Origin of the sequence: Nocardia sp. NPDC059764 (genome assembly GCF_042732555.1) — a bacterium.
Taxonomy (GTDB): domain Bacteria; phylum Actinomycetota; class Actinomycetes; order Mycobacteriales; family Mycobacteriaceae; genus Nocardia.
Window position 1 is genome coordinate 1 of sequence record NZ_JBHWHH010000013.1, and the last position, 55,712, is coordinate 55,712.

Annotated in this window: 55 protein-coding genes and 1 pseudogene (1 of these 56 running past the window's edge); 38 read left to right on the forward strand and 18 right to left on the reverse strand. The window is 68.0% G+C overall.

The annotated features are described in order from the left end of the window. Window positions 1-67 precede the first annotated feature (67 nt). From ACFV4K_RS04585 to ACFV4K_RS04595, 3 genes are all read left to right on the forward strand, one after another. Window positions 68-418, forward strand: a complete 351-nt coding sequence (locus ACFV4K_RS04585; protein ID WP_379272062.1) for a MerR family transcriptional regulator — start codon at window positions 68-70, stop codon at window positions 416-418. Window positions 419-545: 127 nt separating this feature from the next. Beyond that, entirely contained in the window at window positions 546-1,025 is a 480-nt protein-coding gene (locus ACFV4K_RS04590; RefSeq protein WP_379272064.1) for a PAS domain-containing protein, read from the forward strand. Then, window positions 1,025-1,243: an ANTAR domain-containing protein gene (locus tag ACFV4K_RS04595; protein WP_379272066.1), complete on the forward strand. Its 219-nt coding sequence runs from the start codon at window positions 1,025-1,027 to the stop codon at window positions 1,241-1,243. The genes ACFV4K_RS04590 and ACFV4K_RS04595 overlap by 1 nt, the downstream gene beginning before the upstream one ends. 96 nt (window positions 1,244-1,339) lie before the next feature. Here ACFV4K_RS04595 and ACFV4K_RS04600 read toward each other — a convergent pair whose 3' ends face one another. Then, window positions 1,340-1,561, reverse strand: a complete 222-nt coding sequence (locus ACFV4K_RS04600; RefSeq protein WP_379272067.1) for a hypothetical protein — start codon at window positions 1,559-1,561, stop codon at window positions 1,340-1,342. 456 nt (window positions 1,562-2,017) lie between these two features. Here ACFV4K_RS04600 and ACFV4K_RS04605 point away from each other — a divergent pair, with 456 nt between their 5' ends. The 11 genes from ACFV4K_RS04605 (at window position 2,018) to ACFV4K_RS04655 (ending at window position 11,477) form a co-directional block, all read left to right on the forward strand. After that, window positions 2,018-2,470 carry a recombinase family protein gene (locus tag ACFV4K_RS04605; RefSeq protein ID WP_379272069.1) on the forward strand — a complete coding sequence of 151 codons (453 nt, stop codon included), beginning with the start codon at window positions 2,018-2,020 and terminating at the stop codon, window positions 2,468-2,470. Window positions 2,471-2,802: 332 nt separating this feature from the next. Next, window positions 2,803-3,645 (forward strand): helix-turn-helix transcriptional regulator, encoded by an 843-nt coding sequence (locus ACFV4K_RS04610; RefSeq protein WP_379272071.1) that lies wholly within the window; start codon window positions 2,803-2,805, stop codon window positions 3,643-3,645. Further along, window positions 3,642-5,078, forward strand: a complete 1,437-nt coding sequence (sufB, locus tag ACFV4K_RS04615; protein WP_357082965.1) for a Fe-S cluster assembly protein SufB — start codon at window positions 3,642-3,644, stop codon at window positions 5,076-5,078. Before ACFV4K_RS04610 ends, sufB begins: the two co-directional genes overlap by 4 nt. Next, window positions 5,078-6,256: a Fe-S cluster assembly protein SufD gene (gene sufD, locus ACFV4K_RS04620; RefSeq protein ID WP_379272072.1), complete on the forward strand. Its 1,179-nt coding sequence runs from the start codon at window positions 5,078-5,080 to the stop codon at window positions 6,254-6,256. The genes sufB and sufD overlap by 1 nt, the downstream gene beginning before the upstream one ends. A gap of 35 nt (window positions 6,257-6,291) precedes the next feature. Then, window positions 6,292-7,065, forward strand: coding sequence for a Fe-S cluster assembly ATPase SufC (gene sufC / locus ACFV4K_RS04625; RefSeq protein ID WP_379272074.1), 774 nt, complete (start codon window positions 6,292-6,294; stop codon window positions 7,063-7,065). 2 nt (window positions 7,066-7,067) lie between these two features. After that, the gene (locus ACFV4K_RS04630) at window positions 7,068-8,321 is read left to right on the forward strand and encodes a cysteine desulfurase (protein WP_379272076.1); all 1,254 of its coding nucleotides are present in this window, start codon (window positions 7,068-7,070) and stop codon (window positions 8,319-8,321) included. 3 nt (window positions 8,322-8,324) lie between these two features. Next, a complete protein-coding gene (sufU, locus tag ACFV4K_RS04635; RefSeq protein ID WP_379272077.1) occupies window positions 8,325-8,798 on the forward strand; it encodes a Fe-S cluster assembly sulfur transfer protein SufU in 474 nt (157 codons plus the stop codon). Between the two features lie 3 nt (window positions 8,799-8,801). Then, the gene (locus ACFV4K_RS04640) at window positions 8,802-9,158 is read left to right on the forward strand and encodes a metal-sulfur cluster assembly factor (protein ID WP_357082950.1); all 357 of its coding nucleotides are present in this window, start codon (window positions 8,802-8,804) and stop codon (window positions 9,156-9,158) included. A gap of 407 nt (window positions 9,159-9,565) precedes the next feature. Then, window positions 9,566-10,228, forward strand: a complete 663-nt coding sequence (lexA, locus tag ACFV4K_RS04645; RefSeq protein WP_379272079.1) for a transcriptional repressor LexA — start codon at window positions 9,566-9,568, stop codon at window positions 10,226-10,228. A 52-nt stretch (window positions 10,229-10,280) separates the two neighbouring features. Further along, entirely contained in the window at window positions 10,281-10,739 is a 459-nt protein-coding gene (locus ACFV4K_RS04650) for a DUF4189 domain-containing protein (RefSeq protein WP_379272081.1), read from the forward strand. 111 nt (window positions 10,740-10,850) lie between these two features. Next, window positions 10,851-11,477, forward strand: coding sequence for a hypothetical protein (locus tag ACFV4K_RS04655; RefSeq protein WP_379272083.1), 627 nt, complete (start codon window positions 10,851-10,853; stop codon window positions 11,475-11,477). 2 nt (window positions 11,478-11,479) lie between these two features. On the opposite strand, the gene ACFV4K_RS04660 is transcribed toward ACFV4K_RS04655, so the two are convergent. The 4 genes from ACFV4K_RS04660 to ACFV4K_RS04675 all read right to left on the reverse strand — a co-directional run bounded on the left by ACFV4K_RS04660 (window position 11,480) and on the right by ACFV4K_RS04675 (window position 14,590). Beyond that, window positions 11,480-12,475: an SMP-30/gluconolactonase/LRE family protein gene (locus ACFV4K_RS04660; protein ID WP_379272085.1), complete on the reverse strand. Its 996-nt coding sequence runs from the start codon at window positions 12,473-12,475 to the stop codon at window positions 11,480-11,482. Window positions 12,476-12,569: 94 nt separating this feature from the next. After that, window positions 12,570-13,061 carry a hypothetical protein gene (locus ACFV4K_RS04665; RefSeq protein ID WP_379272087.1) on the reverse strand — a complete coding sequence of 164 codons (492 nt, stop codon included), beginning with the start codon at window positions 13,059-13,061 and terminating at the stop codon, window positions 12,570-12,572. A 30-nt stretch (window positions 13,062-13,091) separates the two neighbouring features. Further along, complete coding sequence (locus ACFV4K_RS04670) at window positions 13,092-13,670, reverse strand: GNAT family N-acetyltransferase (RefSeq protein ID WP_379272089.1); 579 nt, start codon at window positions 13,668-13,670, stop codon at window positions 13,092-13,094. A 32-nt stretch (window positions 13,671-13,702) separates the two neighbouring features. Next, window positions 13,703-14,590 (reverse strand): Ku protein, encoded by an 888-nt coding sequence (locus ACFV4K_RS04675; protein WP_379272091.1) that lies wholly within the window; start codon window positions 14,588-14,590, stop codon window positions 13,703-13,705. A 227-nt stretch (window positions 14,591-14,817) separates the two neighbouring features. Here ACFV4K_RS04675 and ACFV4K_RS04680 point away from each other — a divergent pair, with 227 nt between their 5' ends. Beyond that, window positions 14,818-15,942 (forward strand): sulfite oxidase, encoded by a 1,125-nt coding sequence (locus ACFV4K_RS04680; RefSeq protein ID WP_379272093.1) that lies wholly within the window; start codon window positions 14,818-14,820, stop codon window positions 15,940-15,942. A gap of 15 nt (window positions 15,943-15,957) precedes the next feature. Here the strand turns inward: ACFV4K_RS04680 and ACFV4K_RS04685 are convergent, their stop codons facing one another. After that, complete coding sequence (locus tag ACFV4K_RS04685) at window positions 15,958-16,947, reverse strand: diiron oxygenase (RefSeq protein WP_379272095.1); 990 nt, start codon at window positions 16,945-16,947, stop codon at window positions 15,958-15,960. 126 nt (window positions 16,948-17,073) lie between these two features. Continuing rightward, window positions 17,074-18,633, reverse strand: coding sequence for an MFS transporter (locus ACFV4K_RS04690; protein WP_379272097.1), 1,560 nt, complete (start codon window positions 18,631-18,633; stop codon window positions 17,074-17,076). Window positions 18,634-18,723: 90 nt separating this feature from the next. Here ACFV4K_RS04690 and ACFV4K_RS04695 point away from each other — a divergent pair, with 90 nt between their 5' ends. Then, the gene (locus ACFV4K_RS04695; RefSeq protein ID WP_379272099.1) at window positions 18,724-19,155 is read left to right on the forward strand and encodes a MarR family winged helix-turn-helix transcriptional regulator; all 432 of its coding nucleotides are present in this window, start codon (window positions 18,724-18,726) and stop codon (window positions 19,153-19,155) included. 60 nt (window positions 19,156-19,215) lie between these two features. On the opposite strand, the gene ACFV4K_RS04700 is transcribed toward ACFV4K_RS04695, so the two are convergent. Further along, window positions 19,216-20,724: a PucR family transcriptional regulator gene (locus tag ACFV4K_RS04700; protein ID WP_379272101.1), complete on the reverse strand. Its 1,509-nt coding sequence runs from the start codon at window positions 20,722-20,724 to the stop codon at window positions 19,216-19,218. Window positions 20,725-20,888: 164 nt separating this feature from the next. On the opposite strand from ACFV4K_RS04700, the gene uraD reads away from it, so the two are divergent. The 10 genes from uraD (at window position 20,889) to ACFV4K_RS04750 (ending at window position 30,578) form a co-directional block, all read left to right on the forward strand. Next, window positions 20,889-21,404 carry a 2-oxo-4-hydroxy-4-carboxy-5-ureidoimidazoline decarboxylase gene (gene uraD / locus ACFV4K_RS04705; protein ID WP_379272103.1) on the forward strand — a complete coding sequence of 172 codons (516 nt, stop codon included), beginning with the start codon at window positions 20,889-20,891 and terminating at the stop codon, window positions 21,402-21,404. 93 nt (window positions 21,405-21,497) lie between these two features. Next, window positions 21,498-22,370 carry an FAD binding domain-containing protein gene (locus ACFV4K_RS04710; protein ID WP_357287521.1) on the forward strand — a complete coding sequence of 291 codons (873 nt, stop codon included), beginning with the start codon at window positions 21,498-21,500 and terminating at the stop codon, window positions 22,368-22,370. Continuing rightward, window positions 22,370-22,843, forward strand: a complete 474-nt coding sequence (locus ACFV4K_RS04715; protein ID WP_379272105.1) for a (2Fe-2S)-binding protein — start codon at window positions 22,370-22,372, stop codon at window positions 22,841-22,843. The genes ACFV4K_RS04710 and ACFV4K_RS04715 overlap by 1 nt, the downstream gene beginning before the upstream one ends. Then, window positions 22,840-24,192 carry an 8-oxoguanine deaminase gene (locus tag ACFV4K_RS04720; protein WP_379272106.1) on the forward strand — a complete coding sequence of 451 codons (1,353 nt, stop codon included), beginning with the start codon at window positions 22,840-22,842 and terminating at the stop codon, window positions 24,190-24,192. Before ACFV4K_RS04715 ends, ACFV4K_RS04720 begins: the two co-directional genes overlap by 4 nt. After that, window positions 24,189-26,522 (forward strand): xanthine dehydrogenase family protein molybdopterin-binding subunit, encoded by a 2,334-nt coding sequence (locus tag ACFV4K_RS04725; RefSeq protein WP_379272108.1) that lies wholly within the window; start codon window positions 24,189-24,191, stop codon window positions 26,520-26,522. The genes ACFV4K_RS04720 and ACFV4K_RS04725 overlap by 4 nt, the downstream gene beginning before the upstream one ends. Before the next feature lie 134 nt (window positions 26,523-26,656). Then, window positions 26,657-28,093 carry an NCS2 family permease gene (locus tag ACFV4K_RS04730; RefSeq protein ID WP_379272109.1) on the forward strand — a complete coding sequence of 479 codons (1,437 nt, stop codon included), beginning with the start codon at window positions 26,657-26,659 and terminating at the stop codon, window positions 28,091-28,093. 2 nt (window positions 28,094-28,095) lie between these two features. After that, window positions 28,096-29,211, forward strand: a complete 1,116-nt coding sequence (locus ACFV4K_RS04735; protein ID WP_379272111.1) for an XdhC family protein — start codon at window positions 28,096-28,098, stop codon at window positions 29,209-29,211. A gap of 34 nt (window positions 29,212-29,245) precedes the next feature. Then, window positions 29,246-29,629, forward strand: a complete 384-nt coding sequence (locus tag ACFV4K_RS04740) for a gamma-glutamylcyclotransferase (RefSeq protein WP_379272113.1) — start codon at window positions 29,246-29,248, stop codon at window positions 29,627-29,629. Further along, a complete protein-coding gene (locus tag ACFV4K_RS04745) occupies window positions 29,617-30,423 on the forward strand; it encodes a hydroxypyruvate isomerase family protein (protein WP_379272154.1) in 807 nt (268 codons plus the stop codon). Before ACFV4K_RS04740 ends, ACFV4K_RS04745 begins: the two co-directional genes overlap by 13 nt. Then, window positions 30,420-30,578: a hypothetical protein gene (locus tag ACFV4K_RS04750; protein WP_379272114.1), complete on the forward strand. Its 159-nt coding sequence runs from the start codon at window positions 30,420-30,422 to the stop codon at window positions 30,576-30,578. The genes ACFV4K_RS04745 and ACFV4K_RS04750 overlap by 4 nt, the downstream gene beginning before the upstream one ends. Before the next feature lie 287 nt (window positions 30,579-30,865). On the opposite strand, the gene ACFV4K_RS04755 is transcribed toward ACFV4K_RS04750, so the two are convergent. Then, window positions 30,866-31,285: a nuclear transport factor 2 family protein gene (locus tag ACFV4K_RS04755; protein ID WP_379272116.1), complete on the reverse strand. Its 420-nt coding sequence runs from the start codon at window positions 31,283-31,285 to the stop codon at window positions 30,866-30,868. A gap of 23 nt (window positions 31,286-31,308) precedes the next feature. After that, the gene (locus tag ACFV4K_RS04760; RefSeq protein ID WP_379272118.1) at window positions 31,309-32,079 is read right to left on the reverse strand and encodes an SDR family NAD(P)-dependent oxidoreductase; all 771 of its coding nucleotides are present in this window, start codon (window positions 32,077-32,079) and stop codon (window positions 31,309-31,311) included. A gap of 98 nt (window positions 32,080-32,177) precedes the next feature. On the opposite strand from ACFV4K_RS04760, the gene ACFV4K_RS04765 reads away from it, so the two are divergent. Continuing rightward, window positions 32,178-32,930 carry a DUF1295 domain-containing protein gene (locus ACFV4K_RS04765; protein WP_379272120.1) on the forward strand — a complete coding sequence of 251 codons (753 nt, stop codon included), beginning with the start codon at window positions 32,178-32,180 and terminating at the stop codon, window positions 32,928-32,930. A gap of 3 nt (window positions 32,931-32,933) precedes the next feature. Here ACFV4K_RS04765 and ACFV4K_RS04770 read toward each other — a convergent pair whose 3' ends face one another. Beyond that, window positions 32,934-34,040, reverse strand: a complete 1,107-nt coding sequence (locus tag ACFV4K_RS04770) for a lycopene cyclase family protein (protein ID WP_379272122.1) — start codon at window positions 34,038-34,040, stop codon at window positions 32,934-32,936. Window positions 34,041-34,133: 93 nt separating this feature from the next. Between ACFV4K_RS04770 and ACFV4K_RS04775 the strand changes: the two genes are divergently transcribed. Beyond that, complete coding sequence (locus tag ACFV4K_RS04775; protein WP_379272123.1) at window positions 34,134-35,144, forward strand: hypothetical protein; 1,011 nt, start codon at window positions 34,134-34,136, stop codon at window positions 35,142-35,144. A gap of 76 nt (window positions 35,145-35,220) precedes the next feature. Here ACFV4K_RS04775 and ACFV4K_RS04780 read toward each other — a convergent pair whose 3' ends face one another. Beyond that, window positions 35,221-35,985, reverse strand: a complete 765-nt coding sequence (locus ACFV4K_RS04780) for an SDR family oxidoreductase (protein ID WP_379272124.1) — start codon at window positions 35,983-35,985, stop codon at window positions 35,221-35,223. A gap of 125 nt (window positions 35,986-36,110) precedes the next feature. Further along, entirely contained in the window at window positions 36,111-36,359 is a 249-nt protein-coding gene (locus tag ACFV4K_RS04785) for a hypothetical protein (RefSeq protein ID WP_379272125.1), read from the reverse strand. Between the two features lie 290 nt (window positions 36,360-36,649). On the opposite strand from ACFV4K_RS04785, the gene ACFV4K_RS04790 reads away from it, so the two are divergent. The 6 genes from ACFV4K_RS04790 to ACFV4K_RS04815 are packed head-to-tail and all read left to right on the forward strand — an operon-like array spanning window position 36,650 to window position 43,682. Beyond that, window positions 36,650-37,126: an NADH-quinone oxidoreductase subunit B family protein gene (locus tag ACFV4K_RS04790; RefSeq protein WP_379272126.1), complete on the forward strand. Its 477-nt coding sequence runs from the start codon at window positions 36,650-36,652 to the stop codon at window positions 37,124-37,126. Beyond that, the gene (locus ACFV4K_RS04795; RefSeq protein WP_379272127.1) at window positions 37,123-39,102 is read left to right on the forward strand and encodes a proton-conducting transporter membrane subunit; all 1,980 of its coding nucleotides are present in this window, start codon (window positions 37,123-37,125) and stop codon (window positions 39,100-39,102) included. The genes ACFV4K_RS04790 and ACFV4K_RS04795 overlap by 4 nt, the downstream gene beginning before the upstream one ends. Window positions 39,103-39,107: 5 nt before the next feature. Further along, window positions 39,108-40,058, forward strand: coding sequence for a respiratory chain complex I subunit 1 family protein (locus ACFV4K_RS04800; RefSeq protein ID WP_379272128.1), 951 nt, complete (start codon window positions 39,108-39,110; stop codon window positions 40,056-40,058). Window positions 40,059-40,078: 20 nt separating this feature from the next. Further along, a complete protein-coding gene (locus tag ACFV4K_RS04805) occupies window positions 40,079-40,741 on the forward strand; it encodes a hypothetical protein (protein ID WP_379272129.1) in 663 nt (220 codons plus the stop codon). Beyond that, entirely contained in the window at window positions 40,741-42,204 is a 1,464-nt protein-coding gene (locus tag ACFV4K_RS04810) for a proton-conducting transporter membrane subunit (RefSeq protein ID WP_379272130.1), read from the forward strand. The genes ACFV4K_RS04805 and ACFV4K_RS04810 overlap by 1 nt, the downstream gene beginning before the upstream one ends. Further along, complete coding sequence (locus ACFV4K_RS04815) at window positions 42,201-43,682, forward strand: NADH-quinone oxidoreductase subunit C (RefSeq protein ID WP_379272131.1); 1,482 nt, start codon at window positions 42,201-42,203, stop codon at window positions 43,680-43,682. Before ACFV4K_RS04810 ends, ACFV4K_RS04815 begins: the two co-directional genes overlap by 4 nt. 97 nt (window positions 43,683-43,779) lie before the next feature. On the opposite strand, the gene ACFV4K_RS04820 is transcribed toward ACFV4K_RS04815, so the two are convergent. Beyond that, on the reverse strand, window positions 43,780-44,568 hold the full coding sequence (locus ACFV4K_RS04820) for a sigma 54 modulation/S30EA ribosomal C-terminal domain-containing protein (RefSeq protein WP_379272132.1): 789 nt from the start codon (window positions 44,566-44,568) through the stop codon (window positions 43,780-43,782). Window positions 44,569-45,587: 1,019 nt separating this feature from the next. On the opposite strand from ACFV4K_RS04820, the gene ACFV4K_RS04825 reads away from it, so the two are divergent. Further along, window positions 45,588-46,508, forward strand: a complete 921-nt coding sequence (locus tag ACFV4K_RS04825) for an STAS domain-containing protein (RefSeq protein WP_379272133.1) — start codon at window positions 45,588-45,590, stop codon at window positions 46,506-46,508. A 267-nt stretch (window positions 46,509-46,775) separates the two neighbouring features. Here the strand turns inward: ACFV4K_RS04825 and ACFV4K_RS04830 are convergent, their stop codons facing one another. The 3 genes from ACFV4K_RS04830 to ACFV4K_RS04840 all read right to left on the reverse strand — a co-directional run bounded on the left by ACFV4K_RS04830 (window position 46,776) and on the right by ACFV4K_RS04840 (window position 50,718). Then, on the reverse strand, window positions 46,776-48,428 hold the full coding sequence (locus ACFV4K_RS04830) for a SulP family inorganic anion transporter (RefSeq protein WP_379272135.1): 1,653 nt from the start codon (window positions 48,426-48,428) through the stop codon (window positions 46,776-46,778). Window positions 48,429-48,430: 2 nt separating this feature from the next. Then, window positions 48,431-50,290 (reverse strand): phosphoenolpyruvate carboxykinase (GTP), encoded by a 1,860-nt coding sequence (locus ACFV4K_RS04835; RefSeq protein ID WP_379272136.1) that lies wholly within the window; start codon window positions 50,288-50,290, stop codon window positions 48,431-48,433. Between the two features lie 98 nt (window positions 50,291-50,388). After that, window positions 50,389-50,718: an ArsR/SmtB family transcription factor gene (locus tag ACFV4K_RS04840; protein WP_379272138.1), complete on the reverse strand. Its 330-nt coding sequence runs from the start codon at window positions 50,716-50,718 to the stop codon at window positions 50,389-50,391. Window positions 50,719-50,873: 155 nt separating this feature from the next. Between ACFV4K_RS04840 and ACFV4K_RS04845 the strand changes: the two are divergent. Further along, window positions 50,874-50,999 (forward strand): annotated as a pseudogene (locus ACFV4K_RS04845) (acyl-ACP desaturase); the annotation flags it as partial. Between the two features lie 694 nt (window positions 51,000-51,693). Here the strand turns inward: ACFV4K_RS04845 and ctaD are convergent. Further along, entirely contained in the window at window positions 51,694-53,433 is a 1,740-nt protein-coding gene (gene ctaD / locus ACFV4K_RS04850) for a cytochrome c oxidase subunit I (protein WP_379272140.1), read from the reverse strand. A gap of 296 nt (window positions 53,434-53,729) precedes the next feature. Between ctaD and ACFV4K_RS04855 the strand changes: the two genes are divergently transcribed. Beyond that, window positions 53,730-54,287 (forward strand): flavodoxin domain-containing protein, encoded by a 558-nt coding sequence (locus ACFV4K_RS04855; protein WP_379272141.1) that lies wholly within the window; start codon window positions 53,730-53,732, stop codon window positions 54,285-54,287. Between the two features lie 318 nt (window positions 54,288-54,605). Continuing rightward, a protein-coding gene (locus tag ACFV4K_RS04860; protein WP_379272143.1) for a PucR family transcriptional regulator crosses the window boundary here: on the forward strand, window positions 54,606-55,712 show its 5' portion. The gene runs 144 nt beyond the window's last position; only the first 1,107 of its 1,251 coding nucleotides appear in the window; it begins with the start codon at window positions 54,606-54,608; its stop codon lies beyond the right edge, outside the window.

Here is a 55,712-nt window from a genome sequence, read left to right on the forward strand (position 1 = left end):
GGCGCACCCTGCGCCGGGGCCTCCCGTCGTTGGAAAATCTTTGAGAGGTGTTGTGCAGCAACCAGATATGACTCCCACATCCGCTACCGGCGGGGTGGACCGACTCGATGACGAGGATTTCCCCGCCTACAGCATGGGCCGCGCCGCGGAGCTGCTCGGTGTCACCCAGGCGTTTCTGCGCACGCTCGATGCCGCGCGCCTGCTGACCCCGCAACGCTCCGAGGGCGGGCATCGCCGCTACTCGCGCTATCAACTGCGGATCGCCGCACGAGTGCGCGAGCTGATCGACGCCGGCAACTCCCTCGAAGGCGCGTGCCGGATCGTGATCCTGGAAGACCAGCTCGCCGAGGCCCAAGCCCTCAACACCGCGCTGCAACACGCCCTCGACGAACACGAAGCCCACCACACGCAGCCGTAGCGGCGGGCGCCAACAGCCCCACCGGCAGTTGCGACAAACGCCAGACCAGCCTGAAACGCCAGACCAGCCTGAACCCCTGGGCCGGCGCGGGCCCTCGAACGCCTCGGTTTTGGCGCACACTGATGTCGTGACCGATACGTCCGAGCCGCGTGTCGTGGTGCCGCCCGTGCCGGAGCAGACCGTGACGGGATGTCCGCATCCGATCGGTACCTTCCGGTTCCGGTTCGCCGACCAGCGGTGGGAGTGGTCCGACGAGACCGCGGCCCTGCACGGATACGCCCCCGGCACGGTGGAACCGACGACCGAGCTGGTGCTGAGCCACAAGCATCCCGACGACCGTGACGTAGTCGCCGCGATGCTTGCCGCGGCCGCGCGGGAGGGGACCGCGTTCTGCAGCCGTCACCGCGTTATCGACACCCGCGGGGTCGAGCATCAGGTGCTGGTGGTCGGGGACTGCTTCTACGACGACTCCGGCGTCGTCGCGGGCACCACCGGCTACTACATCGACATCGACGACCTGCCGAGCCGCCCCAGCAAGTGTTCGATGAGACGGCGACGGAAGTCGCTGCCGCCCGCACGCAGATCGAGCAGGTCAAGGGCGCGTTGATGCTGGCCTACGGCGTCACCGCCGAGCAGGCGTTCCGGGTGCTGGTGTGGCGGTCCCAGGAAACCAACACCAAACTGCGTGCCCTGGCCGCCGGAATCGCCGCCGCCCTCCCCACCCTCGGCGGAGGGTCGGTCCAGCAACGCACCCGGTTCGACCACCTGCTACTCACCGTCCACGAACACCTCTCCCCGCCACCAGCGGACACGAGTTCGCCGTGATACCGCAGGCCTAGGCGGCGGCCGACTTCGCCGCGACACGTTGAACGCGCGCACAACGTTCGGCCCGCGCCGATACCGACCGCTCGGCGACAAGCGTTAGTTCATGCGGGCCCGGGCCTCACGCAGATACATCAGGTCCCAGTCCTGATCTTCGTGGTCGTTGCCCAGCACCACCCGCTTGCGCCACTCGAACACCGCGACCATCACCTGCCGGTCGATCTCCCAGGGCTCCTGACCGTGATGCTCGTTCTTGAAGAACGGCTCCCACCGCGGACGCAGCACCGTCTCCCCGACGATGTCCACCATCTCCAACTTCACAGCCACCATCCCGCCGCCGGCCAGTTCTCCGACCGATCGAACCTCACCGTAGCGGTGCGCCGCACACCGGACCCATTGCAGTGCAGCCGCAACAGGCCGGTCGGTGTCCTCGGCCCCCCGGTGATCCAGGCGCCGGTGGCGTTCGGAGAACAATCAGCGGGTGATCTTCGACCAGCGTTCGGGGATCAGGATGAGGCGCCGCGTCCTTACGGCGATTACCGAGTCCGACATCGGTCATCCCGAGACCGCTATGCGTTCGGAAAACGGTGGCGGGTTCAAGGGATCGCGGCATCACCGCGTGGATGATCATGTCGGCGTGGAGGTTTGGGTGCGGGACTACGGAATGTCGGCTGTTCGTCAGGACGAGTTGTGGCGGCGGCGGCGCGCTCGTTGGCTACCCCAGGGTCTCGACCACCGACCAGCTGCTCCGCGCTCACCGCGGCCGGATGCCAGAAGGTGTTCGCGGACAAGAAGTCCGGCAAGAACGCCGAGCGCGAGGAACTGCAGCGCTGCCTGGAATACCTGCGCCCCGGCGACACCCTCGTCGTGCCGGCGCTGGATCGGCTCAGCCGCTCGATGCAGGACCTGCTCGCGATCGACGCCGACCGGGATGCGGCCGGTCCTCTCCGTCGATCTCGCGGACCTCGAACACAGACAGCCCACCAGCCACCAGCAGCACCCGATCGCCGACGTTCACGGATGCCCGCAGCCTATACCGGCCGCACGGTCTGTTTATGGAACGATCGAATGCGTGTTCGAGTACTGGGAGCGAGTTCGCCGCCGCGAAACGCCGCGTCGTCGACTCGCCGACCCGGGCGACGACAGATGCGCCAGCCGCCGATCCGGTCCGCTCAACGCCCGCGCCGCGGGTTCGGCGTTCTCGGTGTCGTGGAACGGCCAGATGAGTAATACGGAATCGACCCCGTCCGCGGACGCTGCCAGCGAGTCCGGCTCGGACAGATCGCCGTGCACCACCTCCACCTCCGGGGGAAGCCCGGCGGCTGCCGGATCCCGGACAAGGCCCGAGTCCGCGCACCCGTCATCGCCAGATCCGCGACGACTTTTCGGCCGATATTTCCCGTCCCACCCACTACGAGCACACTGTTCACACCGTCCAGAACCCCTCATGACCGGCCCTGATTTCCGAATTGCCGGGATGCACTAGGGTGTGCCAGCTCACATGCGATGCCATATTCCCAGGTCGCGCATTTTCGGTCAGGGGACCCTTACTGGATCGAGGAATGGAATTCCGTCACACTTGTGTTGTGAAAACCGTGGGTTTGCGGAACGCGGAACAGGCCGGGCACCAGAACGACGGTGCCCGGTCCGTTGTCGTGTCCGGGCCGGCGGGTGAGGGGCACACGCGCGAAGCTGTCGTCAAGCTGCTGTTGGAGGAAGGCCCGATCACCGCGACCGCCATCGGCGAGCGGCTGGGTCTGAGTCCGGCGGGGGTGCGGCGGCATCTGGACGCGCTCATCGAGTCCGGCGAGGCGCAGGCGACCAGGTCGGCGCCGTGGCAGCAGAAGGGCCGCGGTCGTCCCGCCAAGCAGTACCAGCTGACGGCCACCGGCCGGGGCCGCCTCGCGCACGCCTACGATGACCTCGCCGGAGCGGCCATGCGGCAGCTGCGGGAGATCGGCGGCGATCAGGCCATCGCCGATTTCGCGCGCAAGCGGGTGGCGTCCATCGTGGCCGGGGTCGGCGATCTCGCCGTCCACGCCCCGGCCGAGACCGAGGCCAAGGCGGAGGAGATCGCGGAAGCGTTCACCGATGCCGGGTTCGCGGCCTCGACCCGAAAGGTCGGCGCCGGCGTGCAGATCTGCCAGCATCACTGCCCGGTCTCGCACGTCGCCGAGGAATTCCCGGAGTTGTGCGCGGCCGAGCTGGAGGCCTTCCGCGCGATTCTGGGCACGCATGTGCAGCGCCTGGCGACCATCGCCAACGGTGACTGCGCCTGCACCACGCACGTTCCCCTCATTGCTTCGCCCGCTATGCCCGATACCGCCCCCGAACGTTCCGCCCAGACCCCCGTTGCGCAGCCCGCAACGACTTCTACACATGACTCCGGAAGGAGTGCCGAATGACGACGACCACCGACCAGGTGCAGCCGCTGTCCCAGGAAGAGACCATCGCGTCCCTGGGTACCTACGAGTACGGCTGGGCCGACAAGGATGTCGCCGGTGCCGCTGCCAAGCGCGGACTGTCCGAGGAGGTCGTGCGCGACATCTCGGCCAAGAAGAGCGAGCCCGAATGGATGCTCGACTTCCGCCTCAAGGCACTGCGCATCTTCGACAAGAAGCCCATGCCGAGCTGGGGCTCGAAGCTCGACGGCATCGACTTCGACAACATCAAGTACTTCGTGCGCTCGAGCGAGAAGCAGGCCGCGTCCTGGGAAGAGCTGCCCGAGGACATCAAGAACACCTACGACAAGCTGGGCATCCCGGAGGCCGAGAAGCAGCGTCTCGTCGCCGGTGTCGCCGCCCAGTACGAGTCCGAGGTCGTCTACCACTCCATCCGTGAGGACCTGGAGAAGCAGGGCGTCATCTTCCTCGACACCGACACCGGTCTCAAGGAGCACCCCGAGCTGTTCCAGAAGTACTTCGGCTCGGTCATCCCCTCGGGTGACAACAAGTTCTCCGCGCTGAACTCCGCGGTGTGGTCGGGTGGCTCGTTCATCTACGTGCCGCCGGGCGTGCACGTGGACATCCCGCTGCAGGCGTACTTCCGCATCAACACCGAGAACATGGGTCAGTTCGAGCGGACGCTGATCATCGTCGACGAGGACGCCTACGTCCACTACGTCGAGGGGTGCACCGCGCCCATCTACTCCTCGGACTCGCTGCACTCGGCGGTTGTGGAGATCATCGTGAAGAAGGGCGGCCGCTGCCGCTACACCACGATCCAGAACTGGTCGAACAACGTCTACAACCTGGTGACCAAGCGTGCCAAGGCCGAGGCCGGCGCGACCATGGAGTGGGTCGACGGCAATATCGGCTCCAAGGTCACCATGAAGTACCCGGCCGTGTGGATGACCGGTGAGCACGCCAAGGGCGAGGTGCTCTCCATCGCGTTCGCCGGTGAGGGCCAGCACCAGGACACCGGTGCGAAGATGCTGCACCTGGCGCCGAACACCTCCTCGAACATCATCTCCAAGTCGGTGGCGCGCGGCGGTGGCCGTGCTTCGTACCGCGGCCTGGTGCAGGTGAACAAGGGTGCGTACGGCTCGAAGTCGACCGTGAAGTGCGATGCGCTGCTGGTGGACAACATCTCCCGCTCCGACACCTACCCCTACGTCGACATCCGCGAGGACGACGTGACCATGGGCCACGAGGCGACCGTCTCGAAGGTGTCCGAGGACCAGCTGTTCTACCTGATGTCCCGCGGTCTGACCGAGGACGAGGCGATGGCCATGGTGGTGCGCGGCTTCGTGGAGCCCATCGCCAAGGAGCTCCCGATGGAGTACGCCCTGGAACTGAACCGCCTGATCGAACTGCAGATGGAAGGAGCCGTCGGCTGATGGCCGTGGAGAACGTTGCCGAGGCCGCTGAGGCTCGTACCCCGGCGTTGAACAAGGGCGAGGTGTTCGCCTCGTTCGACGTCAACGCCTTCGAAATCCCTTCCGGCCGTGACGAGGCGTGGCGCTTCACCCCGATGCGCCGCCTCAACGGCCTGCACGACGGCACCGCCGTCAAGGACGGTCAGCCGACCGTCGAGGTGACCGCGCCCGCCGGTGTCACCGCCGAGACCGTGGACCGCACCGACGCCCGCCTGGGCCAGGGCGGCACCCCTACCGATCGCGTTGCGGCGCAGGCCTACTCGGGCTTCGATGCCGGCACCGTCGTGACGGTCGGCGCGGAAACCGAAGTGGCCGAGCCGGTCACCGTGGCCATCACCGGTCCGGGCGAGGGCAAGGTCGCCTACGGGCACCTCCAGATCCGCCTCGGCAATTTCGCTCGCGCCACCGTGGTCGTCGACCAGCGCGGCAGCGGAACCTACGCCGAGAACGTGGAATTCATCCTCGGCGACAGTGCCGCGCTGAATGTCATCGTGGTCCAGGACTGGGCCGATGACGCCGTGCACGTCACCGCGCATCACGCCCTGCTCGGCCGCGACGCCGTCCTGCGCCACACCAATGTCACCCTCGGTGGCGACCTGGTGCGGCTCACCGGCAATGTCCGCTACGCGGGTCCCGGCGGCGACGCCGAACTGCTGGGCGTGTACTTCGCCGATGACGGCCAGTTCTTCGAGCAGCGTCTGCTGGTCGATCACTCGCAGCCCAACTGCAAGTCCAACGTGCAGTACAAGGGTGCGCTGCAGGGTGATCCGACCTCGGACAAGCCGGACGCGCACACCGTGTGGGTCGGCGACGTGCTGATCCGGGCGGCCGCCGAGGGCACCGACACCTACGAGCTGAACCGCAACCTGGTGCTCACCGATGGTGCGCGTGCCGACTCGGTGCCGAACCTGGAGATCGAGACCGGCGAGATCGTCGGGGCCGGACACGCCTCGGCCACCGGCCGTTTCGACGACGAGCAGCTGTTCTACCTGCGTTCGCGCGGTATCCCGGAGGAGGTCGCCCGCCGTCTGGTGGTGCGCGGCTTCTTCTTCGAGGTGCTGCAGAAGATCTCCGTCCCCGAGGTCCGGGAGCGGCTCGAGGCGGCCATCGAGGCCGAACTCGCCGCTGTCGGCGCCTGACCCATACTTCCCATCCCGCAAAGGAATCCGATTCGATGACCACCCTGGAAATCAAGGACCTGCACGTCGAGGTCGCCAGCCCGGACGAGAACGCCGAGCCCATCAAGATCCTCAAGGGCGTGAACCTGACCATCAAGTCGGGCGAGACCCACGCCATCATGGGCCCCAACGGCTCCGGCAAGTCGACCCTGTCCTACGCCATCGCCGGCCACCCCAAGTACACCGTCACCCAGGGCACCATCACCCTCGATGGTGAGGACGTGCTGGAGATGTCGGTCGACGAGCGCGCCCGCGCCGGCCTGTTCCTGGCCATGCAGTACCCGGTCGAGGTGCCCGGCGTCTCGGTCTCGAACTTCCTGCGCACCGCCGCCACCGCGATCCGCGGCGAGGCCCCCAAGCTGCGCACCTGGGTGAAGGAAGTCAAGGAGGGCATGGCCGAGCTGGAGATCGATCCGGCCTTCGGCGAGCGCTCGGTCAACGAGGGCTTCTCCGGTGGTGAGAAGAAGCGCCAGGAGATCCTGCAGCTGAGCCTGCTCAAGCCGAAGATCGCCGTGCTCGACGAGACCGACTCGGGCCTGGACGTCGACGCGCTGCGGATTGTTTCCGAGGGTGTGAACCGTTACAAGGAGCGGGAGACCGGCGGCATCCTGCTGATCACCCACTACACCCGCATCCTGCGCTACATCAAGCCCGACTTCGTGCACGTGTTCGTGGGCGGCAAGATCGTCGCCGAGGGCGGCGCCGAGCTGGCCGAGGAACTCGACGCGAACGGCTACGTGCGCTTTACTTCAGCTGCTGTAGGAGCCTGAATATGACCAGCACCGTGGGGACTCTCGACATCGCCAGGATCCGGGCCGACTTCCCGATCCTGAGCCGGACCGTGCGCGACGGGAAACCGTTGGCGTACTTGGATTCCGGTGCGACGTCGCAACGTCCGCTGCAGGTGCTCGACGCCGAGCGGGAATTCCTGCTCGAGCACAACGCGGCCGTGCATCGCAGCGCGCACCAGCTCGCCGAGGAGGCCAATGAGGCCTACGAGGCGGCGCGCGCGGCGATCGCGGCGTTCGTCGGCGCCGGCCCGGACGAGATCGTGTACACCAAGAACGCGACCGAGTCGCTGAATGTGGTGGCCTACGCCTTCTCCGACGACCGCTTCCCGTACCACGTGGGTCCCGGTGACGAGATCGTCATCACCGAGCTCGAGCATCACGCGAATCTCGTTCCGTGGCAGGAGCTCGCGCGCCGCACGGGTGCGACGCTCAAGTGGTACGGCGTCACCGACGACGGCCGCATCGACCTGGATTCGCTCGAATTGTCGCCCGCCACCAAGGTGGTCGCGTTCACGCACCAGTCGAATGTGACCGGCGCGGTCGCCGATGTCGCCGAATTGGTGCGCCGGGCCAAGGAAGTCGGCGCGATCGTCGTGCTGGACGCCTGCCAGTCGGTGCCGCACATGGGCGTGGACTTCAAGGAGCTGGGCGTCGACTTCGCCGCCTTCTCCGGCCACAAGATGCTGGGCCCCTCGGGTGTCGGCATCCTGTACGGGCGGCGTGAGCTGCTCGAGGACACCCCGCCGTTCATCACCGGCGGCTCCATGATCGAGACCGTGTTCATGGATCACTCGACCTTCGCCCCGCCGCCGCAGCGGTTCGAGGCGGGCTCGCAGATGATCTCGCAGGTCGTCGGATTGGGCGCTGCCGTCAAGTATCTCAGCAATGTGGGGATGGATGCGGTTGCGGCGCATGAGCACACGCTCATCGGCGCGGCGCTCGAGGGCCTAGGCGCGATCGACGGCGTCCGCATCATCGGACCGACCGAGAACGTGAACCGCGGTGGCGCGGTGGCGTTCGTGGTGGACGGTATCCACGCCCACGATGTCGGCCAGATCCTCGACGACCAGGGTGTCGCCATCCGTGTCGGTCACCACTGCGCGTGGCCGCTGCACCGCCGTTTCGGCGTCGCCGCCACCGCCCGGGCCTCCTTCGCGCTGTACAACACGGTCGACGAGGTCGATCAGCTGGTGGCCGCGGTGCGGAAGGCCCAGAGCTTCTTCGGAGTTGCATAGACCATGCGCATGGAGCAGATGTACCAGGAAGTGATCCTGGACCACTACAAGCACCCGCACCACCGGGGGCTACGTGAGCCCTTCGGCGCCGAGGTGCACCACGTCAACCCGACCTGCGGTGACGAGGTGACCCTGCGCGTGCACATCGACGACAACGGCGATGTGAAGGACGTGTCCTACGACGGCCAGGGCTGCTCGATCAGCCAGGCCTCCACCTCGGTGCTCACCGATCAGGTCATCGGCCTGCCGGTGCAGCAGGCGCTGAAGGTGGTCGAGGAGTTCGACGCCATGATCACCGGCCGCGGCACCGTCGAGGGTGACGAGGACGTGATCGGCGACGGTGTCGCGTTCGTCGGCGTCGCCAAGTACCCCGCCCGCGTGAAGTGCGCGCTGCTGGGCTGGATGGCGTTCAAGGACGCCGTGGTGCGGATCGCCTCGGCCGAGGAAGCCAAGAAGACGATGGGCAACGGGGAGTAAGAGATGAGCGAAACCGAGCAGCAGACCAAGGAACTCACTCCCGAGGAGCTCCAGCACCTCGACGACATGGAGGAGGCGATGCGTGACGTCGTCGACCCCGAACTCGGCATCAATGTCGTCGATCTGGGCCTCGTCTACGGCATGGCCTTCGAGGATGGCATCGCCAAACTCGACATGACCCTGACCTCCCCGGCCTGCCCCCTCACCGACGTGATCGAGGACCAGTCCCGCAACGCCCTGGTCCGCTCCGGCCTCGCCGAGGACCTGCAGATCAACTGGGTCTGGATGCCCCCGTGGGGCCCCGACAAGATCACCGACGACGGCCGCGAACAGCTGCGCGCCCTCGGCTTCACGGTGTAAACAGAACGCACTCCGACGATGCGGACCGATTCTGGTGGATCGGTCCGCATCGTCGTTTCAGCGGCCCAGCGCCTCGTTCAGGAGGGCTCTGGCTGTGGCGCAGAGGATTCGGCGGCCTCCGGGCGGGGGAGGGCGGCGATGTCGACGAGCCAGATGCAGGACTCGATGCCGGTGGCGGACCGGATGGCGATGGACAGGCGGTGGATGTCGATGTCCGGGTGCGTGAGCGCAGGAGCATTCGGGCGAGAACATCGGCGAGGGCGAGACCCACGCGCTGTTCATCGAACTCGAGGAGCCCGCGCCGGCGGCCGAGGACCCGGTGCCGGGTCCTTCCGGGATGTAGCGCGCTCGCGTGTTACGGCCGGTCGTGCCGGGGTTCGGGCGGTGACGCGCCGTACGATTCTTCGGTGACCTATGACGACTTCGACGGATTCGAGCATCTCGACACCTCCACGTTGCCCGAACGCCAGCAACGCATTCTGTGCAGCATTCGGGATTGGGTGCAGCGGCACGGGTATTCGCCGAGCACTCGGGAGATCGGGGACTCGGTCGGCCTGAAGTCGGCCTCATCGGTGTCGCGGCATCTGCGTGAGCTGGAGGAGCGCGGGTTCCTCAAGCGCAGTGAGTCGGTGACGCGTCCCATGGACGTGCGGTTGTTCCTGCGGGCGTCCGCGCCGGCGCGGCAGCGGGACGAGAACTCGGTACCGGTGCCGGTCGTCGGCGATATCGCGGCCGGTGCCCCGATCCTGGCGGAGGAGCACACCGACGATGTGCTCTCGCTGCCGCGGGAGCTGGTGGGCCGCGGCACCGTGTTCGGTCTGCGGGTGCGCGGCGACTCCATGGTCGACGCCGCCATCTGCGACGGAGACATCGTCGTGGTGCGCAAACAGCACGAGGCGCACACCGGCGAGATCGTGGCCGCCATGATCGACGGCGAGGCCACGGTCAAGGTCTACAAGCGCGCGAACGGGCATGTCTACCTGGAGCCGCGCAATCCCGCGTACCCGGTGATCGATGGTGACAATGCCCAGGTACTGGGTAAGGTCGTCTCGGTCATGCGCCGGGTCTGAGCGTCTGGCATGATGACCGCCGTTATCACCATCCATCCCCGGGGAGTATCGAATGTCGTTGCTGCGCAAGGCCGGTGTCGGCCTCGCCGTTACGTCGATGGCCGCGATGGGCACCGTGGCCGCCGGATCCGCCTCCGCGGCGGAAAACGGCGAGCCGGTCTTCATCGCGACCTCCGGTGACCTGTACGGCGCGTTGGCGCTGTCCAAGAGCACCGGGAACGTCGCGTATGCCGTGAACTACGGCAGCTGGGACGCCGCGGACTCCTCCGCGGTCAGCCAGTGTGGCGGCGGTGACTGTGCCGTCGTCGTGCACTTCGCCAATGCCTGTGGCGCGGTCGCCCAGGGCGCCGACACCCGCTTCGGCTGGGCGTGGGCGCCGTCCAAGGTGGAGGCCGAGTCGGCCGCCATCAATGTGCTCGGCAAGAGTGCGCCGGGTTTCCCGGACACGGGTTCGTCCTCGCCGCGTCAGGCCAAGATCATTCTCTCGGCCTGCACCGACAACGCGAGCTGACGTTCCGCGAAACACTCATGCGCCACACCGGATTCGTCCGGTGTGGCGCTGTTTTGTTTGCGGGAGTCCATTTTCCAGCAACACGCCGGGCTCGGCGGCGATGATTTCCCCGTGGACGACATCACCTACGAGGACACCCGGTTCGCGTTGCACGCGGCGGCCGAACTGCTGATCGCCGGTCCGCAGTATCGCCGGTTCGGCAGCATCCGCATGCGCATCGTGCTGGGCGGATTCGCCGGCATGAAGTGGCCGGTGTCGGTGACGGGCACCGATCTGGTGTGGCCGCAGGGCCGGACCCGCCTGCACGGCACCTACAGTGACCTCGCCTCGAGCGCCGGATTCGAGGCCGACGGCCCGCCCGACGGGCTGTATTCCGATGGCACCCGGATGGATCCGGACGAGCCGTTCAAGGTCGACTCCGAGGCCGCCACCGCCGTGCACGACTGGTTCGCGGTGGGGGACACCGCATTACGCCGCTTCGCCGCCGAACAGCAGCCGGTGTTGTGGCCCGAGCACTTCGACCTGTCGGTGGCGGTCGACGAGGTGAATTACGGTGTCTCCCCGGGCGACTGGGACAACCCGACGCCGTACGCCTACGTCGGCCCGTGGACCCGCCGCCGCGGCGAGTTCTGGAACGCGCCCTTCGGAGCCGTGCGGCCCCGCACCGAAGTGGCGACTGTGCAGAGCCTCATGGGGTTCTTCCACGAGGGCAGAGCCCATGCGGCCCAGGACAACTGACGTCAGCGGTAGTGGGCCTTCAGGACGTCCCCACCCTCGGTGCCGAGCATCAGCGTGCGCGCCGGGGCCGGGGCGACGGCCACGGAGGTGAGCGGCTGGCCGGACAGCACGGTGCAACTGGTGTGCGCGATCGGATCCGCGAGCACCAATTGCCCGCTGCCGGTGGCGATGTAGAGCAGCCCGTCGACGATCGCGAGGTCGTCGGGCAGCAGTGGGCCGGACAGGGGAGCGGGGGCCAGATCCACGGCCACCATCGCCCGCGCCGGATCATCGATCGGCAGGGCGACGACCCGCGCGGTCGGGCTCTCCAACAGCGTGACGTAGAGGATGCCGTCCGTGGCGACGATGCCGTCGGCGCCGAGGCCGAGGGCCGCCAGTGCGGTGTGGCTGCGGGCGGTCCAGTCGGCGTCGATGCTGCCGTCCGGCCGGATCCGCACCACGGAGTTCGCGGAGGTGTCGGCCACGTACAGGGTGCCGTCGGCGTCGAAGGCCGCGCCATTGGCCTGACCGAGCCCGGACACGAACACCTCGGGCGTCGGGTCGGCGGCGGCCGGATCGAACCGCACCACCCCGCTGCCACCCGAGAGGCCGGAGAGCGGTGAATTGCCGAAGGTGGCGTACATCAGCCCGTCCGGGCCGCGTCGGACCGCGCCCGGACCCCGCACCGGCACGCTGGCGACCCGACGGGCGTCCCCGTCGTACTTCTCCACCACATCGTGCTGCGCGCGGGCGACCCAGATGCTCTCGGTCGCCTCGTCGAAGGTGAGGTTCTCCGACCAGTCGAGCAGCGGCGCGCGGGTGGACATCGCCACGCGCGCCTCGATGGGTGCGCAGGAAAGCGAGCCCGCGACGGGTGATGCGGGTGCCTCGGCCGCCGCCGGACCGATCGGCCCGCTCGCCGCGGCCGTCATCGCCAGCAGCGCGGCGACGCCCGCGACCAGGCGGCGTCCCCGGGCATCGAATTGCGGCGCAACGGCATTCGGTAGCGGATCCGGCATCGACGCGTTCCCTTCGCTGGCTGATGATCGCGGCCAGCGTATATCGGCCATTGTGGTCCAGCAATGGGGCTCGGCGGCGTGTGACCGGGCGGTGCTACACGCCCGGGTGCGTGGGTAGCGCCTCGGTGGACCGGTCGGCCAGCGCCGCTTCGACATTGGCGAGGCCCGCGCGCACGCCCAGCCCGTAGCCGTCCTCGTCCAGGGCGTCCAAGCGGTCGTGGGCGGCGGTCAGATGCTGTCGAGCGGTGTCGAAAGCGCCGAGACGTCGGTAGTTGTCGGCCAGATTGAGGTGGAGCGAGGGATAGAAGCCGCGTACGCTCAGGCCCGCGTGATGGGCCTGAGCGCGTTCGTCGGTGAGCGAGTCGGCGGCATCCAGGGCACGGATGTCCCAGGTGAGGGCGTCGGCCGCGTGGTCCTGGAGGTCGGCGAGGAAGTGCGCCAGGGAGACCCGGTGCAAGGGGTCGCCGCCCGCCCCGATCCGATCCCACAACGAGGTCAGCTGTTCGCGAGCCGTCGCCGGATCGCCTTGGCGTCCAAGGATTACGGCATCGTTGATGGCGGCCATGGTCGGATCGGGGGCGGTCATGACGGCGACCGTAGCGGGAGGGTCCGACAACTAGCGGGCGGGCCGCCCGTGGCGTCCGTCGCCGGTGATACGGCCGCGCCGGATGAGGTCGCGTTTGGTGCCGGGGCCGAGGGTGACCTGTTCGTCCTCGCCGGCGACGCGGTCGTCGGGGTTGGGGCGCACGAACAGCGTCACGGTGGTGCCTTCGGTGAATCCGTTGCGGCGCATCATGGCCGCGGAGGCGGTGTTGTGGATCTCGACGTCGGTGACGATACGGGCCGCGCCGTGCCGGAACAGCACATCGCAGCAGGCGGTCATGAGTTTGCTGGCGACGCCGCGCCCCTCCACCTCGGGGGAGACGGCGATCCACTCCAAGTACGCCCAGTCCTCACGGAGCTCGAATTCCATGGAGGCCAGCACGAATCCGACCACCTGATCCGAATCCACCGCCACCCAGCAGGATTTGCCGGGGCTGTCGAGGTGTTCGGCGACCGAGGTCAGCGACCACGACGTGTAGGGCTTGGCCTGGGTGTCGAACACCTGGTAGCCGAGGTCGATGACCTGCCGCAGGTGTCCGAGCCCCATGGGCACGATGGCGATGTCCGAGTGGATGGATATATCGGGATCCATGCCGACAGTTTGCCAGGTGGCTGCTGAAGGGGTCAGGCACCCTTGCGGGTCTGCTTGGCCGGAGCCTTCTTCGCGGCCTTCTTCGCGGGCTTCTTCTTGGCGGGCGCGGCCTTGGCGGCCGGGGCCGATCCGGTCTTGCGCCCGGACGCCTCGAGGCTGCGCTGCAGGGCCGCGACCAGGTCGACGACCTCGGCGTCCATCGCCGGGGCGGCCGCTTCCGGCGCCCGCGTGACCTTGCTGGAGCCGCTGGCGATGGCCTCGTCGAGCAGCTTTTTCAGCTCGATCTGGTATTCGTCCACGTAGAGGCTGGGATCGAAGTCGTCGGACAGCGTGTCGACGAGGGTCTCGGCCATCTTCAGTTCCTGCGTCTTGGGTTCGGCGACGCCCTCGAGCTTGTCGAAGGCCACCGACCGCACCTCGTCGGGCCACAGCAGGGTCTGCAACACCATCACCCCGTCGCGCACCCGCAGCGCGGCCAGCCGGGTCTTCTGCCGGAGGGTGAAATGCACCAGCGCCACCCGGTCCACCCGATCGAGGGTCTTGGCCAGCAGCACATACGCTTTGGGCGTGGTGGAATCGGGTTCCAGATAGTAGCTCTTGTCGAAGAGAATCGGATCGATCTGTTCCGAGGGCACGAATTGCAGGACCGGAATCTCATGCTTCTCCGCGGCGGGCAGTTTCGCGAAGTCCTCATCGGTGAGTATCACGCGATCACCGTCGGGCGATTCGTAGGCCCGATCGATATCGGAATACTGCACCGGCTGCCCGTCCACGGTGCACAGCCGCTCGTACCGAATACGACCGCCGTCGGCGGCGTGCACCTGGTGGAACTTGATGTCGTGGTCCTCCGTGGCGGTGTACACCTTCACGGGGACATTGACCAATCCGAACGCGATGGAGCCCTTCCAAATGGACCGCATAGCCCGATCGTACTTGGGCGGGCGCCCCGGGGCGGGGAAGGTCATTGACAATCTGACGCTGTCAATGGGCGCCGAATCTTGATTTAACCTCCGTGCCGGTCTGCCGTAACCTCTGCTGGCAGGGGTGGATGTTCGAATTTCCAACCGGCCCACCGCCTTCGAGGAGACCGCTCGTGCGATTGCAGACTCTCGCCCCCGTCGAGGCGTTTCGGCGGGATAATGAGCCGATGGGTCGTCGACTCGCTGATTCGAGCACGCGCGCTCGGCTGGCCGCCCCCGACGAGGGCATTGGTGCGGATGAGCTCGCGCTCGCGACCCGGAATCACGGATTGCCGCTCGAGGCGCTGCGCTATGACGTGACGCCGCCGGGCCTGCACTACGTGCTGACGCACTACGACATCCCCTACGTCGCCTCGAACGCGCCCTGGCAGCTGAAGATCGGCGGCCGGGTGCGGCGGCGGCTGCGGCTGGACGTGCCCACCCTGCGGGCGTTCGCCCAGGTGACGACCCGGGTCACGCTGGAGTGCGCGGGCAACGGCCGGGCGCTGCTCTCCCCGCGCCCGGTCAGTCAGCCTTGGTTGGTCGAGGCGGTGGGCACCGCCGACTGGACGGGCGTGCCCTTGAAGCTGCTGCTGGCGGAGGCCGGGGTGGAGTCCGACGCGGTCGATGTGGTGTTCACCGGCGCGGATCACGGGGTGGAACGGGGTGTCGAGCAGGACTATCAGCGGGCGCTGCCGGTCGATGTGGCCATGGGCTGCGAGTCGGAGGTGCTGGTCGCCTACGAGATGAACGGGGCGCCGCTGCCGCCGCAGCACGGCTATCCGATTCGGCTGATCGTGCCCGGCTGGTACGGGATGGCGCACGTGAAGTGGCTGCGCGAGATCACGGTGATCGACCAGCGGTTCACGGGTTTCCAACAGGCCGTGAACTATCGGATGCGGCAGGACTCGGGTGAGGCCGGTGAGCCGGTGACCCGGATCGTGCCGCGGGCCCTGCTGGTTCCGCCCGGCTTCCCGGACTTCATGTCGCGGTCGCGGGTGGTGCGACCGGGCCGGGTGCCGTTAGAGGGACGGGCCTGGTCCGGGAAGGCGCCGCTCGCGCGGGTCGAGGTGAGCACCGATGCGGGGCACAGCTGGCACGATGCCGAGCTGGACCCCGACCAGGGCCGCCGCTGGGCGTGGCGGCGCTGGTGTTTCCATTGGACCGCGACCCCCGGCGACTATCTGCTCAGTGCCCGGGCGACCGATGCCGACGGCAACACCCAGCCGCTGGATCAACCCTGGAATCGCGGCGGTTTCGCCGTGAATCTGGTCCAGCGGGTCCCGGTGCTCTGCCTGGAGGCCGACGAGTGACCGGGACCCGTCGGATCAGGCCACCCGGCGATCGGGTTCGCTGCGGTAGCGGGAGTGGTCGCCGTCGATGCCGAGCGTCTTCCACAGTCGCTGGGTGACCGGGTTCATCAGGCCCAGTTCGTCGGCGAGGGAACGCATGTCGCCGAAGTAGCCGGACAGGATCTTCGACGCGGTCGGCGACTGCCAGAACGCTTCCTTGATGACCTCGCGCGGAATGTCGAAGGTGCGCGCGAATTCCGGCGGCGGGGCCATGATCTCCCCGGCGAGCCAGCGCATGGCGAGCGGGAAGGCGATACCGCAGAAGCTCTGGTACATCGGGCTGCGCCGCGGGATGTGCCTTTTCAGGAACTCGTTGGCGAAGGAGATGTGCCGGGCTTCCTCGGCGATATGGATCTCCATGCACCGCACCACCGCGGGCGGCAGATTGGCGCCGTTGCGGATGACGGCCTTCTGATAGTGGTCGATCGGTTCCTCACCGCCGAGAATGCCGATGAACAGAATCGGCCAGGCATATCCGCCGGCGACGCCGATGAGCGGTGAGAGTTTCCGGAAGAAGGGCCGCATTCCCGGAACATCGACGCCGATCCGGTTCACCAGCTCCTGGAACATCTGGATGTGGTTGCACTCCTCGGTCATTTCGTGGAGGCAGTAGCGAAACTCCGGCGACCCGTTGGGCAGCTTCATGATGTACTGCATCATTCCGCGGATCAGAATGCTCTCGAAGGCCGCGCCGACCTTGATGGCATTGGCGATCCGCCACTTGCCGATCTCGATCTGCCGCTCGATCGGCTGGTCCCGGTACCACTGTGTCGCGCTCAAGGGGTCGATATCGGGTTGCAGCACCCACCGCGGATCGTGTGGGTCGATCGCGAATTCGGGGGAGTCCCAGGGGATATCGAGATATGGATCGAACCGGCGGTACACCGATCCCTCCGAAAGGGTGTGGAGCACGTCCGCGTACGCGTGTGCCTCGGTACCTGCATCCGACCTCGTCGTCAGAGCCATCGTTGCCTCCTCGTCTGTGTGCCGCCCCGCCCGGGCTCTCCGCGGCCGTGGCCTGTCCTGTGCGGTGCGACACACTCCAAGGTAAGTGCTAATCCAAGTTACACACAAGACCTCTCGGGTCACGTGTCATGAGATTTCCGCGGGTTCGGCAGATCGCGTCCCGGTTTCGGCCGGTCGCGCGGACCTGGGACGCTGCGTGACTGCCAGGACCGCGGCCCCGGTCAACGCGAACAGGAGTGACCAGGGCGCGCCGACGTGCATGGCATGAATGAAGGCGTGATCGGCGGCATCGGCCAGATCGGGACGGTTGAGCGTGGACGCGACGTGACGGGCCTGCTCGGCCGATACGCCGGCGGGCCCCCGCGCGTCCTCGGGCAGCGCGCTCAGCGCATCCCCGATGCCGGTCCGGTAGGCGATGGCCATGATCGTGCCGCCGAGTGCGATACCCAGGACGCTGCCGGTTTGCCGGACGGTGTTGGTCACCGCGGATCCGGCGCCGGCGCGGTCGAGGGGGAGTGTGCTCATCAGTGCGCTGGTGACCGGGCCGATGACCAGGCCGATCGAGACGCCCTGGATCGCGGCCCCGATCACGTTCCAGACGATGGGCGTGTGCAGGCCGAAGAGCGCGAGGCTGCCCATGCACAGCGCGCCGACGGTGAGTGCGGTCGCCGAGACCGCGCGCAGCGACCAGCGCCGGACCAGGCGGATGCCCAGCGGCCCGCCGATGATCACGCCGACGGCGGCGGGGGAGTTGATCAGGCCCGCGTCCAGCGGGGAGAAGCCGCGCGCGCCTTGCAGATAGAACGCGCCGTAGAACCCGGCGGCGGTCATGGCCAGGAACAGCAGGCCCAGTGTGGCGTTGCCGCCGCCGAATGCGCGATCGGCGAGCAGGCGCGGGTCGAAACTGGGCTGCGCGGAGCGCAATTCGACGATGACGAAGCCCGCGAGCAGGGCGATCCCGGCCGCGATCGGCCCCCAGACCTCGATCGGCGTCCAGGCCGCGTGCTGTCCGGCCCGGATCAATCCGTAGGCGAGGGCGGTCAATCCGCTGATCGACAGCGCGAGCCCGGGCAGGTCCAGTGGCCGCGGCGCGGGGCTACGGAAGTTGGGGACCAGGGCCGCGATCCCGATCAGCGCGACCGCGACGACGGGCACGTTCACGAGAAACACCGAGCCCCACCAGAAATGGTCGAGCAGCACTCCGGCGAGCAAAGGTCCGGCCGCGAGCCCCACACCGGCCGAGGTGGAGAACAGTCCGATCGCGGAGGCGCGGGCCGGTCCGGTGAACGTCCAGGTCACCGTCGCCATGGTGGCGGGCATGATGAGTGCGCTGCCGACGCCCATGACGGCGCGGGCGGTGATGAGCTGTCCCGGATTCCCGGCGTAGGCGGCCCAGATCGAGGCGGTGGCGAAGACGATCAGCCCCGCGGCGAGCACGCTGCGGTGTCCGTAGCGGTCGCCGAGCGCTCCGGCGCTGAACATGAGCGCGGCGAAGACGAGGGTATAGGACCCCGAAGCCCATTGCAGCTGTGCGGGATTCGCGCCCAGGCCGCGTACCGGGTCGGCGAGGGTCTCGAGGGTGGTGGCGAGGATCGTGTTGTCGAGCCAGATGAGCAGGGATGACAGCAGCAGGACGGCGAGGATAAGCCGCTGCCGGGTTCTCGGCAGCGTCGCGGGCACGGTCATGGAAACCTTCGCTAAGATTGGTAGGAACCTGACGATCGCCAGTGTGGGCGATTGTCAGGAACCTGTCAATCTCTGGAAAGGGTTGTCCCGGTGAGCTGTTCCGGATCGCAGGGTGGATCCCTGACCTTCATGGTCCGCACGGTGTGGCTGAGCATGCGCTCGGCCATCGGTGACGAGCTCGCGGAATTCGGTCTCACCACCTCGCAGTACGCGACCTTGATGATGACCCGTGAGCAGGGCGGAAAGTCGATCTCCGACATCGCCCGCGATGTCGGCAGCACCCGTCAGGCCGCCAACGAAATGCTCGGCGGCCTGGAGAAGGCGGGTCTGATCGAACGCCGCCCCCACCCCACCGACCGCCGCACCCACCAGGTCTTCGTCACCGACGAGGGCCGTGCGGTGTACGCGAAGGCCCATGCCGCGGTGAACCGCCGCGAAGCCGAACTGGAGGCGGGCTTCACGCCCGAACAGCGTGCCGCCGTCCGCGAATGGCTCACCGGTATGGCCGAAGCCTGCCGCTGAGCCGAGGGGCACCCGGGGTCGCCCGCCCTCGCTGCCCGCCATGGTGCAGCGGGGGCGGGTTCAGCGCAGGGCCAGGGCGAGGAAGAAGTCGACGCGGTCTTCGAGGCGGGACAGGTCGCGGTTGGTGAGTTCCTCGATGCGCTGGATGCGGTAGCGCAACGTGTTCACGTGGACGTGCAGTAGATCCGCGCACTTGGTCCAGGAACCGGAGACCTCGAGGAAGGTCTCGAGGGTGTGGACCAGGTCGGCGCGGTTGTCCTGGTCGTAGACGCGCAGGGGGTCGAGGAGGCGGACGCGGAACATGCGGCGAACCTCGTCGGGGACGCTGGCCAGCAGCAGCATGTGGGTGGCGAGTTCGTCGTGGCGGACGACGCTGGTGGTTTGCTGGCGTTCGGCGGCCATGCGGCGGGCATACCGCGCCTCCTCGACCGCGCCGCGCAGACCCTCGCCGTCGACCGCGCCGCTGATGCCGACGGACAGGCGGCTCAGTTGCAGCCCGGGTTCGAGGGCTTCGATGGCACGGTGGATGTGGTCGTCGAGGGCCTGTTCGTCGCCGAGCGCGACCAGCAGGATGACCTCGCCGTCCACGACGCCGATGGCAGGGCTTCTGCCGTAAAGGATTTCGCGCAGCACCGCGCGCAGTTCACCGGGCCGCACCGCGCCGGAGTCGGCGGTCGCGGCGACGGCCAGGTAGCGGTCGGACAGGCCCAGCCCGGTCAATTCCAGCCGCGAGATGATGTCGGCGGGCTTGGCCTCGGACATGATCAGTTCGATCAGTTCCTGCGCGAGGCGGCCCTCGGCGCTGTGCCGGTCGTCGTGGCGGGCGCGTTCGAGCGACACCACCGCGGCGAGTTCGCCGATGAGCGCGCGGCGTTCCTCCGGCCAGTCCTTGAAGTCGCTCTCGAAGACCAGGAACCAGTCCGCGATCCGCGAGGTGGCGTCGGCGTCGACGGCGAACAGCGTGTACCGGATCTGGTTGCAGGACAGCACATGCGGCAGCCGCCGCGCGCTCAGGAACGCCGACCGCACCTGCTCGGGCAGGTCGCGGGTGGGCCCGGCGACCACGCGCCCGATGGACGACACCACCCAGCAGCGGGTACCGAGCGTGCGGTGGACCAGGTCGAGGACCGAGTCCAGTCCGCCGCCGGACACCAGCTGCCGATGCCGGTCCAGGATGGCGCCCAGGTCCGCGGCCCGCCCCGAGGACAGCTTCCGGTTGATGGTCTCGGTGACGGTCGCGAACGCGATCCGCTCCTCGACCCGGAACAGCGGGATTCGGTGTTTCTTACAAGCCGCGACCAGATCCTCGGGCGCTTCGCCGTAGAGGGCGTCACCGGCGGCGAGCGCGGCGACCCGGGCGCGGGCGAGCGCGCCGACGAAGGTGTCGCTGTCCTCGGGGCGGTGCCGCCATTGCAGCCCGGTGAGCACGAATTCTCCGCCGGAGAGATACCGGCCCGGGTCGAGCATGTCGGTGGTTACGACCCAGCGTACGAAGCGGTCCAGCTCGTCCTCTCCGGAGACGAGCCGCAGGCCCAGATCGTGCATGGTCAGCAGGGAACGTAACCGCATGATTCTCGAGGCTAACAGTGAGTGACGCGACGGTTACCGAACTTGGATGTAACTACGAACGCGCCCCTGTGAAGCAGGCCACAGGTTCGGAGGTCTCGTCCTATCGGGCATGACCACCCCCCGGGTTTAGTGGTTGACACACGCAGAACACGGATGGAGGTCGGATGTCGAGTCGCCTGGAATGGCTCGGGTCGCTGCCCCTGGAAGAAGCCGAGACGCACCTGCTGACCTGCAACGCGTCTCGGACCTGGGCTCGCAAGATGGTGGCGAATCGGCCGTACGCGGACGAGTCGAGTCTGATCGCCGCGGCCGTGGCCGGGGTCGCCGAACTGAGTTGGGCCGATGTCGAGGAGGCGCTCGACGCGCACCCCCGCATCGGCGAGCGCGAGGCGGCCCGGCACCAGTCCGAGCGTGAGGCGCGGTGGTCGGCCGACGAGCAGTCCGGAGCGTCCGAGGCCGACGCCCGGGTGCTGGCCGAGCTGGCCGCCTGGAACCTCGCCTACGAGGAGCACTTCGGCCAGGTCTTCCTGATCCGGGCCGCCGGCCGCAGCGCCGCGGAGATGCTCGCGGAGCTGCGGCACCGTCTGGGCAACCCGGCGGCCGAGGAACACCGCGTGGTGCGCCGCGAGCTGGCCGACATCACCGGCCGCCGGGTGCGCAAGCTCCTGGAGGAGCGATGAACGACCCCCGTAACTGAGTCCCCACTCCTTCTCTACGTACCGGGGCAGCCGAGGCTGTCGTACCTGCGCAGAACCGATATCTAGAGGAACGCAATGGATTTCCTACAACCGGGCAGCTGGGCCGAGGCGCTCCAGCTGAAAGCGGAACGCCCCGACGCGGTTCCGATCCAGGGTGGCACCGATGTGATGGTCGAGATGAACTTCGACGTGCACCGCCCGGACGCCCTGCTGGACCTGAACCCGTGCCGGGAGCTGTTCGGGGTGGACGAACAGGCCGACGGCCGCATCCGCCTCGGCTCCGGCGTCCCGTTCGTGAAGATCATCAACCGGTACCAGGATCGCCTGCCCGGTCTGGCGCAGGCCTCGCGCACCGTGGGATCCCCGCAGATCCGCAACCGCGGCACCGTGGGCGGCAACCTGGGCGGCGCGTCGCCCGCCGGTGACGCCCACCCGGCGCTGCTGGCCGCGAACGCCGTGGTCGAGGTCGAGTCCGCCGCCCGCGGTACCCGCATGATCGACATCGACGACTTCTACGTGTGGGTCAAGAAGAACTCCCTGGAGCCGGACGAGCTGATCCGCGCGGTGTGGCTGCGCCCCGCCAGCGGCCCGCAGTACTTCTCGAAGGTCGGCACCCGCAACGCGATGGTGATCGCGGTGTGCTCGTTCTCCGTTGCCCTGCACGCGGATTCGCGCACGGCGGGCGCGGGCATCGGCTCGGCCGGCCCGACCCCGATCCGTCCCGTCGAGGCCCAGGACTTCCTGGCCGCCAACCTGGACTGGGACAACGGCGGCGCGCTGAACGAGGAGCTGGCCCACGAGTTCGGCCGTCTGGTCGGCGCCGCGGCCAAGCCCATCGACGATGTGCGCGGCACCGCCGACTACCGCCGGCACGCGTTGTCGGTGATGGCCCGCCGGACCCTCGGCTGGGCGTGGAACGACTACACCGCGGAGAGGAGGGCGGCCTGATGCGTATCGACTTCACCGTCAATGGAGACCGGGAAACCGCCGACGACGTCTGGGAAGGTGAGAGCCTGCTGTACCTGCTGCGCGAGCGGGTCGGCCTGCCCGGCGCGAAGAACGCCTGCGAGCAGGGCGAATGTGGTTCCTGCACCGTCTATCTGGACGGCACCCCGGTGTGCTCGTGCCTGGTGGCCGCCGGTCAGGTGCAGGGCCGTTCGGTCCGCACCGTCGAAGGTTTGACCGAGGGCGACAAGCTCGACCCGATGCAGCAGGCGTTCGTCGAGGCGGGCGCGGTGCAGTGCGGCTTCTGCACGCCCGGCCTGATCGTGCAGGCGCACGACCTGATCGAGCGCGTCCCCAACCCCTCCGATGTCGAGATCCGTGAGGCTCTCGCCGGAAACCTGTGCCGCTGTACGGGTTACGAGAAGATTCTGGATGCCGTGCGCATGGCGGCCGAGCGGAGGGCGTCGGCGAAATGACCAAGCTCGTCATCGAGAACGCCTATATCGCACCGGTTGTCGGTGCCGAAATTCCCAACGGCTATCTGATCGTCGGCGACGACGGCCGGATCGAAGCTCTCGGCGCAGGACCTGCGCCGATGGTGGTGGGTGCTGAACGCCTCTCCGGCACCGGCTGCCTGGTGACCCCGGGCCTGGTGAATACCCACCACCACCTCTACCAGTGGGCCACCCAGGGCCTGTTCCAGGACGCCACCCTGTTCGAGTGGCTGACCGGGCTGTACCGCCTGTGGGCCACCATGGACGCCGAGATCGTCTACGGCGCGGCCTCGGCCGGCCTGGGCTGGCTCGCGCTGACCGGCACCACCACCTCCACCGATCACCACTACGTGTTCCCCAAGGGCCGTGGCGATCTGTTCGACGCCGAGGTGCGCGCCGCCCGCGAGCTCGGCATCCGGTTCCACCCCTGCCGCGGTTCCATGGACCGCGGGCAGTCCCACGGCGGTCTGCCGCCGGACGAGGTGGTCGAGAACCGCGAGGAGATCCTCCTCAACACCGAGGAGATCATCAACAAGTACCACGACGCGTCGTTCGACTCGATGCTGCGCGTGGCCGTCGCCCCCTGCTCGCCGTTCTCGGTGTCCGAGGGCCTGATGGTGGAATCCGCCGCCCTGGCCCGTCGGCACGGCGTCCGCCTGCACACCCACCTCGCCGAGACCCTCGACGAGGAAGAGCACTGCATCGAGCAGATGGGTTGCACCCCGGTCGAATACATGGAGAAGCTGGGCTGGCTCGGCGACGATGTGTGGTTCGCCCACGCGGTGCACCTGCACGACAAGGACATCGCGGCCTTCGCCAGGACCGGCACCGGTTCCGCGCACTGCCCGACCTCGAACGCGCGGCTGGGCGCGGGCATCGCGCGAGTGATGGACCTGCTCGCCGCGGGCGCCCCGGTCGGCCTGGGCGTGGACGGCGCGGCCTCCTCCGAACTCACCTCGATGGCGGGGGAGATGCGGCAGGCCATGCTGTTCCAGCGCGCCGTGCACGGCCCCCGCGCCATGACCGCCCGACAAGCCCTCGAGGTCGGCACCCTCGGCGGTGCGCGGAACCTGGGCCGCCAGAACGAGATCGGCTCCCTGGAGGTCGGCAAGCTCGCCGATATCGCGGTCTGGAAGGTGGACGGCTTCCGCGCCGCCATCGAGGACCCGGTGTGCTCGCTGGTGTTCGGCCCGCAGCCGCCGCTGGCTCGCCTGCTCGTGGGCGGCCACACCGTCGTGGAGAACGACGAGCTCGAGACCATGCCGCACGACCGGGTCGGCGCGAACGGCGTGGCCGCGCGCAAGCGAATCATGAAGCAGGAGAACCGATGACCATCGCACGCACCACGCGGTTCCCCGCCGACGTGCCGATCCCGGGCAGCGGCGGCATCGGTGAGAGCCCGCTGCGTCCCGACGGCACCCTCAAGGTGAAGGGCGAGTTCGCCTACTCCTCGGACCTGTGGATCGACGGCATGCTGTGGGGCGCGACCCTGCGCAGCCCGCACGCCCGCGCCAAGCTGATCGGCATCGACACGGCCGAGGCGCTGGCCATGCCCGGCGTCCACGCCGTGCTCACCCACGAGGACGTGCCCGGCCGCAAGGTCTACGGCCTCGACCACACCTGGGACCAGCCGGTGCTGGCCTTCGGTGAAGTGCGCCACCACGGTGAGGCCATCGCCCTGGTCGCCGCCGACCACCCCGAGATCGCGCGCCGCGCCGTGGCCGCCATCGAGGTGGAATACGAAGTGCTGGAACCGATCACCGACCCGATGGCCGTGATCGAGGACCCGGTCGGGCTGGCCGTGCAGGAGCGCGGCGGCATCGCCCGCTACCAGCCGGTGCGCGCCGGCGACATCGAGATCGGCAAGACCCTGGCCACCGTCGTGGTGAGCGAGGAGTTCGAGGTCGGTATGCAGGACCAGGCCTTCCTGGGCCCCGAGTCCGGCATGGTCATCCCCAACGAGGACGGCTCCCTCGACTTCTACGTCGCGACCCAGTGGCTGCATTGGGACCTCACCCAGATCGGCCCCTGCCTCGGGTTGACCGAGGACCAGATCCGGATGACCATGTCCGGTGTCGGCGGCGCGTTCGGCGGCCGCGAGGACCTGTCCATGCAGATCCACGCGGGCATGCTGGCCATGCGCACCGGCAAGCCGGTCAAGATGATGTACAACCGCCAGGAGTCGTTCTTCGGCCACGTGCACCGGCATCCGGCGCGCATGCGCTACGAGTACGGCGCCACCGCGACCGGAAAGCTCACCTACGCCAAGGTTCTCATCGTCCTCGACGGCGGCGCGTACACCTCGGCCACCCAGAACGTGATCGGCAACGCCGCATCCCTGGCGCTGGGCCCCTACGAGGTCCCGCACCTGGAGATCGACGCCTACGGCGTGTACACCAACAACCCGGTGTGCGGCGCGATGCGCGGATTCGGCGTCGTGCAGGCGTGTTTCGCACACGAGTCGATGATGGACAAGCTCGCCGAGGCCCTCGACATGGATCCGGTCACGGTCCGTCAGGTCAACGTGGTGTCGCAGGGCTCCACGCTGGCCACCGGCCAGATCGTGCACGCGCCCACTCCATTGGTCGAGATGCTCGACAGCCTGCGCGACATGGAACTGCCGGACTCGGTGGACACCACCGACATCCGCAACCTGCCCGGCGGCGCGTCCCAGACCACCCACGGCGAGGGCGTGTACCGCGGCGTCGGCTACGGCGTCGGCATCAAGAACATCTGCTTCTCCGAGGGGTTCGACGACTACTCGACCGCCCGCGTGCGGCTCGAGGTGATCGGCGGCGAGCCGGTCGCGCTCGTGCACACCGCCGGCGCGGAGGTCGGTCAGGGTCTGATCACCCTCGAGGCGCAGATCGCGCGCACCGAACTCACCATCGACCGCGTGGTCAGCCACCCGTCGGACAACAATGTCGGCAGCTCCGGCTCCTCGTCCGCCTCCCGTCAGTCGTACATGACCGGCGGCGCGGTGATGACCGCCTGCCGCGCGGTCGCCGACGAGCTGTTCGTACTGGCGCGCAAGAAGTTCGACGTGCACGGCTTCATGCACCTCGACGGCGGCAAGGTCGTCAAGAACAACGGTGAGGTGGTCGCGTCGATCGAGGACGTCCTCGGCGACGACGTGATCGACCTGACCCGCGAATACCACCACCAGCCCACCACCGGTATGGACAAGGTCACCGGTCAGGGCTCGAGCCACACCCAGCTCGCGGTCTGCGTGCACCGGGCGGTGGTCGATGTGGACACCGAACTCGGGCTCGTGAAAGTCGTTGCCCTGGACGCCGTCCAGGACGTCGGCAAGATCATGAACCGGCTCTCGCTGGAAGGCCAGATCCACGGCGGCTCCATTCAGGGCCTCGGTCTGGCGGTTATGGAGGAAATTCAGGTCACCAATGGCAAGGTGCGGAACCCGTCCTTCACGGACTATCTGATCCCCACCATTCTCGACACACCCCCACAGAAACTGGAGATCCTGGAGAACCCGGATCCGCACGCCCCCTACGGGTTACGCGGCGCGGGCGAGCCTCCGACCCTCTCCTCCACGCCTGCGATCGCCGCAGCGATTCGCGATGCCTGCCGCAAGCGGGGCGGCACCGGGAACATCAACCGCGTGCCCGTGCGTCCGGAAGACATCATCCGGAACAGTTGACTAACAGGGGCAGACCGCGCTCCGCGGCTAGGCGGAGCGCGGTAGGGACCCCACAACAAGCATCACCGAATCCGCGGCCCGGGATTACCCAGCACCCCGGGCCGCTGGTCGGCTACGCCCATAGGAGGGCAGCCATGACCCAGACTCAGTCACCGATCACTACCCCGGAAACCGGGGGGTCCGCGCTCGAGAAGTTCTTCAGGCTATCGGAGCGCAAGACCACCATAACCCGTGAAATCCGTGGCGGCATCACCACATTCGTCGCTATGGCGTATGTCATATTGCTGGTCCCGCTAATTCTCGGCGGCGTCGCCGACTCACACGGCGACAAGCTCAGCATCGCGCAGCTCACCACCACGACCGCCTTCTCGGCCGGTCTGACCACCGTCCTCATGGGCCTGGTCGGCAATGTGCCCCTCGCGCTCGCCGCCGGTCTCGGACTGGTCCCCGTGGTCGCCTATCAGGCCGCGCCGCACATGACCTGGCCGCAGGCCATGGGCCTGGTGGTGCTGATGGGCATCGTCATCGTCATCCTGGCCGCGACCGGCCTGCGGACGATGATCATCAACGCCATTCCGCTGGCCATGAAGAACGCCATCGGCGTCGGCATCGGCATGTTCATCGCCATGATCGGCCTGGTCTCCTCCGGGGTCGTCGGCCACGGCGCGCCCGGCGGTCCGCCGGTGACGCTCGGCGTGGACGGGCATCTGGCCGGTTGGCCCACCGTGATCTTCGCGATCGGCCTGCTGCTGATGCTGGCGCTGTTCATCCGCAAGGTGCCGGGCGCGATCCTGATCAGCATCGCCATCTCCACGGTGCTCGCGATCGTGGTCAACGCCATGGCGGAGGTCGATCCGAAGGCGTGGGGGACCGTCGTCCCCGAGAAGCCGAAGTCGCTGTTCGCCTCTCCCGATTTCGGTCTGATCGGCCACCTCGACCTGTTCGGCGGCTTCGCCGGCGCGGGCGCGGTGACCGCCACCGTGGTGCTGTTCACTTTGGTGCTGACCGGCTTCTTCGACGCCATGGGAACCGTTTTCGGCGTCTGTGACGAGGCGGGCCTGACCGACGAGAAGGGTCAGGTGCCCTGCATGGGCAAGATCCTGACCACCGACGGTGTCGCCCAGATCGTCGGCGGCCTGTCCGGCGGAGCGGGCTCCACCGTGTACGTCGAGTCCGCGACGGGTGTCGGTGAGGGCGCCCGTACCGGTCTGGCCAGCGTGATCACCGGTGGATTGTTCTGCGCCGCCATCTTCTTCACACCGATCGCGGCCGTGGTGCCGATCCAGGCCGCGGCTCCGGCCCTGGTGCTGGTCGGCGCGCTCATGATGACGCAGGCCCGCAAGATCGACTGGAACGATCTCGAGGTCGCGGTGCCGGCCTTCATCACGATCGTGCTCATGCCCTTCACCTACTCGATCACCAACGGTGTCGGCGCGGGCCTGATCGCCTACACCGTGATCAAGCTCGCTCGCGGGAAGTACCGCGAAATCCATTGGCTGGTGGCCGTGGTCAGCGTCGTCTTCGTCGCCTACTTCGGTATCAACGGCATCGAATCGGCCCTGGGAGGCTAGCCATGCGCGACATCGCGGCACAACTACTGGAATGGCACGCGGCGGGCAAGGACTACGCCGTGGCCTCCATCATCGGGATCGGCGGCTCCGCGCCGCGGCCGATCGGCGCGGCCCTGGCCGTGGACGCCGACGGCACCGTCGTCGGGAGCATTTCCGGCGGCTGCGTCGAGGGCGCGGTCTACGAGTTGTGCCGTGAGTCGCTGGCCACCGGCGCCACCATCCGGGAGACCTTCGGCTACAGCGACACCGACGCCTTCGCCGTCGGATTGACCTGTGGCGGAACGATCCAGGTGTTCGTCCAGTCGGTGACCGAAGCCAACCGCACCGCGGTGGAACAGGTCCTGCGAGCTGAGGGGGAGGCCGTGGCCATGGTCCGCGACCTCGACAGCGGCGCCGTGATGGCGCTGGGCACCTGGTGGAACTCCGGTCACGAGTTCGACGATCGCGTGATCGCCGAAGCCCAGGCCATGCTCGACGCCGGCGCGACGGCGGTGCGAACCGTCGGTTGCGGCGACGAGGAGATCACGGTCTTCGTGGAATCGCATGTGCCGCCGCCGCGGATGATCGTCTTCGGGGCGATCGACTTCGCGGCCGCGGTGGCCCGGATCGGCAAATTCCTCGGCTACCACGTCACGGTGTGTGACGCGCGGGCGGTCTTCGCGACCCCCGCGCGCTTCCCCGACGCCGACGAGGTGGTCGTGGAATGGCCGGACAAATATCTGGCCCGGACCCGGGTGGACGCCCGGACCGTGGTCTGCGTACTCACCCACGACGCCAAATTCGATGTGCCGCTGTTGCGAGTGGCGCTTCGCCTGCCGGTGGCGTTCGTGGGTGCGATGGGATCCCGGCGCACGCACGAGGACCGCCTCCAGCGGCTGCTCGCGGTCGGGATGACGAATGCCGAACTGGCGCGGCTGAAGTCGCCCATCGGACTGGATCTCGGCGGCCGCACTCCCGAGGAGACGGCAGTCTCCATCGCCGCCGAGATCGTGGCGGTCCGCCGTGGGGGCACCGGGATATCCCTGGGCGCCTACGGCGGACCGATCCACCGCGACGCGGTCGCGGTGCCGGAGGTGATCGTGCCGGACTCCCCGGACGCCCTGCGGCTCTCCGTCTGACCCGCCCCGCCGACCCGATGAGGAGCCCACGGTCATGCCTTTGATCTTCCTGAACGGGGATGCCATGCGCGGCGAACCCCTGAACTACCTGCTCGAGGGCGCGCCCTGCGTCGGGGAGGTCACCACCGCGCCGCAGTACCGGTTCTATTCGGTCGGCGACCGTTTCCCCGGCCTGCACCCCGTCGCCTACGGCGGTGCGCCGATCACGGGTGAACTGTTCGACGTGCCGATGGAGGTGCTGCGCAACCGCTTGCTCCCGGCCGAGCCGCCGGAACTGGAACTCGGTGTGATTGCCTTGGTCGACAACCGCTCGGTGCTGTCCATGCTGCTGCGGCGACCGGTCATCTCCGACCCGCAGCTCATCGACATCACCGATTACGGCAGCTGGCACACCTACCGGGAGGAATCGACACGATGAAGTACACCGCCGACGGAGCTCTCCGGAAATTCGACGCGCACTGCTCGATCCTGTTCGCCGACCTGCCGCTGCTGGAACGTCCGGCGGCGGCGAAGGCGGCCGGGTTCGACGCCGTCGAATTCTGGTGGCCGTTCGGCGAGAACCCGGTGCCGGGGGACAAGGAGGTCGACGCGTTCGTCTCCGCCGTCTCCGACGCCGGTGTGCGGCTCATCGGTCTCAACTTCATCGACCTGGTGCCCGCGGGCCGCGGCCTGGTCTCGGTGCCCGGGCGGGAATCCGAGTTCCGGGACAATATCGACGTCACCGTCGGCATGGCCGAACAGCTGGGCTGCCGGTCCCTGAATGCCTTGTACGGCAACCGGATTCCGGATGTGGACCCTCGGGTGCAGGATGAGCTCGCCCTCGGGAACCTCCGCCTGGCCGCCGATGCCGCCGCGCGCATCGACGCGCAGGTCGTGCTCGAGGCGCTGAATTCGATCGAGTCGCCCGACTATCCGATCGTCTCCGCCGCCCACGCGATCCGGGTCATCGACGAGGTCGGCGCGCCGAACCTCCGATTCCTCTGCGACCTCTACCATCTCGCCCGGATGGGCGAAGACCTGTTCGCCGTGATCGCCACCTACGCCGATCGGTTCGGGCACGTCCAGATCGCGGACGCCCCCGCCCGTAGCCGCCCCGGCACCGGCACCCTCGACTTCGAAGCCCTGTTCGCGGCCCTGGATTCCGCGGGCTACGACGGCTGGATCGGCCTGGAATACCAAGACCCCGACCATGATTGGAGCTGGATCGCATGATCGCCGCCCCGGCCGCAGCCCTGCCGTGGACCCCGCACGGGCACTGCGGCTCCGCGCTGCCCGCCGGAGGGGTGATCGAGCGTTTCACCGTCCAGCTTCCGGTCCTGGATCCCACCGTGACCACCCACCCCGCGCCGGGAGCCGCTGACCGATGAGGGGTCAGCGGTTCCCGCGCTCAATCCCGAGGCGGCCGCCGCGGTGGTCTGCCCATCCGCACCAGATACGTCTTGGCCTGTAACTTGGCCGGGCACACGGTGATCGGACAATCCGCATGCTCCCGTAACGCCCGATTCGCCGCATCCTCACTCATTACCGCCAGGGCACTGTGCCCGGTCGCTGGAAGCCCGAACATCGGTGGAACCTCCCGTCATACGGGGTACTGGACTGGATCCAGGAAACCACTGGCGAACGCGCGGAACATGCGATTTGGACGGTTTGGGTGTCAGCCGTTGGTGATGGAGCGGACCGAGACGCGCCAGCGGCCGTCGACCAGGACCAGGGTGTCGTGGTATCTGCCCATGCCGGCCAGGCGGGGCGCGGTCGTGGTGTCGGCGAAGAACTGCCAAACAGACTCCGCCCGTGCGGAATCCGGTCCCAGCAGCGTGATGACCGTGCAGCTCGTCACGTGCCGGGTCCTGGTTCCCGGACCGGCGATGCCCGCATCGCGCCGGGCCTGCGCACTGGCGGCGATCTCCGTTGCGCCCCGGAAGATCTGCGGTGCGACGCCGGACTGCGGGTCGCCCGCGCGCTCCCAGACGGCGTCCGCCGTGTAGTGCTCGAAATAGTCGGCGATGGGCCCTTCGTCGGCGAGATGGGACAGGTGGGCGAGCAGTGATCGGATCTGCTCGGCGTGATCGGTCATGGGGTTGTCCTCGTCCTGGGCGGCTAGACGCTGTAGCCGCCGTCGATGTCCAGCTTCTGGCCGCTGATGAAGTCGGCGCGGTCCGAGGCGAGGAAGCAGACCGCCTCGGCGATGTCCTGGGCGTCGCCGAAGCGGCGCAGCGGGATGTTGTTCCTGGTGACTTCGAGGGCGTGGTCGTCCAGATCGCCGGAGGCGATGAGGCGGTCGGCCATGCCGTCTGTGGTCATGCCCGGGCCGACACAGTTGGCGCGCACACCGAATCTGCCCTCCTCGGCGGCGATTCCACGCACCAGAGCCTCGACCGCGCCCTTGGGGGCGATGGACATGCCGTCCCGCACGGGGAATCGCGCGGTTCCGGCGGTGGTGATGGCGACGATGCTGCCCTTGCTCGCCCGCAGGTGCGGGAGGACCGCGTGGACGGCATTGAAGAATCCGGACACGTCGTCGAGGATCTGGCTGCGGAAGTCGGCCGGTTCGACCTTGCTGAGGTGACGCATCGGCACGTGCGGGCCCGCCGCGTAGATCAGGGTGTGGATGCCGCCGAGTTGCTCGGCCGCCTGCGCGACCACCTCACCGGTGCGGGCGGAGTCGGCGAGGTCGAGTTGCCAGGTGGCGGCGCGGCGTCCGCCCGCTGCCGCGGCGGACCGGAGCCCATCGAGTGCGCCGGGGGAGCGGTAGTAGGTCAGGGCGAGGTCGCTGCCGCGTTCGAGGAGCATCCGCGCGCACGCTCCACCGAGCCCGCCGCTCGCGCCGAGCACCAGCGCGGCGCCCGCTCGATGACTGAAGTCGTCCACGATTCCTCCTCGGTTGCTACTCACTGTTCATAGCGAACCGGCTGATACCAAGCAAGTGCTTGATTGTTTACCGGGACGAAGGAGGGTATGTACTAGGCATGCGGGACGCTTTTCACTTCGTGCTCGAGCTTCTGATCATCCTCACGGTGATCACGTTCGCCAGCGGGTTCGGCTACACCAACCCCTACGGGCGGTTCGCCAAGGACGGTGAGCGATTCGCGGTGCGCGGGCCGTGGGCGTGGCTGTTGTTCGAGAATCCGCAGTGGTGGGCGTTCACCGTCACGTTCTGGTTGGTCGTGAAGGATCCGCAGCCCCCGGCGGTGGTGCTCTACGCGCTGTGGCAGGTGCACTACCTCTATCGCGGGCTGATCTATCCGCTGCTGCGAGCGTCCAGCAAGGGATTTCCCGTGTACGGGATCGCGTTCGGAATGGTGTTCAACGCGGCCAACGGGTTCGTCAACGGATACGCCGTCGCCGACGCGCAGCACCTGCGGGACTCCGGATGGTTCACCGACCCGCGCTTCCTCGTCGGACTGGTCGTGGCCGTGGCGGGGTGGGCGATCAACTTCCATGCCGACCGCGCGCTGACCGCCTTGCGCAGTGACGGATTCACCGGCTACCGCATCCCCTACGGCGGCGCGTTCCGCTGGGTGTCGAGCGCGAACTACTTCGGCGAGCTGGTGCTGTGGGTGGGGTGGGCGCTCATGTCGTGGACGTGGGCGGGGCTGGTGTTCGTATTGTTCACCGTGGCCAACCTGCTGCCGCGGGCGGTGTCCACGCATCGGTGGTACCGCGAGCGGTTCGAGGACTATCCGAGCGACCGCAAGGCGATGATCCCCTACCTGATCTGAGAGCTATCTGGTCGGGAGGGCGACCCGGGCCGCGAGGACGCGCCGTAGCCGCCAGGGCAGCGCCGCGAACAGTGCCGCCATGGCCGCCGCGGTGCCGCGAAGATCGTCGCGGCCGGACAGATAGGCCCGCTGGGCGGGGACCGGCAGCGCGAAGAAGGCGTCGAAGAAGAGCGGCAGCTCGGCGGGCGGAAGCGCCAGCAGGGCGCGTAATCCGGCCTGGCGCAACAGGTGTACGGCTCGGGCCGAGGCGGGCCACACCGATTCTCCGGCGAGGACGGTGTCGGCCAGGCGCAGTGACGTGGCGACGCTGTAACCGGTCGCGGGGTGAGTGAAGGCTCCCGCCGCGCCGAACGTGGACCGGTTCGGCTTGCCGCCCTGGACGGGGAAACGGACGCGTTCGACGGGTTCGGCGCCGGTGAGAGTGATTCCGCGGGAACGCAATCGATGGGTCAGGCGGGCCTCGAGCGCGTGTTGGTCGAGGGCCGGGCGTCCGGCGAGGCAGGTCTCTTCCAGGAGGATGCGGTCGTCGTCCAGGGGAACCGCGTAGAGAAACGAGCGCGGGTCGGTCGGGGCCGCACCGTTGTCTTCACGCCAGTCCATGAACAAGGAGTCCCGGTCGGGGTAGTGGGCGCGGTCGATGATCACGCCGTACGCCGTCTGCTCGGCCAGGGCGGGCGAGCGGGGGATGCCGCGCGCGTCGACGACCCGGCCCGCCGGGAGGGTGTGGCCGGAGGCGAGTCGCACCGAGGGGAGGTCCGGTCCGTCGTGGCGGTGGCGGGCCGCGATGTCGATGGCGGTGACGGAGTCCTGGATCAGGCGTGCGCCGGAGATGTCGAGCGAATCCTGAAGTGCCGCAGTGTCGAACACGAGATAGGATCGATCGATCTCGATGCGGCGGGTCGTCCAGGCGACGGGCCGTTCGATCCGCGTCGCGATCGCCGCGTCGCCGACCCAGGCGGGCAGCTCGTCCGCCCACGCCGCATAGGTGGCCTTCCAGCGTCGGCGCGGGTGCGGATCGACCACGGTGACCGTCAGCCCGTGCGCCAGGGCGCGGTGGGCGAGGGCTCGTCCCGCCGGGCCCGCGCCGCAGATGAGCAGATCCTCGGTCACCCCGTGATTGGATCATGCCGGATCGCCCGCATACGCTTCGGGAATCGAATGCCGGGCCGGGGAGGGCTCGGGCCGTCCGCGAAAGGTGATCAGATGACGTATCCACCAGCCGGATCCGGGGGCGATCCCACTGTCCACCGGCAGCCGCGCCCCGGCGAGTCGGATGCCGCGTGGTGGGATCAGCCCGCCCAGGGGACCGGTGGGCACCAGGTGCAGCAGCCCGGATGGCCGGGGCAGCAGCCGGTCGACCAGGGCTGGCAGCCGACACAGACGAATTGGCCCGCGCAGCAGGGATATCCGCAGGCGGGACAACCGCAGGACGCCGGGTACACGCAGCCGCCGGGGTTCGCGCAGAGCTTGGCGTACGGCCAGCAGCAGCCCGGCCAGCCTGGCTTCCCGCCCGCGCCCGGTTTCCCGCAGCAGCCGGGTTATCCGCCGCAGCAGCCGAAGTCGAACACCGGGCTGATCATCGGCGTGGTGCTGGGCGCGGTCGTGCTGCTGGCGGTGGCGGTCGGCGCGATCGTGCTCGTCTCCGGCGGCGACGACGCCACCCAGGCCGGCGCCACCTCCACTACCGAGAGCCCGACCCTGGTGCCCGCCACCTCGGCCCCGCCCCGGACCACCGCGACCACCTCCAAGGCCGCGCCCGGTGGCAGCCGCTTCAGCTACACCGAGTACGGCAAGGACTGGAACTTCAAGCTCGGTGACGTCGCCCTGCACGCCACCTACGTGACCGGCCAGGACTTCGACTCCTGCGCCCCGATCGAGAAGGCCGGGAAGATGACCGGCCTGGGCTGCAAGCGCGCCTCGTCCATGGCGTGGAAGGCCGAGAGCGGCGGGCTCATGCTCACCCAGCTGGTCCTCACCATGTCCGACGACGCCAAGGCGTCCGCCGCGCACAACCAGTTCGAGGACACCGACCTGGAGCTGCCCGACGGCAGCTACATCGCCGACTTCGAGACCGGCAAGTGGCGCGACGGCAGCCAGAGCAAATTCGTCGTCGTCACTGTCGCCACCGCCACCGCGGCGGTCGACGAGGCCACCGTCAGCAAGTACCTCCAGTACCGCAACAGCGACACTCTCGGCGCCCTCGCCTTCCGCTGACCGGCGATGTTCTCCCCGGCATGACCGTGCCCGGCACCGAATCCCGGTGCCGGGCACGTCTTTTCGATTCCGACGCTCAGATGCCGCCGGTGGCCAGCAGGCCGCCGTCCACGCGGATCGTCGTCCCGGTGATCCACGCCGACTCGTCGGACGCGAGGAACCCGATCAACTGCGCCACATCCTCCGGCGACCCGAGCCGCTTCATCGGGTAGACCGCCGCCGCAGCCTCCTCGTCCGCCGAGTACAGCGCGTCGGCGAACTTGGTCTTGATCACGCCGGGCGCCACCGCGTTCACCCGGATCTTCGGCCCCAACTGCCACGACAGTTCCTCGGTGAGCCGAATGAGCGCCGCCTTCGACGCCCCGTACGCGGCGATCACGCCGGTCGACCGCAGCCCCGCGACGCTGGCCACGTTCACCACCGCACCGCCGTGCGCACCCATCCAGGCCTTGTACGCCTCCTGTACATACCCCAGCGCCGCAACGACATTCACGTCGAAGATCTTGCGTACGGCTTCCAGGTCGGCCTCCATGAGCGACCCGTACACCGGATTGATGCCGGTGTTGTTGATCAGCACGTCCAGCGACCCGAACTGCGCCACCGCGGTAGCGACCTGCTCGGCCCGAGCCGCCGCATCCCCGGAATTCCCAGCGACCGCCACCACCTTCCCCGCGTGCCCCAGCCCCCGCAGCTTCTCCGCCGCTTCCTCCAGCGGCTCGGGCTTCCGAGCGGAGATCACCACATTGGCCCCCCGAGCCAGCAGTTCCGCCGCCACCGCGAACCCGATACCCCGGCTCGCCCCGGTGACCAGTGCACTCTTACCCGCCAAGTTCTCACTCATGTGATGGCACGTTACTTCAGTCCCTTCGTATGAGCGATCTTGCACAGGTTTCGGGATCATGCCGTCACTCTGAGCCGGTGCTGCGGTCACAGGGGGAACCGAAGCGGTGAAGGACTTGGGTGCAGTCACATGCCGGCGGCGAGTCGTGCCAGTGGGTGGGTCTCGCCGGTGCTGGCTTCCAACGCCTGGGCTACTTCGGCGAGGGACGCACGTACATGGACGAGGGTCGGTCCGTCCATGCGGCCGGGTTCGGCGTGGCCGGCATCTGCTCGCGCTACCGCATACCCGAACTCGCGCTCAACGAAAGTTGCTGTGGTGTAACGGATCCACTGCGCGCTGACCTGTATGGCGGCCGCCCACGGCAGGTTGTCCAAGTCGATCCGGCCTCGCGCGGCCTGGTTGAGGGTTCGAGGTCGGCGGCCGGGCCGATGCGCCCCCCAGGGGTTGATCAGCCAGGCTCGCCAGCGGCCGGGTGGTACGTGCGGTTCAGGAGATGCAGGATTCCGAAGAAGTCGACTTGCCGGCCGGTGGCTCGGACCGGCGAACTGATTGCGTGTATTCGAAATCGGAGAGATTGCTGATCGTGGTCTGGTAGACCTCTAACTGTGTCTGATGGATCCGTATGCGGCCGGATGACCGCGATGAGCGAACGACAGAGCGCGCCGTGAGCTGGGTGCGGAAAATTCTGCGGGTCGGCCGCGTGGCCGAACCGGTCCCGGCGGCGCCCACATTGGAGGAAGCGCCCGCGGCCGTGCGTGGTTCACTGCAACTCCGGCATGTCGACGCCGGGTCGTGCAACGGGTGCGAGGTCGAGATCTCCGGGGCGTTCGGGCCGGTGTACGACGCCGAGCGGTACGGCGCGCGACTGGTCGCGTCTCCGCGACACGCGGATGCGCTGCTGGTGACGGGCGTGGTGACCCGCAATATGGCCGAGGCGCTGCGCCGCACCCATGCCGCGACGCCTGCGCCGCGATTGGTGATCGCCTGCGGGGACTGCGCGTTGCACCGCGGAGTGTTCGCCGACGCCTACGGAGTGGTGGGCGCGGTCGGTGAGGTGGTCGACGTCGATGTGGAGATCGCCGGCTGTCCGCCGTCGCCGGACCGTATCGTCGCCGCGCTGCGTTCGGTGACCGGGCGATGACCGCCCCGACGGTTGTCGACACCTCCTCTCACGCGCCGGATACCGGGCGGCGTAACCGGCTCGATGCGGTGGCGGCCGGTGCCGTCACGGCGCTGCTCGGCGTCGTGGGTGTCGTGGCTGGGCTCGCCGGTGTTTTCGGTGCGTCGCGCTCGGTGACGATCGGCTGGTTGCTGCCGCTGTCGGGGGTGTACCTGGACCTCGACCGGGTCGGCGGGTTCTTCACGGCGTTGACCGGTGCGGTGGCGGTACCCGTCGGCATCTATCTGATCGGGTATGCGCGTGGCCACATGGAGCCGTTTCCGCTGCTGATCCTGCCGGTGTTCGTGGCGGCCATGCTGGTGGTGCCGGCCGCTGGATCGGTCACGACGTTCTTGCTGCTGTGGGAGTCGATGGCCGTCGCCTCGCTGATTCTGGTGCTGGCCGAACATCGCCGTGCCGCGGCCCGGCGTGCGGGCGTCTTCTACGCGGTCATGACCCAGCTCGGGTTTGCCGCGATCCTGCTCGGCCTGCTGGTGGCCGCCGCTGCTGCGGGCGGCGCCGACCGTTTCACCGAGATCACCGGGTTGCCGGAGGGCGTCCGGGGGACCGTGTTCGCGCTCACGGTCGCGGGTTTCGGCTCGAAGGCAGGCCTGGTCCCGCTGCACGCGTGGCTTGCACGGGCGCATCCGGAGGCACCGAGCCCGGTGTCGGCGCTGATGAGCGCGGCCATGGTGAACCTCGGCATTTACGGAATCGTCCGATTCGACGTGATGCTGTTCGCACCAGCGCCCAGATGGTGGGGCCTGGTGCTCCTGGTGCTCGGCGGCGCGACCGCCCTCTACGGCGTGCTGCAGGCCTCGGTGGCCACGGATCTCAAACGGCTGCTCGCGTTTTCGACCACCGAGAACATGGGTTTGGTGGTCCTGGCGATCGGCGCGGCGGTGCTGCTCAGCGATGCGGGCGCGACCAGCGCCGCGACGGTGGCGACGGCGGCGGCGATGTTGCACCTGATGGCACACGCCGCCTTCAAATGCCTCGGTTTCCTTGCCGCCGGGTCGGTGCTCGCCGCGACAGGCGTGCGTGATCTCGACCAGTTGGGCGGACTCGCCCGGCGGATGCCGGTGACGACGGCATTGTTCGGCATCGCCGCGCTCGGCGCTTCGGGACTGCCGCTGGGTGCGGGGTTCGTCAGTGAATGGTTGCTGGTGCAATCGTTGATTCACTCCGCGCCGCACGACGACCCGATGGTGACCCTGGCCGCACCGCTCGCGGTCGGAGCGGTCGCGTTGACCGCCGGCCTGGGAGTCGCGACGATGGTGAAGGCGTTCGGCGTAGGGTTCCTGGCCCGTCCGCGCTCGGACGCGGCGTCCGGTGCCCGTGAGGCCCCGATCTCCATGCGCGCGGGAATGCTGGTCGCGGCGAGCGCCTGCGTCGGGCTGGGGGTGGCTCCGCTGGTGGTCGGCCCCGTGCTGCGCCGGGTGCTCGAGGTGCTGCCGACCTCCCGCGCGGCGGAGTTCACCGGTTTCGGTGTGACGGTGCGGCTTCCGGGCCTGGCGGGGTCGATTGCGCCTCCGGTGATCGCGGGCGCGCTGGCCGTGGCGGTGCTCGCGGCGGTCGCGGTGACTCGGTGGCGGTCGGCACGGCGGCCTGCCCCGGCAGTATTGCCGTTGTGGTCGTGCGGTGCGGATCAGCCGAATGCCCGGATGCAGTACACGGCAACGTCCTTCGGCGAACCGATGCAGCGGGTGTTCGATGATGTGCTGCGCCCCGACACCGACATCGAGATCACGCACCTGGCCGAATCCCGCTATCTGGTCGAGAAGGTCGCCTACCGGGCACGGATTTCGGACACGGTGGAGACGCGGCTGTATCGGCCCGTCATCCGGGCTGTCCGAATCATGGCGCTGGTGGTGGCGCGCGCCCACACCGGCAGTGTGCATCTGTATCTGGCTTACGGCGCGATCGGCGTGCTGATCGCATTGGTGGTGGCGAGGTGACGGTGATGTCCTACGCGGCCGGCGTCGCGCAGATCGGCCTCGTGATCGCCGGTGCTCCCGTGGTACTCGGTGTGATGCGGCAGGTGCGGGCGCGTGCCGAGGGCCGCGCCGGAGCCGGGATATGGCAGCCATGGCGGGATCTGCGCAAGCAGCTCGCCAAGCAGTCGATCACCCCGGAAGGCACTACGCTCGTATTCGCGTTCGCCCCAGCGATTCTCGCGGGCACGACGCTGCTGATCGCGGCCGTCGCGCCGCTGGTGGCGACCGGCTCACCGCTCGACGGTGCGGCCGACCTGTTCGCCGTGGTCGGGTTGCTGCTTCTCGGGACGGTCGCCTTGACGCTGGCGGGCTTGGACACCGGTACCGCGTTCGGCGGTATGGGAGCCAGCCGTGAGACCGTCATCGCCGCCCTGGTCGAACCAACGATCCTGTTGTCGGTGTTCGCCCTGTCCGTTCCGGCGGGTTCGTCGAATCTCGGTGCGCTGGTGGCGAATACGCTCGACCATCCGAGCCGGGTGGCGTCACCGGCGGGGCTGCTGGCCGCGGCGGCACTGGTGATCGTGATCATCGCGGAGACCGGGCGGCTGCCGGTGGACAATCCGGCCACCCATCTGGAATTGACGATGGTGCACGAGGCAATGGTGCTCGAGTACGCCGGTCCGAGACTCGCGCTGATCGAGTGGGCGAGCGCTATGCGGCTGACAGTGTTGCTGGCGCTGCTGGCAAACCTGTTCCTGCCGTGGGGGATCGCGGGCGCCGTCCCGAGCGTGCCGGCCGTGGTGGTCGGGGTGCTCGCCATCGCGGTGAAGGTGACGGTGCTGGCGGTGGCGCTGGCGGCGGCGGAGGTGTTCATCGCGAAGCTGCGGTTGTTCCGGGTGCCGGAGCTGCTGGCGGGTTCGTTCCTGTTGGCCTTGCTGGCGGTGACGGCGGCGAACTTCTTCGCCCCGCATGGGTGATTCGACAGAACGGAGCATCGGTGACCGATTCGGTGTATGTCAGTGTGCTCGATTTCGCCGCCGGCGGTTTGGTATTGGCGGCGGTGTTCGTCGTGTGGCGGCGCGACCTGCGGGCCATCACACGCCTGCTCGCGGTGCAGGGGGTCGCGCTCGCGGTGATCCCGTTCGTGCAGGGACTGCACCGCGGTGATCTCGCCCTGATCGTGGTCGGCGTCGTGGTGCTGGGCCTGCGGGCCGTGGCGCTGCCACTGCTGCTGGCTCGGGTCGCCGGCGCGGAGCGGCGCGAGTACCGCGAGGCCACGCCTTTGGTGAACACCGCCTCGTCGCTACTGGTCGCAGCCGTGCTCACCGTGGTGGCCTTGGCCGTGACCCGGCCGCTGGTCGCGCTCGAACTGGGATCGGAGACCGCGGCGGTGCCCGCCGCGTTCGCGGTCGTGCTCATCGCGTTGTTCGTCATGGCCACCCGTCGTCACGCGATTTCACAGGCGGCTGGATTCCTCATGCTGGACAACGGGATCGCGGCCACCGCGTTCCTGCTCACCGCCGGGGTGCCGTTGATCGTCGAGCTGGGCGTCTCGCTCGATGTGTTCTTCGCCGTCGCGGTGATCGGGGTCCTCACCGGCCGACTGCGGCGCGCCTTCGGTGGTGCGGACCTGGACCAGTTGCGGGAGCTGCACGACTGATGACCGCACTGATCCTGATCGCGATCCTCACCCCGGTCGCCGCCGCGCTGGCCGGACTGTTGTTCGGATGGCGGCGCGCCACCGCCGTGTTCACCGCCGCGAGCGCGGCGACGGTGCTCGGATGCGCCACGTTCCTCGGAATTCGACTCCATGCCACCGAGCATGTGCTGGTGGACGGTCTGCTGCGCGCCGATGCCCTGTCGGTGACCATGCTGGGCGTCATCGGTGTGGTCGGTACCCTGGCCGCCTGGGCCGGGATCGGCTACATCGACGCCGAACTCGCCCACGGTCACACCGACGCGGACGGGGCTCGGATCTACGCCGCGCTGGTTCCGGCGTTCCTGGCGGCCATGGTTATCGCGGTGTGCGCCAACAATATCGGCGTTACCTGGGTGGCCGTCGAAGCCACCACCATCGTCACGGCCTTTCTGGTCGGGCATCGCCGCACCCGGTCCGCGCTGGAGGCGACCTGGAAGTACGTGGTGATCTGCTCGGTGGGCATCGTCGTCGCCTTCCTGGGCACCGTGCTGCTGTACTTCGCCGCCCGCCATGCGGGCGCGCCCACCGAGCACGCCCTGGATCTGGACATGCTGCGCGCCGGCGCCGACCGGCTCGACCCCGCCGTCACCCGGATCGCGGGAGCCTTGCTCCTCGTCGGCTACGGCGCGAAGGTCGGTCTGGTGCCGTTCCACACCTGGCTCGCCGATGCGCACAGCCAAGCGCCGGCCCCGGTGTCCGCCTTGATGAGCGGAGTGCTGCTGTCGGTGGCGTTCTCGGTGCTGCTGCGTCTGAAGGCGATCGTCGACCCCGCCACCGGCCCCGGCTTCCTCCGGTCCGGTCTGCTGATCGTGGGGTTGGCGACGCTGCTGATCGCCGCGCTCATGCTGACGGTGACCCGGGATGTCAAACGGATGCTGGCCTATTCGTCGATGGAGAACATGGGGCTGATCGCGATCGCCGCCGCGGCGGGCACCGAGCTCGCGATCGCGGCGCTGCTGCTGCACGTCCTCGCGCACGGCATCGGCAAGACCGTGCTGTTCCTGTCCACCGGGCCGCTGCAGGCTGCCCACGACTCCACCGCGATCGCCGCCATGTCGGGGGTGATCTCTCGATCCCGGCTCGTGGGAACAGCTTTCGCGACCGGCATGGTGATCCTGGTGGGCCTGCCGCCCTTCGCCATGTTCGCCAGTGAGCTGGCCATCGCCCGCGCGCTCACCAACGCCCGCCTGGCCTGGGCGCTCGCCCTGGCCGTGGTGTTGATAGCCATCGCCTACGCCGCGCTCGTCCGCAACTCCAGCCGAATCCTGCTGGGCGGCACACCGGCCGACGCGCCACCGATCCTCGTGCCCGTCTCCGTGGCCACGACACTCGTCATCGGCATCATCGCGGCGCTGATACTCGGCATCACCGCCGGGCCGCTGATCGATCTGTTCACCACCGCCGCAACCCAGGTGATGCGATGACCTTCCCGCCGCGGCTGCGCCGCATCGTGTCCGGCGACGAACTCGCCTATACCGCCGAAGAACTCCTCGGCGACGGCTACCGGCTGGCCCTGGTCGCCGCCCACGACGACGGGCCGGCACTGCGCATCGTGTACCTGTTCCTGGCCGGGCGGCCCGATCGCCGCATCGAGCTGGAATTCCTGCTGCCCGCAACCGAACCGGCGTTGCGATCGCTGGCGTACATGTCCTTTCCTGCCGGGCGATTCGAGCGGGAGATGATGGACCTGTACGGGATTCGGCTGCTCGGCCACCCGCGGGCCCGGCGGCTCGTGCGGCATGCGCACTGGCCCGAGGACTGGCATCCCATGCGGAACGACGCCGCGCAAGTCCCCGATTTCGGAGGCTCGGGACAGTTGCGGTTCCTGACCGTCGCCGGTGATGGCGTATATGAGATCCCGGTCGGTCCCGTACACGCCGGCCTGATCGAACCCGGCCATTTCCGGTTCTCGGTGGTCGGGGAGACGGTGGTGCGGCTCAAAGCCCGGCTCTGGTACGTCCATCGCGGCATCGAACGTCTCTTCCATGGCCGATCCGCGCTGGGCGCGGTGGATTTGGCCGAGCGCATCAGCGGTGACACCTCCGCCGCTCACGCCCTGGCCCACTGCATGGCCGTCGAAGATGCGTGCGGGATCGACGTTCCCGAGCATGTCCACCGGTTGCGGGCGATGCTGATCGAGCTCGAACGGCTCTACAACCATGCCGCCGATCTCGGGGCGCTGGCCAACGATGTCGGCTTCGGCTTGGCCAACGCCCACGCCCAGCGCATCCGCGAACGCTTGCTGCGGATCAACGCCACCGTCACCGGCCACCGTTTGCTGCGCGGAGCGATCCACCCCGGAGGCGTTGCGTTGCAGGCGCTTCCGGTACCTTCCGAGCTAGCGGCGATCGCGGCTGACCTCGACGAGGTCGCCGAACTGGCTCTGCGGAACGCGGTTGTCTACGACCGTTTCGCCGGCACCGGCATACTCGCCGCCGACGATGCGCGCGCCCTCGGGTGCCTCGGTTACGTCGCCCGCGCCAGCGGCCTCGCCACCGATGCCCGTCTCGATCACCCCTTCGTCGACCTGCCCGTCACCGAGGTGTCCGGCGATGGGGGCGATGTGCTCGCCCGTTACGCCGTGCGCCGTGACGAATTCGCGAGCTCGGCGACCCTCACCGCCGAACTGGCGCGCGCTCATCGCGGAACGCTGGAATTCCAGTGCGCCGCCGGCGGTATCGAGCGTTCGAGCAGCGGTGTGGGCATCGTGGAAGGCTGGCGCGGCACCATAGTGCACCGCGTCGAGATCAACGACGAGGGCATACTGACCCGCGCGAAGATCGTCGACCCGTCCTGGTTCAATTGGCCCGCGGTGCCGGTCGCCATGAGCGACACCATTGTTCCGGATTTCCCATTGGTCAATAAGAGCTTCAACCTGGCTTATGCCGGAAACGACCTGTAGCGGGTCCGGGTCGCTGCGGTGGCCATCGAACGGCTGGCCGTCGTTGGGGATGCGGAGGCTCAGAACTGTTGCGCGGCTCGGCTGGTCGCGGCCTCGGTCACGATCGAATAGTTGCGGCATCGACGGCGGGCCTGATCAGGCCGAGGCCGGTGTCGTAGCGGCGGTAGACGAGATGCCCCCGTCCGGTATCGAGGTCTGTGTAGAACAAGAACGGCAGCCCGTGCTCGCGAACGCGGTCGGCGGCCTCGGGCTCCGTCAGTGCGAGCGCGGGATGCGGACAGGTGGTCAGTGGTATCGGTGCGGCACCTGCTGCCACCGCGGCACGTGGTGGATGGACATGGTGCTGGCGGGCCAGTCGCAGTCCGGACGGCTGGGCGCGGTAGACGATCGCCTCCTGGTCGGTCTCGGCGTCGGTGAACAGATGCACGTCGTAATCCATCGTGTCCATGATGAGTGCGGCGGTGAGCGGTTCAGTCGTGTGCAACGCAACGGTCTTGCGCCGCACGAGAATCCCCGGACCGGGTGCATCCAACGGTGCTCGGGCCGGGTCCGGCCACGGCCGTGGTGACCACGCCTTGCGGACGGTTCGCAACTGCCGCTCGAGGCGTATGAGCACCGGCAAGGCGTCGCCATGTCCCTGGATGATGGTTTGCACTCGCACGGGCGTGCCCGCCGGCTCGGTATTGACCTGCGCCAGAATTGGTCCGCCATCGCAATCGGACGCGGTCATCCGTATCCGGGCGGACCCGTCGACTCGACAGCGCATCAGCAAACGGCCGACCGAACCCGCCACTCTCTCCCGTTCGAGGGTTGGAACGCGGCCGTTGGTGAGCACAACGATGTCTGGAAACGCCGCCGGCGACCACGTCTCACGTGCACGCAACACCCTGTCCACCTCACTCGCCCCGGGACTGCGAATCGCCCGGCTCCGAGCGCAAGGATGCCCAGGACCGCGGGCTGCCGGAAGGGCCCAAAGTCATCTGCCTGCGTGATTTCGCCATTGCCATATTTAGCAACCAGTTCATCGAAATTCGCATCGGCGGCGGTGGGTGAGTCTCGGATGCGGGCAGCGACGGCCCCCGATCGTGCTCATCGCCGTCGGTTGTGTGCTGCCGGTGCGGGCCCGGCTGTGGCCGATGGCCCGGCTGCTAGAATCAATACGCTGATTGCATAATTTCGAAAGTGTATACTTCGCATAGATTGGATCTGTGCCGACGGTGATCGCTGATTCCGCTGCGCGCGAGGATGCGGCCGTACCCGGCGCCTCGGGTTCGGCCTGGGTTGACGTCGGCGTTGTAGGGGTGTGGGAACCATCCGGTCGCGGTCGGGGCGATCGGACGGTGTGCTCACGGTGGGACGCGATGGAGGACGGGTCGATGCTTCGACCGCGGCTGCCCAGGCGATTGCCCTCTCCATCCCGCGGCAAAGGAGAGAAACTCTTTGACCGCCTTCACGACCTCGGAGCGACATCGTGGTGAAGATGCTTCCGGCTGCACGAAAAGTGGCGGGTAGAAATAGAACGCCGGACTGTCCGGGTGGTCGTGGCGGTTCCAGTCGAGGGCAGTGTGGTTCCGCCGTTCGCCCCGTTGTGCTGAGATCAGCATGCTGTCGATCAGGCAGATCGCTCCGAGTCGTTGTACGGCCTACCGGTACTCACGCTCATCAGCGTGTCTGCGGAACATCGCGGGCACGAGTCGTCTCCATGGCGCAGTGCAGAAGTCCGGCACAGCAGGCCGCAGTCGCGGCAACGCAGGATCTGCCCGCGGAGCAGCGCGCTGATCGGCGTCGAACGCATTCTTACCTCCTTACTATTTGCTAAGTTTAGCAAATGCATATGAGATGAAGTCGGGTGGCTGAGCGGGATACGATTGCTGGGCCACTGCTGGGATTCCCGGGGGATGCTGAATGTCGACGACGTCATCCAAGGTGACCGATGTCGCTGCACCGTTGCAGGAGGAGTCGTTGCTGCCGCAGTTGGTTGAGCATTTGAGACGGAACCGGACCGTGCTGCGCAGGGAGTGGGCACACCGCATCACCGATGCCCGACTGTTGACGGCGATGACATCGGAGGAGATCTTCTCCGAGGCCACCTCGGTGTACGACAACTACGTCGCGGTCCTCGAAACCGGCGCGGTCGAGGCGCTGCAGAGTTATGCGCACCGTCTGTCCGAGCGCATCATCCCGCGCGGCGTGGAGACCGATGAGGTGCTCGGGATCGTGCTGTTGCTGCGGGATGTGCTGGCACGCAGCCTGTTCGAGAAGTACCAGTCCGACTTCGACCTGCTCAATCGTGTGCTCGACACCTACGAACCAGCCGCCAACCGCATCGCCAGGACTGTGGGCGTGTCCTTCGTGCAGGAGCGCGAGCGGGTCATCCGCCAGCAGCAGGAAGCCATTCGGGAACTATCCACCCCGGTGCTCAAGGTCCGTGAGCAGTTGCTGATCCTGCCGATCATCGGCGTGCTCGACGGACAACGGGCCCACCAGCTCACCCAGCAGCTACTGCGCGCGATTCGTGCCAACCGCGCCAAGTTCGTGGTCATCGATATCACCGGCGTACCGATCATCGACTCGTCGGTCGCCAACCATCTGGTTCAAACTGTCGACACGTCCGGGCTCATGGGCGCCGGTGTCATTCTCACCGGTGTGTCGCCCGAGATCGCGCTCACCCTGGTGACCATCGGTCTGGACTTGTCGAAAATCAACGCCGTCGGGGACCTGCAGGGCGGCATCGAAGAAGCCGAACATCTCCTCGGTTACGAGGTCGCCCGCACCAACGACACCAGCCCCGCACGGGCGACCGGTCGAACCGTCGTCTCGTGGTGAGCGTTCCCAGGATGCTTGCCGAGCGGCTGCTGCGAACAGCTCTCCTGTTCCGATGTGCTTCAGGCTGTCCGCTCCACAGCGGGGGCAGACGGTGCTGGCCGTCGCCAGCGCGGAAATGCGGCACAGGAGATCGCAGTCCGCGCAGAGCAGAATCGGTCCTCGCAACTGGCTGATTCGGGTCACACGCACGTCGCCGCTCTCCTTCTCATTGCTGTTGGTCGCCAATCCTCGAATGATCCAGCGTGAGAGTGGGTGTGGCCGGTTCGGTCATGGTGTGCTTCCGGCGAGGGTGGGCGCCAAGTATCGGGCGCAGGCGATGGCGTCGGGGGTGTGGTCGAACAGGTGGTCGGCGCCGCCGGTGGGCAGGGCCCCGATGGCGGCCAGCCGCCGGCGGTGGTCCTCGCGCAGTCCCGACATCAGCACGACGATGTGGCGGTGCTCGAGTTTGCCGATGGCGTCCTTGAGCACCAGTGCACCGGTGGTGTCGAGGGCGGTGATGTGGGACATGCGCAGGATCACCACGTGGACGTCCGACACTTCGGCGAGTTCGAGCAGGAATCGGTGGGCGGCGGCGAAGAACAACGGCCCGTCGAGGCGGTAGGCCACGATGTGATCATGCAGTAGATCGTGTTCCTCGGTCAGGTGATCGGTGTCGTCGACCGGTGGGGTGAGCGGGATCTGGTGCAGCCGAGCCTCTTTCGCCACCGCGCGAAGCGCCAGCAGGACCGCGATGCCGACACCGACGGCGACCGCGCTGACCAGGTCGAGGGCCACGGTGACGAGGAAGGTCACCACCATGATCGCCGCATCGCCCTTCGATGCCCGCGCGATCGCGGCCAACGATGCCGTCTCGACCATACGAGCGGTGGTCGCCAGCAGTACCCCCGCCAGCGCGGCGAGCGGAATGTAGGCGACCAGCGGGGCGGCGAGATAGATGATGGCGGCCAGGATCGCCGCGTGGATGAGCGCGGCGAGCCGGGTGCGTGCGCCCGAGCGCACGTTCACCGCGGTGCGGGCGATCGCGCCGGTGGCGGGCACCCCGCCGAACAGGGGTGCGACGATATTGGCCAGGCCCTGCCCGAACAGTTCGCGGTCGGGATTGTGGCGAGTGCCCACGGCCATGGCGTCGGCGGCTGTGGCCGACAGCAATGACTCCAGCGCCGCGAGCGCCGCCACCGCCAGCGCGGGTGCGAGCAGCGAGCCCAATTGATCAGGATGCAGGAATCCGAGTGCGGGAGCCTGCAATCCGGACGGAATCGTCCCGATCGGTGCCACGTCCAGATCGAACACCCGCGCCGCGACGGTCGCGGCGGCCACGGCGAGCACAGCGAACGGCAGCTTCGGCATCAACCGCCCGCCGATCAGCACGATCGCGGCGACCACCAGCGCGATCCCCAACGCCAGGAAGTGCGGCTGCGCGAAGAACTGGCTCACCGCATCGGCCGCGGACTGCCACACCTTCTCCCCGTGTGCGTGGGCGATGCCCAATGCGGACGGAAACTGTTGCAGCGCAATCACGACCGCGATGCCCGCGGTGAAGCCTTCGATCACCGGGGCGGGCATGTAGCGCACTGCGCGCCCGACACCGGCCACCGAGAGGCCCACCAGCACGATGCCGGCCAGCAGCCCTACGGCCAGCACCCCGCTCGCGCCATGCTGGTGGAAGATCGGCACCAGGACCACGGTCATGGCCCCGGTGGGTCCGGTGACCTGGAATCGGGAGCCGCCGAACACCGCGGCGATCGCGCCCGCGATGACGGCGGTCGCGAGGCCCGCCGCCGCGCCGAGTCCGGAACTGATGCCGAAACCGAGCGCGAGCGGCAGGGCGACCAGCGCGACGATCAAGCCGGACAGCAGATCCGCGCCCGGGGAGCGGAGTGCCGGTCTCCAGTCCGACCAGCTGGGTAGGAGAGCTCGCACGATCAGTTGGCCTCGACCCCGGTATCGGTCGAACGTGCCTGGGCGACGCGGATTTTCAGCGCGGCGAGCTGCTCGCGCAGCTGTTCGGGCAGCCGGTTGCCGCCGATGGTGGCGTACCAGTCGTCAATGGAACCGATTTCGGTCGCCCACTCGTCGAGGTTCACCTCGAGTGCCGCGGCTGCGAGAGCGCGCTCGGCCTCGGACAACCCACGCAGATCCAGCGCGTCCGGCGTCGGCACGTAACCGATCGGCGTCCGCTGTGCGGGTGCGGCGCCGTCGAGACGTTCGAGCGCCCACTCGAGCACGCGGACGTTGTCGCCGAAGCCCGGCCACAGGAACTTGCCGTCGGCGCTGCGCCGGAACCAGTTGACCTGGAAGATCTTCGGCAGCCGCGCGCCCTCGCGCTCGGCCAGCGACAGCCAATGTGCGAAGTAGTCACCGACGTGGTAGCCCAGGAACGGCAGCATGGCCATGGGGTCGCGGCGCACGACGCCGACCTTGCCCGCCGCGGCGGCCGTGGTCTCCGAGGACAGCACCGAGGCGGTGAACACCCCGTGCGCCCAGTCGAAGGACTCGGCGACCAGCGGGATCGTGGTGGCACGCCGGCCGCCGAAGAAGATCGCCGAGATCGGAACCCCGGCAGGGTCATCCCATTCCGGTGCGACAGACGGACACTGCGCGATCGGCGTGCAGTATCGGGAGTTCGGGTGCGCGGCTGGGGTTTCCGATGCCGGTGTCCAGTCCTTGCCGTGCCAATCGATCAGGTGTGCGGGAGCTTCGTCGGTCAGACCCTCCCACCACACGTCGCCGTCGTCGGTGCGGGCGGTGTTGGTGAAGAGCGAATTGCCGCGTTCGATGGTGGCGATGGCGTTCGGGTTGGTCTTGGCACCGGTGCCCGGTGCGACACCGAAGAACCCGGCCTCCGGGTTCATCGCGTAGAGCCGCCCGTCCGCACCGAACCGCATCCAGGCGATGTCGTCGCCGACGGTCTCGGCCTTCCAGCCGGGCAGGGTGGGTTCGAGCATGGCGAGGTTGGTCTTGCCGCACGAGGACGGGAACGCGGCGGCGATGTAGTGCGTCTTGCCCTGGGGCGAGGTGAGTTTCAGGATGAGCATGTGCTCGGCCAGCCATCCCTCGTCGCGGCCGATCACCGAGGCGATGCGCAGCGCATAGCACTTCTTGCCCAGCAGCGCGTTACCGCCGTACCCGGACCCGTACGACCAGATCTCGCGGTGCTCGGGGAAGTGGGAGATGTACTTGGTCTTGTCGCAGGGCCACGGGACGTCGTCGTGACCATCGCTCAGCGGCATACCTACCGAGTGCAGGCACCTGACGAATTCGGTTCCGTCGGTGAGCTTCTCCCACACCGGCGCGCCCGACCGAGTCATAATCTGCATCGAGACCGCCACATATTCCGAATCGGTTACCTGGACACCGAATTTCGGGTCCTCGGCATCCAAAGGTCCCATGCAGAACGCGATCACGTACATGGTCCGACCGACCATCGCACCCCGATAGTGCTCGGTCATGACTGTGCGCATATCGACCGGATCCACCCAGTTGTTCGTCGGCCCGGCGTCGGCCTTGTTCTTCGAGCAGATGAATGTCCGATCCTCCACCCGCGCCACATCGTCGGGGTCCGACACGCACCAGAAGGAATTCGGTTTCTGCTCGAGCGGAACGAACGTCCCCTTGCCCACGAGAATGCCGGTGAGCCGTTCCCACTCGGCGCGGGATCCGTCGCAGAAGACGATGCGCTCGGGCGCGGTGAGTTCGGCGACCTCGGCCACCCACGCGAGGATGCCCTCATGGTCGGTCGGTGCCTGCGTGGTCCCGCTGACGGCGGTGGACTGATCGGTCACGGCGAGAATCTCCTTTATAAATCTACTAGGTTATTAGTTTAGAAAATACGCAAGCAGTGACGACGCACACACCCTGCGCACGCGTGGTGAGTCTGTGGCTACGCGGGCGGTACCAGGGCTTCGGCCTGGCCGCTGACCACGCCAGTCAGAATGGCCCGCGCGGCCGCGAGCATTTCGGCGACCTCCGGCGAGGTGAGTTCATAGGTCACCGAGAGCCCTTCGCGGCGCGCGGCGACCAGCCCCGCGCGCCGCAGGATGGACAGTTGCTGGGAGAGGTTGGCGGCTTCGATACCGATCTCGGCGAGCATTTCGGAGACGGCGTGGTCACGTTCGCTGAGTAGTTCGAGGACACGGATGCGCACGGGGTGGCCGAGGGTTTTGAAGAAGTCGGCCTTCATCTGGTAGAGCGGCCGTTGCATTCCTGGCATGCGTCCCTTGTCGCTGCTGAGGTGCGGCTCGAACTCTCGCGGCCGCCTGGTTGATTGCAGAGTTTAGCAAGCAGTGTCGTCGCACCCGTTCGCCGGGCTGAGAAGTCTACCGATTACGAAAAGACGCAATAGGGGAAGTCTGTATCTCGGGGACCGACGACCCGATCGCCGACCGTATGCTGCAGCGGGTCGCCCTGGATGAGAACCTGCACATGATCTTCTATCGCACCATGTGCGGCGCGGCCCTGGATCTGGCTCCCGACCAGGCAGTGGAGGCCATGGAACACGGCGTGATCGTGCGCTCGCCCGCGAGGTCGCTCGGGTCTGAGTGCAGTCGCCACGGCGGCGCAATATCGCGATCGGCCGAGATATTGCGCTGTCGCGCAGCTGAATTCGCCTGTATGCGGGTGATCGACGGCCTACTGAAAAGGGTGTCCCTGGGCGATGAAGCGAAGCGCGGCAACGACTTTCGGAAATGAGATACGCCGCTGGTCAGAATTCGTGTCCGTGGCGCTTGTCCGCCAGATACAGGTTGCCGAAGATCTCCGCGCGAATGCGGATCGGCACGCCGAGGAAGGTCCCTTCGACTTCCTCGAGATCCGCACCACAACCCCCATGCGATCGAGGCCGGTGATGTCCGAAAGCGCCTGTGGGACTGCGCGGGTGGAATGGAAGCGCAGTCCCACAGGCCCGGCGCGAACGCTGCCTGTCGCGCCGGAGTGCGGACCGCTGGGGGCAGTGTCCGCACATCCAGGGCCGAAACCGGTTATCGATGCTGCTCGGCGGCGCAGTTCGCGTGCGAGCAGCCGACGGTGGCAGGGTTCGCAGTGTGCGGGCGCGACCCGGTGACCGTGTCGAAACCGGCGAAATGCGAGAGGAGGATCATTCCGCCGATCACCGCCAATCCCGTCAGCAAGACGAGCGCTCCATACGGCAGGCGCGGTATTCGAAAGGTTGAGAACTGTTGGGGGCCTGTCATTTCGCTTCCGTCGTTTGGTTTTCGGTGACGGTGTGGGATTTGGAGCCCCAGCCGATGTGGGCTTCGGCGCGCATGCGGTCGACCATGTGCGGGTAGTGCAGTTCGAAGGCGGGGCGTTCGGAGCGGATTCGGGGCAGCTCGTGGAAGTTGTGCCGGGGCGGTGGGCAGGTGGTGGCCCACTCCAGGGAGTTGCCGTAGCCCCACGGGTCGTCGACGGTCACGACCTCGCCGTAGCGGTAGGACTTGAAGATGTTCCACAGGAACGGCAGCATCGACGCGCCCAGCAGGAACGCACCGGCGGTGGAGACCTGATTGAGCAGGGTGAAGCCGTCGGAGGGCAGATAGTCGGCGTAGCGGCGGGGCATGCCCATGTTGCCGAGCCAGTGCTGGGCCAGGAACGTGAGATGGAAGCCGAGGAAGGTGGTCCAGAAGTGCCACGTGGCCAGACGTTCGTCGAGCAGTCGGCCGGTGATCTTGGGGAACCAGAAGTAGATGCCGGCGAAGGTGGCGAATACGACGGTGCCGAACAGGGTGTAGTGGAAGTGGGCGACCACGAAATAGGTGTCGCTGATGTGGAAGTCGAGCGGCGGGGAGGCGAGCACCACGCCGGTGAGCCCGCCGAACAGGAACGTGACCAGGAAGCCCAACGAGAACAGCATGGGCGATTCGAAGGTGAGCCTGCCGTTCCACAGGGTGCCGATCCAGTTGAAGAACTTCACCCCGGTCGGGACGGCGATGAGGAAGGTCATGAACGAGAAATACGGCAGCAGAACGGCTCCCGTGGCATACATGTGATGCGCCCACACCGCGATCGACAGGGCCGCGATGCCCAGCGTCGCGAACACCATGCCGGTGTAGCCGAAGATCGGTTTGCGGCTGAAGACGGGGAAGATCTCGGACACGATGCCGAAGAACGGCAGTGCGATCACGTACACCTCGGGATGGCCGAAATACCAGAAGAGGTGCTGGAACAGCATGGTGCCGCCACTGCCCGGGTCGTAGATGTGCCCGCCGAGGTGGCGGTCGTAGGCCAATGCCAGCGCGGCGGCGGTCAGCAGCGGGAACACCAGCAGGATGAGGAAACTGGCGACGACGACGTTCCAGGTGAAGATGGGCAGCCGGAACATCGTCATGCCCGGGCAGCGCAGGCACACCACGGTGGTGAGCATGTTGACCGCGCCCAGGATGGTTCCCAGACCCGAGACGCCCACACCGAGAATCCACAGGTCGGCGCCGACCCCGGGGGAGTGGATGATGTCGGACAGCGGGGTGTAGGCGGTCCAGCCGAAGTCGGCCGCGCCGCCGGGAGTGATGAACCCGGCCGTCGCCATCGTCGCGCCGAACAGGTAGAGCCAGTAGCTCAACGCATTCAGCCGCGGGAACGCGACATCGGGTGCGCCGATCTGCAAGGGCAGCAGAATGTTCGCGAAGCCGAAGATGATCGCGGTGGCGTAGAACAGCAACATGATGGTGCCGTGCATGGTGAACAACTGGTTGAACTGTTCGGGCGAGAGGAACTGCATGCCCGGACGCGCCAGCTCGGCGCGCATGATCAGCGCCATCAGACCCGCGATTATGAAGAACGCCATCGAGGTCACCAGATACATGGTGCCGAGCACTTTGGGGTCGGTGGTGGTGACCATCTTGTAGACGAACGACCCCTTGGGCCCGCGCCGGGCGGGGTAGGGGCGTGAAATTGCCACGGGTAGTTCGGGTTTCGGTGAGACTGCGGTCACCAATATTCTCCTCACCGGGGATCTCCGGGGGTTCTCGGCGTCATTCGTGAAGGCGATCGATAGACCTGGACAGGCGCACGCTACTAACCGTTGTAGTAGTTGGAGAACCCTCCGAAGCTCGGTCGATGACCTTCGGTAGAGGGTCGGTGACCTTGGTCCCGTCCGCTGTCGGGACCTTCGAGCCAAGGTTGACCCGAATGTCGAGGCAGCGCGGTGATATTCGATGACCTTGTTCCCGTCGGCCGGAGCACGATGCCTCTGCCGCGCGATGCCGTCGGCTGCGCAGGCTGGCGCGCATGGGTTCGAAGATTCGGCGCATTGCCGTGGTGTATGCGACAGGGCAGGGGACGACCGGGGAGATCGCCGAATTCATCGGCAATGCCTTGGAGTCCCCGCAGGTGGCGGTGGAGGTGGTGCCGATCGGCCACCAGGTGCCCGACCTGGCCGGGTTCGACACGGTGGTGCTGGGCAGCCCCGTGCATCACGACGCGCTGATGAAGTCCTTCGTCGTCTTCGCCTACCAGCGGCTCGACCAGCTTGCGAGCCCGGATGTGTGGCTGTTCAGTGTCGGCATGGCCCCGGCCTTGTCCGGCCCGATCGGCCGCCGCTTGGCGCGTCGGGTGCCGAAAGACATCGCGACCATGCGGGATGCGCTTGCGGCGCGCGGGTACCGGGCGTTCGCCGGTCGCTACGAGCGGGCCAAGATCCCGCTACGTGCCCAGCTGCGCTACTTCCTGCTGGGCGGTCGCCGCTACGGCGACCTCCGGGACTGGGACGCCGTGCGGGCATGGGCGGCCGAGATCGCCATGGACGCCACGCGCCGGACTGCGACGACGAGCGCAGCCGCCTCTTGAAAGACGCTGCGGAGCGTACGCTTCCGATCCGCCGATCGGTGGATCCGGATCGGTTTGAATCGTGTTGGTCCGCTGGAGACCGAATCGCATTCCGCCGCACCAGGTGTCGTCGACGGGATCAGCAGACGAGTGCCCCTGTCCGACGGCCGGGTGCTCGCGGTCGGCGGTCGCGCGCACCAGCTTCCGCGCCCACGCCTCGGTCTCGTCATTGGGTGTGGCGATGATCCGCCGCACCAACGTCCTCGGTCGAGACCGGTGCGTCTGCTCGATCGTGGTGAGCGATCGTGTACTGGTAGGCGGTTTGGGCGCGGGTTTACCATGCTGGTCCCGCACCGGTGCGCGGCGTCGGGATCGTTCGTGGAGAAGGGCGGCGGCCGGGTGCTGGACCGTGGCAAGACATCGCACATCCTGACCGCCGTGGCCGAGCCGCTCTCGGATCGGTTGCCCGGCATCGCCGGTGGACTGTCCGAGCGGATCCTCGCCGAGGACGCCGCGTACGCGGCGCTGATCGCGCCCGTGGAGCTGCGGGACACCATCCTGCGCAACCTGCGGCAGACGGTGGCCTCGATGCTGGACCGGTCCGAGGACCGGCCGGTCGATCTGTCCGACGCGACCTGGACCGGGCGGACCCGGGCCACGCAAGGGCTGCCGCTGTCCTCGCTGCAGGACGCGTACCGGCGCGGGTGCCGGCTGCTGTGGGAGGCGATGATCGAGACGGTGGCGGAACGGGATCCGGCCTCGCTGCCCGATCTGCTGCCGTGCGTGGGCGATCTGTGGGACATCGTCGACCTCCTCATCGGCGCGGTCACCGACGCCTACCAGGCGATGGAATCGGAGCGCCTGGCGCGGGACGGCGAGCGGCGGAACGCGGTGCTCGACGTTCTGCTCGGCGGTCCGGGAGCGGTCTTTCCCGCGGGCGGGGGAGCGGGTCTCGTCGCGCAGGCGTCGGCGGTCCTCGGCCTGCCCGAGCGGGCCCGGTACGCGGTGGCCGCGGTGCGGTCGGTCGGCGGCGCGAGTCTGCCCCGGGACCGGGGGCGCCCGGCGACCGACGGCTTCCACATCCTGTGGCGGATCCGGGCCGACCACGAGGTCGGGCTGATCGCGCTCGGCGGCGACCCCTTGACCGAGCCGGCGCGGCTGCTGCGCGAGCAGGGAGTCGCGGCCGGGATCAGTCCCGTCGTGGGCTCGCTGGCCGAATTGGCCAGGGCCCGTTGGCTGGCCGAGATCGCGTTGCAGACCGGCGCACCCGACGCTCAGGTGGTGGTGCTGGATCAGCGCCTGCCCGCCGCACTGGTCGCCGCGCAGTCCGAACTCGCCGAGCGACTCCGGACCGTGGTGCTCGGCCCGCTGCTCCGGCTGCCCGCGGCCGAACGCGACGTCCTGCTCGCCACCGTGACCGCGTGGCTCGACGCGGGCGGCTCGGCG

Coding starts and splice junctions, on each gene's coding strand:
- ACFV4K_RS04585 (WP_379272062.1), top strand. CDS start 68: ATGACTCCCACATCCGCTACCGGCGGGGTGGACCGACTCGATGACGAG.
- ACFV4K_RS04595 (WP_379272066.1), top strand. CDS start 1,025: ATGCTGGCCTACGGCGTCACCGCCGAGCAGGCGTTCCGGGTGCTGGTG.
- ACFV4K_RS04610 (WP_379272071.1), top strand. CDS start 2,803: ATGGAATTCCGTCACACTTGTGTTGTGAAAACCGTGGGTTTGCGGAAC.
- sufB (WP_357082965.1), top strand. CDS start 3,642: ATGACGACGACCACCGACCAGGTGCAGCCGCTGTCCCAGGAAGAGACC.
- sufD (WP_379272072.1), top strand. CDS start 5,078: ATGGCCGTGGAGAACGTTGCCGAGGCCGCTGAGGCTCGTACCCCGGCG.
- sufC (WP_379272074.1), top strand. CDS start 6,292: ATGACCACCCTGGAAATCAAGGACCTGCACGTCGAGGTCGCCAGCCCG.
- ACFV4K_RS04630 (WP_379272076.1), top strand. CDS start 7,068: ATGACCAGCACCGTGGGGACTCTCGACATCGCCAGGATCCGGGCCGAC.
- sufU (WP_379272077.1), top strand. CDS start 8,325: ATGCGCATGGAGCAGATGTACCAGGAAGTGATCCTGGACCACTACAAG.
- ACFV4K_RS04640 (WP_357082950.1), top strand. CDS start 8,802: ATGAGCGAAACCGAGCAGCAGACCAAGGAACTCACTCCCGAGGAGCTC.
- ACFV4K_RS04650 (WP_379272081.1), top strand. CDS start 10,281: ATGTCGTTGCTGCGCAAGGCCGGTGTCGGCCTCGCCGTTACGTCGATG.
- ACFV4K_RS04660 (WP_379272085.1), bottom strand. CDS start 12,475: ATGCCGGATCCGCTACCGAATGCCGTTGCGCCGCAATTCGATGCCCGG.
- ACFV4K_RS04665 (WP_379272087.1), bottom strand. CDS start 13,061: ATGACCGCCCCCGATCCGACCATGGCCGCCATCAACGATGCCGTAATC.
- ACFV4K_RS04670 (WP_379272089.1), bottom strand. CDS start 13,670: ATGGATCCCGATATATCCATCCACTCGGACATCGCCATCGTGCCCATG.
- ACFV4K_RS04675 (WP_379272091.1), bottom strand. CDS start 14,590: ATGCGGTCCATTTGGAAGGGCTCCATCGCGTTCGGATTGGTCAATGTC.
- ACFV4K_RS04680 (WP_379272093.1), top strand. CDS start 14,818: ATGGGTCGTCGACTCGCTGATTCGAGCACGCGCGCTCGGCTGGCCGCC.
- ACFV4K_RS04685 (WP_379272095.1), bottom strand. CDS start 16,947: ATGGCTCTGACGACGAGGTCGGATGCAGGTACCGAGGCACACGCGTAC.
- ACFV4K_RS04690 (WP_379272097.1), bottom strand. CDS start 18,633: ATGACCGTGCCCGCGACGCTGCCGAGAACCCGGCAGCGGCTTATCCTC.
- ACFV4K_RS04700 (WP_379272101.1), bottom strand. CDS start 20,724: ATGCGGTTACGTTCCCTGCTGACCATGCACGATCTGGGCCTGCGGCTC.
- uraD (WP_379272103.1), top strand. CDS start 20,889: ATGTCGAGTCGCCTGGAATGGCTCGGGTCGCTGCCCCTGGAAGAAGCC.
- ACFV4K_RS04710 (WP_357287521.1), top strand. CDS start 21,498: ATGGATTTCCTACAACCGGGCAGCTGGGCCGAGGCGCTCCAGCTGAAA.
- ACFV4K_RS04715 (WP_379272105.1), top strand. CDS start 22,370: ATGCGTATCGACTTCACCGTCAATGGAGACCGGGAAACCGCCGACGAC.
- ACFV4K_RS04720 (WP_379272106.1), top strand. CDS start 22,840: ATGACCAAGCTCGTCATCGAGAACGCCTATATCGCACCGGTTGTCGGT.
- ACFV4K_RS04725 (WP_379272108.1), top strand. CDS start 24,189: ATGACCATCGCACGCACCACGCGGTTCCCCGCCGACGTGCCGATCCCG.
- ACFV4K_RS04730 (WP_379272109.1), top strand. CDS start 26,657: ATGACCCAGACTCAGTCACCGATCACTACCCCGGAAACCGGGGGGTCC.
- ACFV4K_RS04735 (WP_379272111.1), top strand. CDS start 28,096: ATGCGCGACATCGCGGCACAACTACTGGAATGGCACGCGGCGGGCAAG.
- ACFV4K_RS04740 (WP_379272113.1), top strand. CDS start 29,246: ATGCCTTTGATCTTCCTGAACGGGGATGCCATGCGCGGCGAACCCCTG.
- ACFV4K_RS04750 (WP_379272114.1), top strand. CDS start 30,420: ATGATCGCCGCCCCGGCCGCAGCCCTGCCGTGGACCCCGCACGGGCAC.
- ACFV4K_RS04755 (WP_379272116.1), bottom strand. CDS start 31,285: ATGACCGATCACGCCGAGCAGATCCGATCACTGCTCGCCCACCTGTCC.
- ACFV4K_RS04765 (WP_379272120.1), top strand. CDS start 32,178: ATGCGGGACGCTTTTCACTTCGTGCTCGAGCTTCTGATCATCCTCACG.
- ACFV4K_RS04775 (WP_379272123.1), top strand. CDS start 34,134: ATGACGTATCCACCAGCCGGATCCGGGGGCGATCCCACTGTCCACCGG.
- ACFV4K_RS04780 (WP_379272124.1), bottom strand. CDS start 35,985: ATGAGTGAGAACTTGGCGGGTAAGAGTGCACTGGTCACCGGGGCGAGC.
- ACFV4K_RS04795 (WP_379272127.1), top strand. CDS start 37,123: ATGACCGCCCCGACGGTTGTCGACACCTCCTCTCACGCGCCGGATACC.
- ACFV4K_RS04800 (WP_379272128.1), top strand. CDS start 39,108: ATGTCCTACGCGGCCGGCGTCGCGCAGATCGGCCTCGTGATCGCCGGT.
- ACFV4K_RS04810 (WP_379272130.1), top strand. CDS start 40,741: ATGACCGCACTGATCCTGATCGCGATCCTCACCCCGGTCGCCGCCGCG.
- ACFV4K_RS04815 (WP_379272131.1), top strand. CDS start 42,201: ATGACCTTCCCGCCGCGGCTGCGCCGCATCGTGTCCGGCGACGAACTC.
- ACFV4K_RS04825 (WP_379272133.1), top strand. CDS start 45,588: ATGTCGACGACGTCATCCAAGGTGACCGATGTCGCTGCACCGTTGCAG.
- ACFV4K_RS04840 (WP_379272138.1), bottom strand. CDS start 50,718: ATGCCAGGAATGCAACGGCCGCTCTACCAGATGAAGGCCGACTTCTTC.
- ACFV4K_RS04855 (WP_379272141.1), top strand. CDS start 53,730: ATGGGTTCGAAGATTCGGCGCATTGCCGTGGTGTATGCGACAGGGCAG.